The sequence below is a fragment of the Marinomonas sp. ef1 genome (assembly GCF_002806845.1).
Taxonomy (GTDB): Bacteria; Pseudomonadota; Gammaproteobacteria; order Pseudomonadales; family Marinomonadaceae; genus Marinomonas; species Marinomonas polaris.
The window spans coordinates 57672-110195 of record NZ_NHTT01000013.1 but is presented as its reverse complement, the minus strand read 5'-3'; the positions used below and the strand labels follow the sequence as shown (position 1 = coordinate 110195).

The 52524-nt window shown below is 44.5% G+C and carries 75 protein-coding genes (1 of these 75 cut by a window edge); 17 read left to right on the top strand and 58 right to left on the bottom strand.

Going from position 1 to position 52524, the window contains the following annotated elements:
* Positions 1-94: 94 nt before the first annotated feature.
* Positions 95-838, top strand: coding sequence for a dienelactone hydrolase family protein (locus CCS02_RS17480; protein ID WP_100637300.1), 744 nt, complete (start codon positions 95-97; stop codon positions 836-838).
* A gap of 37 nt (positions 839-875) precedes the next feature.
* On the opposite strand, the gene CCS02_RS17475 is transcribed toward CCS02_RS17480, so the two are convergent.
* Complete coding sequence (locus CCS02_RS17475; RefSeq protein WP_012070169.1) at positions 876-1430, bottom strand: YaeQ family protein; 555 nt, start codon at positions 1428-1430, stop codon at positions 876-878.
* A gap of 453 nt (positions 1431-1883) precedes the next feature.
* Between CCS02_RS17475 and CCS02_RS17470 the strand changes: the two genes are divergently transcribed.
* Positions 1884-2099: a hypothetical protein gene (locus tag CCS02_RS17470; protein WP_100187990.1), complete on the top strand. Its 216-nt coding sequence runs from the start codon at positions 1884-1886 to the stop codon at positions 2097-2099.
* Positions 2100-2298: 199 nt separating this feature from the next.
* Here the strand turns inward: CCS02_RS17470 and CCS02_RS17465 are convergent, their stop codons facing one another.
* Both CCS02_RS17465 and CCS02_RS17460 read right to left on the bottom strand, forming a co-directional pair.
* On the bottom strand, positions 2299-2757 hold the full coding sequence (locus CCS02_RS17465) for a S24 family peptidase (RefSeq protein WP_072839777.1): 459 nt from the start codon (positions 2755-2757) through the stop codon (positions 2299-2301).
* A 108-nt stretch (positions 2758-2865) separates the two neighbouring features.
* Positions 2866-3063: a helix-turn-helix domain-containing protein gene (locus CCS02_RS17460; RefSeq protein WP_100187991.1), complete on the bottom strand. Its 198-nt coding sequence runs from the start codon at positions 3061-3063 to the stop codon at positions 2866-2868.
* Positions 3064-3146: 83 nt separating this feature from the next.
* Here CCS02_RS17460 and CCS02_RS17455 point away from each other — a divergent pair, with 83 nt between their 5' ends.
* On the top strand, positions 3147-3797 hold the full coding sequence (locus tag CCS02_RS17455; RefSeq protein ID WP_100187992.1) for a LexA family protein: 651 nt from the start codon (positions 3147-3149) through the stop codon (positions 3795-3797).
* 135 nt (positions 3798-3932) lie between these two features.
* Positions 3933-4145, top strand: a complete 213-nt coding sequence (gene csrA, locus CCS02_RS17450) for a carbon storage regulator CsrA (RefSeq protein WP_100637299.1) — start codon at positions 3933-3935, stop codon at positions 4143-4145.
* A 144-nt stretch (positions 4146-4289) separates the two neighbouring features.
* Here csrA (CCS02_RS17450) and CCS02_RS17445 read toward each other — a convergent pair whose 3' ends face one another.
* Positions 4290-4925, bottom strand: a complete 636-nt coding sequence (locus CCS02_RS17445; RefSeq protein WP_100637298.1) for an SDR family oxidoreductase — start codon at positions 4923-4925, stop codon at positions 4290-4292.
* 706 nt (positions 4926-5631) lie between these two features.
* On the opposite strand from CCS02_RS17445, the gene CCS02_RS22305 reads away from it, so the two are divergent.
* Positions 5632-5781, top strand: coding sequence for a hypothetical protein (locus CCS02_RS22305; protein WP_198515413.1), 150 nt, complete (start codon positions 5632-5634; stop codon positions 5779-5781).
* A 167-nt stretch (positions 5782-5948) separates the two neighbouring features.
* On the opposite strand, the gene CCS02_RS17440 is transcribed toward CCS02_RS22305, so the two are convergent.
* The 3 genes from CCS02_RS17440 to CCS02_RS17430 form a co-directional block, all read right to left on the bottom strand.
* Positions 5949-6506, bottom strand: a complete 558-nt coding sequence (locus tag CCS02_RS17440) for a hypothetical protein (protein WP_100637297.1) — start codon at positions 6504-6506, stop codon at positions 5949-5951.
* Positions 6507-6648: 142 nt separating this feature from the next.
* The gene (locus CCS02_RS17435; RefSeq protein ID WP_100637296.1) at positions 6649-7236 is read right to left on the bottom strand and encodes an antA/AntB antirepressor family protein; all 588 of its coding nucleotides are present in this window, start codon (positions 7234-7236) and stop codon (positions 6649-6651) included.
* Between the two features lie 250 nt (positions 7237-7486).
* Positions 7487-8833 (bottom strand): hypothetical protein, encoded by a 1347-nt coding sequence (locus CCS02_RS17430; RefSeq protein ID WP_100637295.1) that lies wholly within the window; start codon positions 8831-8833, stop codon positions 7487-7489.
* A gap of 81 nt (positions 8834-8914) precedes the next feature.
* Here CCS02_RS17430 and CCS02_RS17425 point away from each other — a divergent pair, with 81 nt between their 5' ends.
* Positions 8915-9439, top strand: coding sequence for a hypothetical protein (locus CCS02_RS17425; protein ID WP_100637294.1), 525 nt, complete (start codon positions 8915-8917; stop codon positions 9437-9439).
* Positions 9440-9860: 421 nt separating this feature from the next.
* On the opposite strand, the gene CCS02_RS17415 is transcribed toward CCS02_RS17425, so the two are convergent.
* The 38 genes from CCS02_RS17415 to CCS02_RS17240 all read right to left on the bottom strand — a co-directional run bounded on the left by CCS02_RS17415 (position 9861) and on the right by CCS02_RS17240 (position 37147).
* Positions 9861-10121, bottom strand: coding sequence for a hypothetical protein (locus CCS02_RS17415; protein ID WP_100637293.1), 261 nt, complete (start codon positions 10119-10121; stop codon positions 9861-9863).
* A gap of 82 nt (positions 10122-10203) precedes the next feature.
* Positions 10204-10767, bottom strand: coding sequence for a hypothetical protein (locus CCS02_RS17410; protein WP_100637292.1), 564 nt, complete (start codon positions 10765-10767; stop codon positions 10204-10206).
* A gap of 172 nt (positions 10768-10939) precedes the next feature.
* Positions 10940-11914, bottom strand: coding sequence for a contractile injection system protein, VgrG/Pvc8 family (locus tag CCS02_RS17405; protein WP_232728903.1), 975 nt, complete (start codon positions 11912-11914; stop codon positions 10940-10942).
* A gap of 32 nt (positions 11915-11946) precedes the next feature.
* Positions 11947-12156, bottom strand: coding sequence for a tail protein X (locus CCS02_RS17400; protein ID WP_100637290.1), 210 nt, complete (start codon positions 12154-12156; stop codon positions 11947-11949).
* Positions 12140-12532 carry a phage tail protein gene (locus CCS02_RS17395; protein ID WP_024022801.1) on the bottom strand — a complete coding sequence of 131 codons (393 nt, stop codon included), beginning with the start codon at positions 12530-12532 and terminating at the stop codon, positions 12140-12142. The genes CCS02_RS17400 and CCS02_RS17395 overlap by 17 nt, the downstream gene beginning before the upstream one ends.
* A gap of 263 nt (positions 12533-12795) precedes the next feature.
* Positions 12796-13233, bottom strand: a complete 438-nt coding sequence (locus tag CCS02_RS17390) for a hypothetical protein (RefSeq protein WP_100637289.1) — start codon at positions 13231-13233, stop codon at positions 12796-12798.
* A complete protein-coding gene (locus CCS02_RS17385) occupies positions 13230-13628 on the bottom strand; it encodes a hypothetical protein (protein WP_100637288.1) in 399 nt (132 codons plus the stop codon). The genes CCS02_RS17390 and CCS02_RS17385 overlap by 4 nt, the downstream gene beginning before the upstream one ends.
* Positions 13629-13796: 168 nt before the next feature.
* Positions 13797-14399 carry a Rha family transcriptional regulator gene (locus CCS02_RS17380; RefSeq protein ID WP_100637287.1) on the bottom strand — a complete coding sequence of 201 codons (603 nt, stop codon included), beginning with the start codon at positions 14397-14399 and terminating at the stop codon, positions 13797-13799.
* 368 nt (positions 14400-14767) lie between these two features.
* The gene (locus CCS02_RS22300; RefSeq protein ID WP_198515412.1) at positions 14768-16270 is read right to left on the bottom strand and encodes a RelA/SpoT domain-containing protein; all 1503 of its coding nucleotides are present in this window, start codon (positions 16268-16270) and stop codon (positions 14768-14770) included.
* An 89-nt stretch (positions 16271-16359) separates the two neighbouring features.
* Positions 16360-17292: a DUF6414 family protein gene (locus CCS02_RS17370; protein WP_442919328.1), complete on the bottom strand. Its 933-nt coding sequence runs from the start codon at positions 17290-17292 to the stop codon at positions 16360-16362.
* The gene (locus CCS02_RS22505; protein WP_269800433.1) at positions 17289-17414 is read right to left on the bottom strand and encodes a hypothetical protein; all 126 of its coding nucleotides are present in this window, start codon (positions 17412-17414) and stop codon (positions 17289-17291) included. Before CCS02_RS22505 ends, CCS02_RS17370 begins: the two co-directional genes overlap by 4 nt.
* Positions 17411-17815, bottom strand: coding sequence for a hypothetical protein (locus tag CCS02_RS17365; RefSeq protein WP_100637285.1), 405 nt, complete (start codon positions 17813-17815; stop codon positions 17411-17413). The genes CCS02_RS22505 and CCS02_RS17365 overlap by 4 nt, the downstream gene beginning before the upstream one ends.
* An 83-nt stretch (positions 17816-17898) precedes the next feature.
* Complete coding sequence (locus CCS02_RS17360) at positions 17899-20709, bottom strand: phage tail tape measure protein (RefSeq protein WP_100637284.1); 2811 nt, start codon at positions 20707-20709, stop codon at positions 17899-17901.
* Positions 20710-20840: 131 nt separating this feature from the next.
* Complete coding sequence (locus tag CCS02_RS17355) at positions 20841-21404, bottom strand: phage tail assembly protein (RefSeq protein ID WP_100637283.1); 564 nt, start codon at positions 21402-21404, stop codon at positions 20841-20843.
* Positions 21405-21498: 94 nt separating this feature from the next.
* On the bottom strand, positions 21499-22005 hold the full coding sequence (locus CCS02_RS17350) for a phage major tail tube protein (protein WP_100637282.1): 507 nt from the start codon (positions 22003-22005) through the stop codon (positions 21499-21501).
* Positions 22005-23174, bottom strand: coding sequence for a phage tail protein (locus tag CCS02_RS17345; RefSeq protein WP_100637281.1), 1170 nt, complete (start codon positions 23172-23174; stop codon positions 22005-22007). Before CCS02_RS17345 ends, CCS02_RS17350 begins: the two co-directional genes overlap by 1 nt.
* Positions 23174-23365, bottom strand: a complete 192-nt coding sequence (locus CCS02_RS17340; protein WP_100637280.1) for a hypothetical protein — start codon at positions 23363-23365, stop codon at positions 23174-23176. Before CCS02_RS17340 ends, CCS02_RS17345 begins: the two co-directional genes overlap by 1 nt.
* 69 nt (positions 23366-23434) lie before the next feature.
* The gene (locus CCS02_RS17335; RefSeq protein WP_100637279.1) at positions 23435-23722 is read right to left on the bottom strand and encodes a hypothetical protein; all 288 of its coding nucleotides are present in this window, start codon (positions 23720-23722) and stop codon (positions 23435-23437) included.
* 15 nt (positions 23723-23737) lie between these two features.
* Positions 23738-24553, bottom strand: coding sequence for a hypothetical protein (locus tag CCS02_RS17330; protein WP_100637278.1), 816 nt, complete (start codon positions 24551-24553; stop codon positions 23738-23740).
* Between the two features lie 11 nt (positions 24554-24564).
* Positions 24565-25095 carry a phage tail protein gene (locus CCS02_RS17325; RefSeq protein WP_100637277.1) on the bottom strand — a complete coding sequence of 177 codons (531 nt, stop codon included), beginning with the start codon at positions 25093-25095 and terminating at the stop codon, positions 24565-24567.
* A 10-nt stretch (positions 25096-25105) separates the two neighbouring features.
* Positions 25106-25870 carry a phage tail protein I gene (locus CCS02_RS17320; protein WP_157808011.1) on the bottom strand — a complete coding sequence of 255 codons (765 nt, stop codon included), beginning with the start codon at positions 25868-25870 and terminating at the stop codon, positions 25106-25108.
* Entirely contained in the window at positions 25830-26831 is a 1002-nt protein-coding gene (locus tag CCS02_RS17315) for a baseplate J/gp47 family protein (RefSeq protein ID WP_100637275.1), read from the bottom strand. Before CCS02_RS17315 ends, CCS02_RS17320 begins: the two co-directional genes overlap by 41 nt.
* Positions 26803-27162: a phage baseplate protein gene (locus CCS02_RS17310; RefSeq protein WP_100637274.1), complete on the bottom strand. Its 360-nt coding sequence runs from the start codon at positions 27160-27162 to the stop codon at positions 26803-26805. Before CCS02_RS17310 ends, CCS02_RS17315 begins: the two co-directional genes overlap by 29 nt.
* Before the next feature lie 21 nt (positions 27163-27183).
* Complete coding sequence (locus CCS02_RS17305; protein WP_100637273.1) at positions 27184-27381, bottom strand: hypothetical protein; 198 nt, start codon at positions 27379-27381, stop codon at positions 27184-27186.
* Between the two features lies 1 nt (position 27382).
* Positions 27383-28000 (bottom strand): phage baseplate assembly protein V, encoded by a 618-nt coding sequence (locus CCS02_RS17300; RefSeq protein ID WP_100637272.1) that lies wholly within the window; start codon positions 27998-28000, stop codon positions 27383-27385.
* Positions 28000-28524, bottom strand: coding sequence for a hypothetical protein (locus tag CCS02_RS17295; RefSeq protein WP_100637271.1), 525 nt, complete (start codon positions 28522-28524; stop codon positions 28000-28002). Before CCS02_RS17295 ends, CCS02_RS17300 begins: the two co-directional genes overlap by 1 nt.
* On the bottom strand, positions 28525-29094 hold the full coding sequence (locus CCS02_RS17290; protein ID WP_100637270.1) for a hypothetical protein: 570 nt from the start codon (positions 29092-29094) through the stop codon (positions 28525-28527).
* A 3-nt stretch (positions 29095-29097) separates the two neighbouring features.
* Complete coding sequence (locus CCS02_RS17285) at positions 29098-29451, bottom strand: hypothetical protein (protein WP_100637269.1); 354 nt, start codon at positions 29449-29451, stop codon at positions 29098-29100.
* 49 nt (positions 29452-29500) lie between these two features.
* Positions 29501-30487: a major capsid protein gene (locus tag CCS02_RS17280; protein ID WP_100637268.1), complete on the bottom strand. Its 987-nt coding sequence runs from the start codon at positions 30485-30487 to the stop codon at positions 29501-29503.
* Positions 30487-30756 carry a hypothetical protein gene (locus CCS02_RS17275; protein ID WP_157808010.1) on the bottom strand — a complete coding sequence of 90 codons (270 nt, stop codon included), beginning with the start codon at positions 30754-30756 and terminating at the stop codon, positions 30487-30489. The genes CCS02_RS17280 and CCS02_RS17275 overlap by 1 nt, the downstream gene beginning before the upstream one ends.
* A gap of 65 nt (positions 30757-30821) precedes the next feature.
* Positions 30822-31931 (bottom strand): S49 family peptidase, encoded by a 1110-nt coding sequence (locus CCS02_RS17270; protein ID WP_100637266.1) that lies wholly within the window; start codon positions 31929-31931, stop codon positions 30822-30824.
* Entirely contained in the window at positions 31879-33234 is a 1356-nt protein-coding gene (locus tag CCS02_RS17265) for a phage portal protein (RefSeq protein ID WP_157808009.1), read from the bottom strand. The genes CCS02_RS17270 and CCS02_RS17265 overlap by 53 nt, the downstream gene beginning before the upstream one ends.
* Positions 33231-33464 (bottom strand): gpW family head-tail joining protein, encoded by a 234-nt coding sequence (locus CCS02_RS17260; protein ID WP_100637264.1) that lies wholly within the window; start codon positions 33462-33464, stop codon positions 33231-33233. The genes CCS02_RS17265 and CCS02_RS17260 overlap by 4 nt, the downstream gene beginning before the upstream one ends.
* Positions 33464-35383, bottom strand: coding sequence for a terminase gpA endonuclease subunit (locus CCS02_RS17255; protein WP_100637263.1), 1920 nt, complete (start codon positions 35381-35383; stop codon positions 33464-33466). Before CCS02_RS17255 ends, CCS02_RS17260 begins: the two co-directional genes overlap by 1 nt.
* Positions 35283-35867, bottom strand: coding sequence for a hypothetical protein (locus CCS02_RS17250; protein ID WP_100637262.1), 585 nt, complete (start codon positions 35865-35867; stop codon positions 35283-35285). The genes CCS02_RS17255 and CCS02_RS17250 overlap by 101 nt, the downstream gene beginning before the upstream one ends.
* Positions 35868-36171: 304 nt before the next feature.
* Positions 36172-36342: a hypothetical protein gene (locus CCS02_RS22295; RefSeq protein WP_198515411.1), complete on the bottom strand. Its 171-nt coding sequence runs from the start codon at positions 36340-36342 to the stop codon at positions 36172-36174.
* Positions 36339-36857 carry a hypothetical protein gene (locus CCS02_RS17245; RefSeq protein ID WP_100637261.1) on the bottom strand — a complete coding sequence of 173 codons (519 nt, stop codon included), beginning with the start codon at positions 36855-36857 and terminating at the stop codon, positions 36339-36341. The genes CCS02_RS22295 and CCS02_RS17245 overlap by 4 nt, the downstream gene beginning before the upstream one ends.
* Positions 36854-37147, bottom strand: coding sequence for a phage holin family protein (locus CCS02_RS17240; RefSeq protein ID WP_100637260.1), 294 nt, complete (start codon positions 37145-37147; stop codon positions 36854-36856). The genes CCS02_RS17245 and CCS02_RS17240 overlap by 4 nt, the downstream gene beginning before the upstream one ends.
* A 403-nt stretch (positions 37148-37550) precedes the next feature.
* Between CCS02_RS17240 and CCS02_RS17235 the strand changes: the two genes are divergently transcribed.
* Positions 37551-38213 carry a hypothetical protein gene (locus tag CCS02_RS17235; protein WP_100637259.1) on the top strand — a complete coding sequence of 221 codons (663 nt, stop codon included), beginning with the start codon at positions 37551-37553 and terminating at the stop codon, positions 38211-38213.
* A 4-nt stretch (positions 38214-38217) separates the two neighbouring features.
* Here CCS02_RS17235 and umuC read toward each other — a convergent pair whose 3' ends face one another.
* Both umuC and umuD read right to left on the bottom strand, forming a co-directional pair.
* A complete protein-coding gene (umuC, locus tag CCS02_RS17230; protein WP_100637258.1) occupies positions 38218-39489 on the bottom strand; it encodes a translesion error-prone DNA polymerase V subunit UmuC in 1272 nt (423 codons plus the stop codon).
* The gene (umuD, locus tag CCS02_RS17225; protein ID WP_100637257.1) at positions 39489-39935 is read right to left on the bottom strand and encodes a translesion error-prone DNA polymerase V autoproteolytic subunit; all 447 of its coding nucleotides are present in this window, start codon (positions 39933-39935) and stop codon (positions 39489-39491) included. Before umuD ends, umuC begins: the two co-directional genes overlap by 1 nt.
* 178 nt (positions 39936-40113) lie before the next feature.
* On the opposite strand from umuD, the gene CCS02_RS17220 reads away from it, so the two are divergent.
* Positions 40114-40791 (top strand): hypothetical protein, encoded by a 678-nt coding sequence (locus CCS02_RS17220; protein WP_100637256.1) that lies wholly within the window; start codon positions 40114-40116, stop codon positions 40789-40791.
* A 46-nt stretch (positions 40792-40837) separates the two neighbouring features.
* Here the strand turns inward: CCS02_RS17220 and CCS02_RS17215 are convergent, their stop codons facing one another.
* On the bottom strand, positions 40838-41410 hold the full coding sequence (locus tag CCS02_RS17215; protein ID WP_232728902.1) for a KilA-N domain-containing protein: 573 nt from the start codon (positions 41408-41410) through the stop codon (positions 40838-40840).
* A gap of 267 nt (positions 41411-41677) precedes the next feature.
* Positions 41678-43156, bottom strand: a complete 1479-nt coding sequence (locus tag CCS02_RS17210) for a DNA/RNA helicase domain-containing protein (protein ID WP_157808008.1) — start codon at positions 43154-43156, stop codon at positions 41678-41680.
* A gap of 206 nt (positions 43157-43362) precedes the next feature.
* Here CCS02_RS17210 and CCS02_RS17205 point away from each other — a divergent pair, with 206 nt between their 5' ends.
* Positions 43363-43578: a DUF3892 domain-containing protein gene (locus CCS02_RS17205; protein WP_100637253.1), complete on the top strand. Its 216-nt coding sequence runs from the start codon at positions 43363-43365 to the stop codon at positions 43576-43578.
* Here CCS02_RS17205 and CCS02_RS17200 read toward each other — a convergent pair.
* Positions 43575-44726: a tyrosine-type recombinase/integrase gene (locus CCS02_RS17200; RefSeq protein WP_100637252.1), complete on the bottom strand. Its 1152-nt coding sequence runs from the start codon at positions 44724-44726 to the stop codon at positions 43575-43577. The two genes, CCS02_RS17205 and CCS02_RS17200, sit on opposite strands and share 4 nt — an antisense overlap.
* Positions 44723-45193 carry a hypothetical protein gene (locus CCS02_RS17195; protein ID WP_157808007.1) on the bottom strand — a complete coding sequence of 157 codons (471 nt, stop codon included), beginning with the start codon at positions 45191-45193 and terminating at the stop codon, positions 44723-44725. Before CCS02_RS17195 ends, CCS02_RS17200 begins: the two co-directional genes overlap by 4 nt.
* Before the next feature lie 156 nt (positions 45194-45349).
* Here CCS02_RS17195 and CCS02_RS17190 point away from each other — a divergent pair, with 156 nt between their 5' ends.
* The gene (locus tag CCS02_RS17190; protein WP_100637250.1) at positions 45350-45538 is read left to right on the top strand and encodes a hypothetical protein; all 189 of its coding nucleotides are present in this window, start codon (positions 45350-45352) and stop codon (positions 45536-45538) included.
* Positions 45539-45621: 83 nt separating this feature from the next.
* Here the strand turns inward: CCS02_RS17190 and orn are convergent, their stop codons facing one another.
* The 5 genes from orn to CCS02_RS17165 are packed head-to-tail and all read right to left on the bottom strand — an operon-like array spanning position 45622 to position 48550.
* Positions 45622-46269: an oligoribonuclease gene (orn, locus tag CCS02_RS17185; RefSeq protein ID WP_100637249.1), complete on the bottom strand. Its 648-nt coding sequence runs from the start codon at positions 46267-46269 to the stop codon at positions 45622-45624.
* Between the two features lie 2 nt (positions 46270-46271).
* Positions 46272-46619 carry a hypothetical protein gene (locus CCS02_RS17180; RefSeq protein ID WP_100637248.1) on the bottom strand — a complete coding sequence of 116 codons (348 nt, stop codon included), beginning with the start codon at positions 46617-46619 and terminating at the stop codon, positions 46272-46274.
* A gap of 9 nt (positions 46620-46628) precedes the next feature.
* A complete protein-coding gene (locus CCS02_RS17175; protein ID WP_100637247.1) occupies positions 46629-47423 on the bottom strand; it encodes a helix-turn-helix domain-containing protein in 795 nt (264 codons plus the stop codon).
* Positions 47420-48106 (bottom strand): DUF2786 domain-containing protein, encoded by a 687-nt coding sequence (locus CCS02_RS17170; protein ID WP_100637246.1) that lies wholly within the window; start codon positions 48104-48106, stop codon positions 47420-47422. The genes CCS02_RS17175 and CCS02_RS17170 overlap by 4 nt, the downstream gene beginning before the upstream one ends.
* Positions 48107-48109: 3 nt before the next feature.
* A complete protein-coding gene (locus CCS02_RS17165) occupies positions 48110-48550 on the bottom strand; it encodes a phage regulatory CII family protein (RefSeq protein WP_100637245.1) in 441 nt (146 codons plus the stop codon).
* A gap of 98 nt (positions 48551-48648) precedes the next feature.
* On the opposite strand from CCS02_RS17165, the gene CCS02_RS17160 reads away from it, so the two are divergent.
* Positions 48649-48939: a hypothetical protein gene (locus CCS02_RS17160; protein WP_100637244.1), complete on the top strand. Its 291-nt coding sequence runs from the start codon at positions 48649-48651 to the stop codon at positions 48937-48939.
* Here the strand turns inward: CCS02_RS17160 and CCS02_RS17155 are convergent.
* Together CCS02_RS17155 and CCS02_RS17150 are read right to left on the bottom strand one after the other, a co-directional pair.
* A complete protein-coding gene (locus CCS02_RS17155; RefSeq protein ID WP_100637243.1) occupies positions 48936-49214 on the bottom strand; it encodes a hypothetical protein in 279 nt (92 codons plus the stop codon). The two genes, CCS02_RS17160 and CCS02_RS17155, sit on opposite strands and share 4 nt — an antisense overlap.
* 47 nt (positions 49215-49261) lie before the next feature.
* Positions 49262-49465 carry a Cro/CI family transcriptional regulator gene (locus tag CCS02_RS17150; RefSeq protein WP_198515410.1) on the bottom strand — a complete coding sequence of 68 codons (204 nt, stop codon included), beginning with the start codon at positions 49463-49465 and terminating at the stop codon, positions 49262-49264.
* Between the two features lie 88 nt (positions 49466-49553).
* On the opposite strand from CCS02_RS17150, the gene CCS02_RS17145 reads away from it, so the two are divergent.
* The 6 genes from CCS02_RS17145 to CCS02_RS17120 all read left to right on the top strand — a co-directional run.
* Complete coding sequence (locus CCS02_RS17145; RefSeq protein ID WP_100637242.1) at positions 49554-50198, top strand: LexA family protein; 645 nt, start codon at positions 49554-49556, stop codon at positions 50196-50198.
* A gap of 147 nt (positions 50199-50345) precedes the next feature.
* Positions 50346-50648, top strand: coding sequence for a carbon storage regulator CsrA (gene csrA, locus CCS02_RS17140; protein ID WP_100637241.1), 303 nt, complete (start codon positions 50346-50348; stop codon positions 50646-50648).
* A 14-nt stretch (positions 50649-50662) separates the two neighbouring features.
* Positions 50663-51415, top strand: a complete 753-nt coding sequence (locus CCS02_RS17135; RefSeq protein WP_100637240.1) for a hypothetical protein — start codon at positions 50663-50665, stop codon at positions 51413-51415.
* Between the two features lie 18 nt (positions 51416-51433).
* Complete coding sequence (locus CCS02_RS17130) at positions 51434-51748, top strand: hypothetical protein (RefSeq protein ID WP_100637239.1); 315 nt, start codon at positions 51434-51436, stop codon at positions 51746-51748.
* 24 nt (positions 51749-51772) lie between these two features.
* Positions 51773-52237, top strand: coding sequence for a hypothetical protein (locus CCS02_RS17125; RefSeq protein WP_100637238.1), 465 nt, complete (start codon positions 51773-51775; stop codon positions 52235-52237).
* Positions 52238-52248: 11 nt separating this feature from the next.
* Positions 52249-52524 carry the 5' portion of a hypothetical protein gene (locus CCS02_RS17120; protein WP_100637237.1) on the top strand. Its footprint extends 150 nt past the window's final position, so 276 of the gene's 426 nt are visible here — the first part of the coding sequence; its start codon is at positions 52249-52251; its stop codon lies beyond the right edge, outside the window.

Sequence of the window (52524 nt, the reverse complement as noted above, 5' to 3'; positions counted from 1 at the left end):
GAACTTTTGGGTCTATTTGAGAGCTTTGTGGCTGGCTCATCATGATTGGGTCGAATATCATGTAGGAAAATTACAAATCACTTTAAGGAAAACCATGATCATTCAACGTCACGATCAAGATATTAACACGCCAACAGGCACTATGCGCTGCACCGTTTATCGTCCTCAGGCCGAAGGGCGCTTTCCTTGTATCTTTTTTTATTCTGAAATTTTCCAACAAACCGCACCGATTGCACGCTCTGCAGCCATAATGGCTGGCCATGGTTTTGTAGTTATTGTGCCAGAAGTGCTTCATGAACTTAATCCAATCGGCACAGTATTAGGCTATGACGATGAAGGCAAAGACAAAGGCAACGCAGACAAATTCACTAAAACACTAGAAGCTCATGACAGCGATACTGTAGCTATGCTCGAATATTTCGAACAGCAAGATTATTGCACTGGTCAATTTGGTTCCATGGGCGTTTGCTTGGGCGGTCATTTGGCTTATCGTGCAGCCTTAAACCCTCGTATTCAAGCATCTTTCTGCTTGTACGCTACTGATATTCATTCGAATACCATTCCTTGCGACGAAGGCAATGATTCTTTTACTCGCACGAAAGAAATTCAAGGGGAATTGACGATGGTATGGGGCAAACAAGATCCCCATGTATCAACAGAAGGACGTCAGAAGATTTATCAGCAATTGATCGATACTGACCGCCTATTCACTTGGCATGAATTCAACGGACAGCATGCTTTCATGCGCGACGGAGGCGATCGTTACGATCCAGCTCTCGCCTTAGAATGCTACAACAAAGCGGTGGCTTTGTTTCAACGTACTTTGCATAAAGCCTAGCTAAAAAAGCAAATCAATCGACCGAAACGAGGTGAGCTTATTGCTCGCCTCGCCACATTGGCGTCATTGCGCATTCGCCTAGCTCACCAGAGATCCACATTTCGCCATCTTGAATAGTGACGTTCAATTGCATAGATCGAGTACAGATCTTCGCCAACGCCTCAACTTGAGATTCGCGGAACTGCAAGACTCGCATGTTATCAAAACGACTATTTTTGCCTTTGTTTTGTTCCCACCAAATATCGGACTTATCGTTATAATTAACGACGATCACTTTCTGAGCTCGACCACAAGCTTTACGTAAACGCTTCTCGTCAGGCTGACCCAACTCTACCCAAAGCAGAATTTCGTCTGAGTAATTTTTCTGCCAAAGATCTGGTTCGTCTTCAGTACTAATGCCTTTGCTGAAACTTAATTGCTCGCCGCCTTCTTTCTCGTCAGCCAATAAAGCAAACGCCGCTAAACGCACCATCATGCGTTCTTCAGTTTCAGAAGGATGTAATGCCAAGGTCAATTCATAACTTTGGTAATGGTTTCGATCCATATCGGACACTTGAACCGATGCTTTATAAATTGTTGCTTTCGTCGCCATGGGGTCACTTACTACATTATTAACTACAAAAAAGGACAAGAAAATCGCGACGAATTGTACAGCAAAAAACACCGACAATACCGCTACAAACAAACTGTTTTTTTCACATCATGAAGGCATTGGTAATGTAAAAAAAATAAAAGATATATCAATATAAATGATTGACATAAGTCACAAAAAAAGGCTCAATAAAAAAGCTCGAAAAAGAGCAAAAATTACACAATGCATAACGCAACCAATAGAACACAAAGTTAAGGAGAAGCAAGATGACTACATATACGCTAAATCATTCTACTTCCCCTTTGGCTATTCGCATTAATAATCGAGTACGTAAAACTTTGTCCACGCGTTCAATGCCTGTGTAATACACCATTGACCGCGGAATTTACGCGGTCACCTCTGTAAGAAATCACCCCGTAAGTTCCGCCAAAACTATTATTTTGGAGAAAACTTATGAGTATCATCGCCCTATTCAACGCCGCTAAAGAATATTTTGAAGCTCGTCGCACCAACCAATTGTTTCGTCAGCTTGATGACCATTACTTAAAAGATATTGGTTTCTACCGCGATAACGGACACATTCGTCCATTAGCTGGTAACAAAGACTTAGAAAGTGATCTGAAAGGAAAAGCTCAAATACCACCAGGAGAACAACCGAGCGACGGATGACCAGACCGTCACCTTAGATGGCTCTAAGGTGACGGTAAAACACTAGGCCGGATGGCCACGACGCCTTTCATTATTAAGTAGTGAAAGGCGTTTTTTATTAACTAACATTATCTATTAGGCATAGAACTACTAGACATAGAACTATTAGAAGTAGAACTATTAGAAGTAGAACTAATAGATAGAGCTATCAAAAACGAAGTTATTCACCACGCTCTAATTGACGCACCACACTCGTTACAACACCAAATACTTCTAAACTAGATACTTCATTTTCAACAACTGGCGTAACTTTTTTTGCAGCGTAAGCTTTGTTCTTAGGACGAAGCAGCACGTCTGGTTTTAGTTCCAACGTCATTACCGCCATCTTTCCATGTTCAAATGCAATCACAATGTCTCCATGACGCGCAGTTAATGATCGGTCCACAACCAGTACATCACCTGTTTGAATATCTTCTCTTTCCATCGGCTCACCTTGAGCACGCACAAAAAAAGTTGCTGTAGGATTAGGAATACACAAAGCATTCAGATCCACAGACTTGTCTTCAGGCTGCTTACTGAGATCCGAAGGTTTCACTGGCTCAGAATAAAGTGGAATTCGAACACTGTTTGCCGCAATGAAAGCAGCCGACTCAGAAGTACCAAGATAAGAAACGCGCATAGTAAAAACACCCAAACTGTATATTCGTACAGTATGTTTTAAAGCACGCGAATAAACTAGCAAATTTTTGTAAAGACGAGAGATTAATCTCCTATAACAAACATCAAACTAGAGCTCATGATCCCTAAGCAAATCACTTTCACTGACCTCCCCTGCCGTAGCCAACGAGATACGCCGTATGTATTTCGCAGGTGAACGCTTATGGATATGTAACCAATTCCAGACATGCGCTTGTTTAACTCCTAAAATTTGCGCGAGTGCAGTTTGGCTTCCTACAATTTCGACTGCTTTTGCAATGGCTGACATATAACCTCCTTAACAACCTTTACTGTATTTGATGACAGTTTTTATTGTTTGTCAAATACAGATAAAGTTGTAATTATTCGCTTATGACTATTGCAGAACGCGTTAAACAAAAAAGAACAGACCTAAGACTGACCCAAGCCGAGTTAGCGAAGCTCGTTGGCATATCCCAACAGTCGCTGCAAAAAATTGAAGACGGCAGAACACAAAATCCACGTAGGCTACTCAATTTAGCTAAGGCATTACATTGTGATGCAGAATGGTTATTACTGGGAACAGCCAGTGAAGTAAGAGAAAGTGCTTCTAGCTACACCAATAACAACAGCTCTTCACAATCCTTAAAAACTAATTTAAGACCTATAATTACAACGCAACAAGCAGCTCAATGGCCGAATATTGCTGAATTAGACGAAAGAAAATTTGACTGGATAGAAACACCAGAATCCACATCGAAATCAGCATTTTGGCTAAATGTCATAGGAGACAGTATGATGTCACCTTCTGGCGCAAGCGTTCCCGAAGGTTACCTAATTCTGGTTGAACCTAGCTTAACAGCCAAGAATGGTGATTTGATCATCGCAAAAGTAGCAGACAGCAAAGACGTGACATTTAAAAAATTAGTCATCGACGCTGGCCGAACTTATCTAACACCACTCAACCCGAACTATAGACCAATTGAAGTCCCCAATGACCTAACAGTCATAGGTGTTGTCACCCAAGCCCGAATCTTGTTTTAGACCATTTACAACCCCCCTGCTTCATACTAACGTAACGTTTGGCCTATTAAACAAGAAAAGCACCTTAAGCTGTTGACACATTAACAACATAAATTGTATTTTAAAAGTGTCGACAACAACCAAAGGATAGGAATTATGCTAGTCATTACTCGACACCCCGGTGAAACCATTAATATCGGCGATGATACGGAAGTCACTGTATTAGGAGTACAAGGCACTCAAGTTCGCATCGGCATCAAAGCCCCGCAAAAAATAAGCGTTCATCGTGAAGAAATTTACAAACGTATTCAAGCAGAAAAACTACTGGAAACTTACAGCGAACAGTTCAAAGAAAACCAACCTGCTTAGCAATTTTATTTACTGAGAAGCTTAAATGCTCAATAAAGATCCAAATAAAAGCAACAAATACAAAAGAGCCCCAATGTCGTCTTCCAACTATTCGGAGTCACTTCACATTAGGGCTCTTTTGGCTATTCTAATAAGCCTACGCTGTTAGACAAGAACATTATCAACATCATAAGTACCACCAAACAGCTCGAATATCTTACCATTCAAGTCATCCTTGCTTAGGATAAATAAAACCGATTTAGCAACATCAGCACGCGGAATCGCCATTTCCTCTCTGCTATTTGGTCTTTTTATAGTGATTTTCCCTTGGCCTTCATCATTCGTTAATGGGCCAGGACGAACAATAGTAAAAGGTACACCTGACGCCATCAAATATTGATCTGCCATATGTTTAGCAACCAAATAAGGCTTGATATCTGACTCTATTGCCTCAGGATCATCAGCACCAATACTGCTCACCATAATAAACTGCTTAACATTGGCTGCTTTTGCATAATCCACGGCTTTCTTAGCTGCCCATAAATCAATCAACAAGGTCTTATCAGCACCTGTTGAACCACCAGAGCCAGCAGCAAAAATCACATTATCAATACCATCAAAAGCCTGACTAAAGTCACCCTCTAAATCCGCTTCCATGATCTCAAGCTCGCCGCCCTTAATGTGATCCAGCTTACTTTTGTTACGCACCAGAGCACGAACAGGCTCACCGGTTTCTGCCAGCGTCTTCGTGACCAACTGACCGATTTGACCACTTGCGCCAATAATTAGTGTCTTATTCATAACTTGCCTCCTTTAACGTTTTAAGGAGCGAAACGCGTAAACAAACGCGTAAACAAACGCGTAAACAAACGCGTAAACAAACGCGTATCACTTCTAAAGTCTTACTACCACTATAAGGACATGAGACAAGGATAAAACCCCATAAGCACAGTTTGCATATTTAATGGATATTAGATGTTTATTCTTGGGAAAAAATGGAGCTGGGGGAAAGCGAGGTTCTGTTGATCCATTTTTTGCCTCATCGGCTTTTGACCCTATCGTGCCATCGCGGCCCAACCGCCGTCGCTTACCTAACCTGAACTTCACTAAATTAAAAAACTAGATGGCCTTGTCTCTTAGATATCTTGTAATTTTATGACATAATGTCTGTACTATGTCGCAGGGAGTCATTTCCCTATGTCGCGACGCTTTTTTGAATTAATTCGATAGTAGAAGCATGTCACTAGATAACGGGGTAACCCAAATAAACCCAAGCAATAAGCTTGATCGTCGATTTTCCATCGCACCAATGATGGATTGGACAAACCTTAAAGAAACTCTTTAATTTTCAATAAATTACATACCCTATCTTTTCGTTTTAGCATTTTTTTAGCATTCCATAAAAATTTCTTCTCTGTTTTGTAGCATTTCGATACAAAATACCCTTGTGTTATGTAATGATTAATCACGTCCGAGGAATGGACGAATTCAACGTCAAGGAGACAATATGGAACACTTACAACAACTTCTCACCGATCTAGAATGCATTTCCCTTGCTGATATCTCAGCTATTCCAGAAGCCAATCAGCACATCGTAGCGGAGCGTTTAGAGCAGTTACAAGATGAGCTTAAAGAGGCTTTAGCTGCGTCAGTCTGAAGGGTCGAAAAATCGCGCAGAGAAATTACAAGGGAACCGAAATATGTTTATTGATTATCCAGAATTTGTGGACGAGATATAGACGAATAAGTTCTCATAAGAAACACTGACTGTACAAAAAGCCCATACTATTGAGCTTTTTGTACTAGGGCTCATTTGTATTGGTTCTATTTATGAACCAAAGGATTTGTTTTTCGAATAAATTCTTCACCTACCAACATCGCTTTATGCTCAAAAACAATGCCTTCATCATAAAGCGAAAAACCAAAACCAAATAATTCACCGGCACTCTCTCCGCCAATCACGTCTCTAATTACTGTTGCGTCAAAAAACAAACCGCTGTCTAACAACAGCCAACAATGCACCTTTTGAGCTTTATTGGTAATTCCTTCACTTAACTGAGATTCTAGATCTGCAATATCACAATCCATATAGGGAACTCCATTTACAAGAACATCTCCAAAAACCAACTCAGAATGGTACCCGTAAAGTGCAAAAGCTTTTTTTAACTCACAATGGGCATACAGGCAGGCACCTGGCACATTGTCATAGTTTAAGAGAGGATTAACCATATCAACGATTCGATATAAATTATCTAAAATGGATTCATCAAACTCTTTATAAGGGAGATATGAAGGCGAAAGCCCAAGTTCATTTGATTTTATATATGAAGCTTCAAGTCTATCCGCATGCTCCTGATACTTTTCCCTAAGTTGTTCAAACATAGCGTCCCTCTAAATTAATTAACATAAATAGTTACTTATAATGATGGCTACTACCATCAACTTAAGTTAATGAAATTAACGCCAAAAGCATTTAAAAACAACAACTAAAGCCCATATTAGTGGGCTTTTTTGTGCCTGTCGTTTAAAAGTCTGTGAAGTTGCGTTGGGCGAGATCTTTGACACGGGTGATGTTGTCGTTTACCCAGTCTGGTGTGCGTAGTTGGGCGATTTGGGTTTGGTACATGCGGACGGCTTGGATTAGGTCGACGAGTTCCTTAGAGGGGATGACGACAGGGTTGCTTTCCAGTTTCATGGCTTTGACCATATCGTTGAGGACTTGGTACTTTTCTGTTTCTTGGAAGCTGGTTTTGTCGGTTGTTGTGGCGGGAAGGTATTTTTGCTCGTGGAGTTGTTTTTCGCAGTCGATGAAGTAGCGGCGGGCTTGTTTGCCCTTGTCATTCAGTTCGACCATGGCCAGTTCTTTTGCCATATCTAGGGTGACGAAATACTCTTTCGTTGCGCCACGATTCCCGCTCCCCCGTTTGGGGGACTGGGAAATAAAAGTGTAATCTACGCCAAATTCAAAGCCATACCGTTTAATACGAGCATTAATCCAAGTATTGAAATCGCGGCCTAGTTCAAGAAAGGTGTGAAGATCACGGGCGTTTACGGTATCGAGGGGTTGCTCGTTGATAGAGCGAGTGTGAAGCGGAATCAGTTGCATAGCCATGTTTGGCCTCCTACGGTCAAAATTTTGACCACCAAAACAAGGTATCAATCTTATTAAGGTGGTGAGTCTAAATTCAGGTTGATACTACCGCCCGTAGGAACGGCCTAGCCGAAGCTAGCCCAAACAAAGACCCACCATAACGGCGGATTCCAGCCACAAAAAAACACGCGGTGCGTGTTTTAGGCCGCTACGGTTAGAACGGGGTATCAATCCCGGCACTGGATTTTGCCAGTGCAAGAAGAATGTTAGATCAAGATTCGAGTGGGGTCAATGGGATTGATTTACGCATATCACTTAATTTTTTAAGCATCACTGTTGCATAATCGATTTGACTTTTATTGTATTTTATTTTCGTATCGATATCCTGAATGTTATTTTTAGCGCTAACAAAATATTTAGCTAGTAACTCAACCCCCCCTTTGTAGGAATAAACATCTCTAATGGGTAAATAGTCATAAAAAATTTTCGTCTGCCCCGTCTTAACACAAGAATCAAATTCAGATAATTCAATTTCATTCATTTCGGTTAGAGAGAGTTCCGATATTTCCTCCATAAAGTTTCTTCTAATATCTAATTTATTATTCATTACAAGCAAATCTTTTTTAACAAAATTTATTATACTGCTACAATCATCCTCAAACCTTACCAATAACTTTATCAATGAATTATTATAAAAACCATTTTTTTTAGATTTAATTTTACACAAGAAAGATATAAAAAAATAAAATATACCCTGATCATGAATTAAGCTAAAATCGCCACGTATAGCATTATAGAATTTATCAATATCAATATCACTAAAGAATTCTTCTTTTTCAAAAATCGAATCATAAAAAACATTTTCCTGAGATTTTATTGAATATTTGTAAGTAAGAAGAATAAGACAATTAAAATCTGCCAAACTTAAATAGTCTTTAAAAACATCAACATAAAAATCTTTCAACCCATTTGATTCCAGCAGTTCTTTATTTTTAACAACAAGACTAAATATACGAACAAAACCACAATAATAGATTTTATAAAAAGATCTTCTACTCTCCTCCTCTTTAATAAAGGCCTTTACATTAAAGCCATCTGTATAGAACTTATTAACATATTCAAACCCGTTAAAAGAAACCTCTCCCTTATTCTCTTCGCTAATTTTCAATTCATATAAACTAATTATTGATCGGTGGTTATCTATCATTTTAAAAAAAGTAGTTTCAAATTGCTGCAACTGAATAGATTGAAACTGAGAATTCATGACTTCTTTTTGTCCTGCAAGCTCATCACCTTGCCGCTTGTACTCCTTCCTTGCGAGCTCCAGCTCTTCCATCTGTGCTTTCAAGGTTTTGTTCTGCATGACGATGGTGACGATCAAACCAGCAAAAGCTAGCCCCGAAAACAGTGATGATAAGATACCGAAGCTATCGCCAAGGGAAGCAGCTTTACTAACGCTCCATTCACTTATTGGCCAAGATACATAGACGAGGAAGCCCAAATAGCCTAAAACGAAAGTCACTATAAAACCAAAAGATAGCCAAATAACGAGCTTGAATGATTCTTTCGGCTTTTCATCGGTAGTTTCTGTAGGAGCTTTGTTTTTTTCTGTTGTCATTGATTCTTCCTTGAAGGGAGGTTGTAATGCGTTTAGCATATCACTTTACTATCCATTAAAAGAAGCTAAGGACAAGCTTTTATGACTAGCAAAATCAGATTAAAAAAAAACAGAAAAAAAACAGCCTATCCTAACTACTTCTCTGAATTATTTGCCATCATTGCAACATCGTTAATTCCATTTATTATATTCTGGAGAATGGACTATCTTGAAAAGTTCATAAAATCAATTAAAGAAACCATATTCCAAGAAATTACATTACTCTACTCACTTACAATTTTAATATTATTAATTGCTTTTTATCTATATAGAAATCACATTTCCATGAGTGATTTCGATGAAAAAATAAACTATCAAAATAGGGAAAAGCCAATACTAACAGCATTATTTGAAGCAGCTTTAATGGGTCAGGCAGTCTATAGAACATTCGCAGGATTAATTATATTTTCAGCACTTTATATTTTGATTAGCGAATGGAATTTTAACAACATAAAACTCAAATCTTTTTTAATTTTATATGGAGTTCTTATGATTTTCCCAAGCCTATTTTTTACGATAACCTTAAACTATCTAAAACAAAATTTACTTCGTACTAGAGTTTTTTAGTCATTGAGTTTTATATTCAACATCCTTCAAATCACTTCACTTGTCACTACACCTATACCCTGCTTTGTTGTAGCCTCTTGCGGTGACTTTGTCGATGGACCAGTTGCCTTTTATTTCCGGTGGGAAGGTGTCGTTTAGGGTGAGGATGCCTTCTGCGACGAGTTTGGGGTTGCCCGTATCTAGTCAATAAGAGCGTCTAGGGTGACGCTGGAGCCTTGGCGTTGGCTTTTGATGAGGTCGTCTTGGCAGGCTTGTTGGGCGGTGGTTGGGTTGTCGTAGCTTTGGCGTAGTCTTTTGGGGTCGATGAAGATTCAGTGCTATTTTTCATCTGACCCCAAATTCACGGAAGCATTAAGTCAGGTATAGACTTACTTGGCTACTGCAATGACTCTGCGACACCTTGGATCCTTTAAAAGCTCGCTCACTGAAACTGCGTCTGAGCTTTCTGCTTCCGACAAAACACCATAAAGTGAGCCAAGCCCTTCAATTCACATTCGGTAAACTGACATACCCGCTCAGCACTTTTCGGATGAAAGAGATCATCACAAAAACCGCAGAATAACTCCGACACAACTTTCGGGTGAGGCACATATTTTTCGTACGCGAGCTGCTCAGAAGCCAGCGAAAGCAGCCTAACTTGATCTATTATAGCCTGACGTATCGCCATTTCACCCCACTGCATAACGCCTTGCTAAGCGGAAAATAGTGGTTGGCTATAATCTCGAAGCGATGGGCAATTGTTATTTTTCCGTTTGAGCAACTTATTAGCTGTTTCCAATAGTTATATTATGAGTGATTTTTTGTTTTTCCTCTAATAACAATTTTTTAGCTTTAGCTTCTGCTTTAAGCTTTGCATCTATTTTTTCTGAATTAGACGTTATAAAGTTAAGAATTGTGTTATTGAAAATATATGATAAAGTCACAAAGATGAGGTTAAGCAATAAAACGGAATAATAATATGAATTACTTACAATACTCCAATCCCCCTGAATCGTTGAAATACCATTAAATGCAAAAAATATACTGTAAAAAGTATAAAACATTAAGAGAGAATTAAAGAACGCCTTTAGAAACTCTCTTTTGATGATTGTGGAGGAATTATTTTCCATAGCCTTTTCTGGATCTAAAAGCTTTCGATACCGTAAAAATATTCTTAATACTAAGACCTCTATGGCCATTAACGTTAATAATTGAATTTCAGTGTGATTAACAGTTAAAATCTTCATTAAAGCTAAAGCGATAAAGCCTAAAAGCCCTCCTCCAATAAAAGTTAGAGATGATTTCCGGAAAGCCTTTATTAGCTCTTTATCAACATCTGTCAAATGCATGTTTATAATACTCCTAATTAATGAAACAGCTAACGGCTTAATCGTACGCATGCGCGTTTACAAATTCCTCAAAGCACATAACTTCGATGCAATGAATTCTTATTCATTGATACTAAAAGACTTTCTTATTTAGTACCAGTACAAAGCGCACACATTTTCCAATCCCCCAATATCAAACCACTTCACTCGCAACAACAGTACAACGATACCCTGCTTTGCTGTCGCCGCGTGCGGTGACTTTGTCGATGGACCAGTTGCCTTTCATTTCGGGTGGGAAGGTGTCGTTTAGGGTGAGGATGCCTTCTGCGACGAGTTTGGGGTTGCCTGGTAAGTCGAGGGTGACGCTGGTGCCTTGGCGTTGGCTTTTGATCAGGTCGTCTTGGCAGGCTTGTTGGGCGGTGGTTGGGTTGTCGTAGCTTTGGCGTAGTTTTTTGTACGGTGCGGTGCCGACGTGTACGGTGTGTTCTTCCCCTGTGTTGTTGTTTGTCCAGTTGGCTTTAACGCCGGTGATGGCGCTTCGGCTGGGTCGGTCGAGTTGGCAGTTGATGAATTGGCCTTCGCTTGGTTTATTCTGGCTTGGAACACCGATGACGACGGGCGGGATGGCTTGCCCTGTGATGGTTTTCACTTGGCCGCGTTTGGCGAGCACGTACAGATCGTTGACGGGTTTGGCGATGGCGTCCCGTTCCCGTGCGATGCGGGTTAAGAAGGCGCTGTCGGTTTCGTCGGTTTGGTCCATGTGCTCGAGGACGACGCTTTCAAACTCTTTGGCCACCCGTGGGCTGAATCCGTGGGGCGTGACGACTTGGCGGAACAGATCGGCAAGGCTGACGTTTTCGAAGGTGCGTGTGCGGCGCTCTTTAAAGCCGGTCTTGTCTTCTACCTGAAACGGCGCGGCGGTGGCGACGATGGTGACGCTGGGCGGAAACAGTTTCGGCACGATGCGGGTAATTTTGAACTGGCCTTTGTCGATCAGGTTGTCGCCGTAGCCTTCTTGCCACGTGAGCACCGCGCCCTCTTTCGGCAAGCCTGTTTGCCCTGTGGTGTCGATGTGCAAGGTGAGTTGGTCGCTTTGTGTGCCTGCGGCGTCGATGCGCTCCCACGAGGTCAGGCGATTGTTAATGATGCGCTCGCCTGCTCCGCTCACGCGCACTCTTGGCAAGTAGTTGGATGGATTGTCTAGTCCCATAGGTTGGTTACCGTCTCGGCTGCTTTGTTTGGCAAGGTGGGGATGTCAATAACAACGCCAGCGGGAAGCACTGGCCCGTAGGCTTCTAAGCCAGGGTTGAGTTCGAACAAGGCTTCTTCCGCTTGGTCGTCGTTGCGTTTTAGGGCGATCCACAGAATGTTGGAAATGGTGTCGCCGTCGCGGCTACGGATGGTTGTCATTGGCGTACTCTTCTAGCTCTAGGGTGAAGGCGAGGACGAAGGCGGTGCCGTCGTCGATGATCTTGTCTTGCTTCTCTTGCAAGCGTTTGATCGTCCATTGGCCTAAGTTATTGCCGTAGCCATCGGCCAGCACCAACGGCGCTCGCTGGTTTTGTAAGGCGCGTAAGGCGTTGAGATTCGCCATGCCATCGCCTTGAAACCACGTGCCTGTGACCGTGATGTTCTCCAACTGTTGGCCCGTGTTTTGACTCATCGGCTTTTGACCGTATCGCGCCACCGCGACCCAACCACCGTCGCTAGTGCGCTGCAAACCCTCGTATGGCGTGCCTTCGCTCAGCGAAAACACAAAACCACCGAGCGACATCATCTGACGCATGATTACTCCTTAAATAAAACTGGAAAGAAAGAAACGAAAAAGCCCATCAGGGATGGGCTTGGGGGTGTTTGGTTTGGTTTTAGAGGTTAAGGGGTGTTTTTTAACTGAACATAAATTTCTTCTGAAAATCAACGACTCTGACACTTGAATCTCATCACGTTGAATTCTTCTTGCCTCTACTTAGACTCCTTGAACATAACGCAGAGCGCCGGTGGTCTTTTTAGAGCTAAGTGGAGAAAAGACCATCCGCGTGACGCGTATTGTTAACCACCATTGCTATCGGCTTGTTTCTTCTCATTGAGCAAACCGCCGAAATAAAAGCCTACCACTGTCAAAAAGGACGCTTTTAGGAACTCTGGCACTTCCTTTTCAGTGACAAGAAGGTATGCTGAAACACCAATTAAAATCACGGCAAGCCAGCCCGTAATATTAAAAATTGTTTTTATCCATCCCCATTTGTCAGCATGCTTGCCAACAGCCGCATCCATTTGCTGTATCAACTGACTTTCCTTTTCAGCATGATTTTCATATCTACTTGTGAACACTACCCAGACGGATAGGCTAGCTCCATCATCTTGGTAATTTACTTTGGACACGAATCCATCCAAAAAACTATCCTGACTTATAACTTTGTGGCTGGCACTTCTGGGCTTCGACCGCTTTACGATCTCAACCGATTTTTTTCTGGAATCTTGGTTCACTCCTTTACCTCCAGACCAGCACGCCTCATGTATTCATCTAAGGTACCCAACTGATCAACAATTTGGGCAAATCGATATTGCTGGCGTGTAATGGTTAGTGTCTTTCGGTCAGGTAGTGGCAAGGTGGCCCTGTGACCATCGACAGAAACCATAAATATCTCTTTTACAAACGATGTTCCATAGAATATCTCATAAATCTCACGATATGCAGTTGGATCAGGATGTCTGGTAGCCCAATCCTCACCAGAGAATCTATCGGCGTCGTAATCAATGTCTGCTCTTTCGATGCGGATATTCAGGTCGTTTTTGTAAGTGTATATGCCCCTTTCATCGCTGAAGATCCAGTCATTTTTTTGGGATTTATCGATAATAGACATCAGTTCATCGTACGTCATAAGGACTCCAGAATTCTCATTGAAGACTAACTTGGCTAACAATTAATAGTTCGCATGCACGTTTAAGTTTCACTGATACTAAAAGACTTTCTCGTTTCCTACCAGTCTAAACAACAACTAAAGCCCACTTTCGTAGGCTTGCTTTTGTTTGCTGGAAAGGCTTACCACTTAGAAGTCTACGAAGTTGCGTTGGGCGAAGTCTTTGACGCGGGTGATGTTGTCGTTTATCCAGTCTGGTGTTTGGAGTCGTGCTATTTGTTGTTGGTACATGCGGATGGCTTGCACCATTTCGACGACTTCTTTAGATGGAAGGACAACGGGGTCGCTTTGTATCTGCATGGATTTGACGATGCTGTTGAGCAACTGGTACTTGTCGGTTTCTGCGACCGCGTTACTGTCGGTGGTCGCGGGAAGGTGTTTTTGCTCGTGGAGCTGTTTTTCCATTTGGTTGAAGGCGTTGATGTAGGCTTCTTTGAACTGGGCGGCTTTGGTGCCGGTGAAGCCCATGGCCAAGAAGACGAAGCCGTCGCGGGTGATGCGATACGCTTTTTCTTGGCGTGTTTTGCCTAACCCTATTTCTACTTCATTCTCCATCACCTCAAAATTGAGGGCATGGAATTCTGCGCTGCATTCAAGGCTTTCTATCTTGCGTAAAAGGTTGTCGTGGCGCTTATGAAAGCACTTGGCAAGATCAGTTGAGGTGGTTGTGATTTGATCGTTGGTGATTTGTACAACGGGTGCGTCGATGCTTGAGATAATGTCCATAGCCATGTTTGGCCTCCTGTGTATGAAGTTGACCACCTCGTGAGGTTCGAATCTCAGTAAGGTGGTGGATCTAAATCAGGTTCGAACTACCGCCACAGGAACGGCCAACCCGAAGGTTGCCCAACAAAGACCCACCATAACAGGCAAATCTCGGCCACAAAAAAACACGCTCTGCGTGTTTTAGGCCGCTGTGTAAAACGGGGTTCGAATCCCGGCACTGGATTTTGCCAGTGCAAGGAGAATGTTAGATCAAGATGCGTGTGGGGTCAATGAGGAAGATTTCGAACGCCTTGCTAAGTGACAATAAAATAGCTGGCTAAAATTAGCTGGGAACGAGTAAAAGCCAACTATTTATTGTCCGTTTAAGCAACTTGTTAGTTTTCAGTGTCTGAGCTTCCCTCCTCATTGGAACTTGGTTTAGATATTAGTTTTTTATCGGTTTTAGTCGCGGTTTTAGTCGCGGTTTTAGTCGCGGTTTTAGTCGCGGTTTTAGTCGCGGTTTTAGTCGCGGTTTTAGTCGCGGTTTTGGCAGCGGTTTTACTCGCGGTTTTAGCAGCTAAATTTCCACCTGAAATATAAGATTGCTTTGCTGCAAGTTTAGCGGCTGAATTATTAATTAAATCATCAGCTTTAAGTTCAGCGATTCTGGCGGTTAAATTTCCACCTGAAATAGCAGCATTCATTGCCGCGAATTTTACGATTGAATTACCACTTAAAATATCATCATTCATTGCCGCGAATTTTGCGATTGAATTACCACGTAAAATATTATCATGCATTGCCGCGAATTTAGCGACTGAATTACCACCTAAAATATCATCATGCATTGCAGCGAATTTAGTCGCTGAATTTACATTTATATTATTTCCACCTATTTTCTTTGCCAATTCAACCAAACGTTCTGTAGCGGAAATGCTGCTTTCATTATATGCTCGAGTTTGAGAGTTAGCTCTTAGCTTTCTGATCTCACTGCTTAGCTCATTCACCTTACTATCTTTAGCTTTACTCTTATCTTTTTCATTAGATAATTCAGATGCTAGCTCTTCTATCTTTGAAAGATGAAGTTCTTGCTCTCTATTAATCTCATCTATCTTTGAAAGATGAAGTTCTTGCTCTCTATTAATCTCAACAATCTTAAGTTCTTGAAAGGCAATTTCTGATGTTAAATTCTTAACAAATGATCCCATCTCATCAGCACTTCCTGCCATACGATTGAAAATAGTTAAAAAATAAGATATTAATTCATTATTTGAAAAGTTTGGATAACGTATTTTATGATCAATTTCACTCCAGCCTTCTTCAAAAATTGTTCTGACTTGAATTTCAGAAATCACTTTTTTTATAGTAGGTTGTGTAGATATAACATAATGAATGGAACGATAACCTGCGGGATGATTTTTAACTTCACAAGAGTTTGATTTATAACTTTCAACAATTTCACCTTCATCACCAGAACGAACATATGCTACAGGAGCCTCTTCAGTTTTCCAATGTGCTAAAATATGCTCTTGAATATCCATCCATTCGTATTTAAATAGATGAAGAACTCTTACGCCAATTAGATCTGTTATTATTTCTGTATAGTTTTCAGTATTTATTGTTAAATATTTTTTACTTTCTAGAACACGCTTTCGGACAATCTTTTCAATTAAATGTGCGGGATCTTTTACCCTCCACCTTACAGAGTGTACCTGAGGACATTTTTGTAAAATCTTAGCTAAATAGCTGGCTGCGTCATCTAAGCTTGTGACTTTAGCTTCATGATCCAATGCTATAGCCTTAAGCTCATCAAATTCTATTGCAGCTTTCTCCCAATCCTCAGAAGAAATTCGGTTATTTACTAAAAAATGTTCTAATGATAAGTCAGCAATACTCAAAATCATCTCCCCTGAAAACTGATACCTAGTTAAGTAAGCTGTTTGGTGTCAAATAAAAAACTAATCTGTTTTTCATCTGATACAAGATTCTAAATTTGAATTTCTGTATATAGAGCGATGGGGTCAACTACGACTTCATTCTCACCCACACCGCTTAGTTCATGATCAATATTAGAAAATGCGTCTATCAATTCCATGATTCCTGATCTAACATCATTAAATCCATTCGCAAAAAGCCCTTCAGAGCTTTTCTTATCTTCGGTGGACTTCTTTTGAGTCATAATACCAAAAAGAACAAACTCAACTTCCGTTTTTCTACCATATTTTTTGACAATTAAACCTTCAGCCTCTCTTAAACATTCACGTTTTAAGATTGAAGAAAACAATTGTTCTCCAGAATAAACTTGAACTTCAAAATCATCTTGGTAAGCAAATGATACAAGATCACTAACCGCATCGACCATCTTTTGACTTGGAAGCCCTGGCATCAGAGCCTTTTTTATATTTTTTATATCTATTGATTTCTTTAGTCCATCAACTATTTGTCTTTTATTTTTTGTCGTATTTGTTGAATTTGCCAACTCAATTTGACTTTCGACCTCTTCTATGTGAGATACAGCCTGCGTATAAGTAATTGAGTCTGTTAAACTTTCGAATTTAGAGAAAAATTCTGTGAAATAGGCTATATCATTGATAATAGCTCTACCCTTAACCTTGATAAAACTCATTTTCTCAAAGTCTTCTGGGTTAACAGAAGGTAAATAGACCTTATTATCGGATAATAATTTATCTTCAAACTCAGTATAGGCAAAATCATGAAGTGATATTTTTTCGGTCTGAGAGGCTCCGTTAGTCATAGCCTTTTTAATAGATCGACCAGAGCCCAAAGGGCCATTTTGATGTTCATCTTCAGACTTATCAGAATGCGTTTCATTTAAAATGTATTCTTTTACACCAGAAAAAATTTGAGAAGAAAGAGAGTACATTTTCTCTTCGTCCAAATAAATAAAATTCCTTATCACTTATCTTTTCTCCCCATAAACTCTTTATAATATTTATTTCTGGTTGAAATCATCGACCAAACAAAAACAGCAATACCTAGCACTGAAACTAAAGCAGTAATAGCTACTATTAATGATGTCATGCTACACCTCTTTTTAAAGATAACTCAGCATTACGCGTATAAAAAACTGAAAAACTTAACAAAAACGAAACAACGCATAATACATAAACGCATTTTTGAATCACATCTATGTCGACCGATGCAGTATTTAGTGTTAGTGCGAATAGCAAACCATAAACAACTAAAAAAAGTACCGACATTCCGTTTTGAAAGGTTTTCCACCTCCCGCCAATTCCATTTAAATGCTCAATTTCATTTATATTAGCGATGTGTAACACGAGGCCAAAAACAATAAAATCTGAAGGAGCAACCGGATCAATAGTGCCATTTTTTGTAACTAACCACACAAGCAGCCTACAAAAAACGGGGATCAACCCTATCAATACAGTATAAACGAACCACTTAAAAAAGCGTGTATCCATGATCACTTTCCTTAATCTTACGCTGTATCAATATATTCTCTGACGAAGAAGACTATCAGAACTGACTAAAAACTTACACTACCTTAACTCCCTCTCTTATCTGTCAAGCTCCCATCAGTTCTTGTGGCCACGTCCATGTTGCCCATCATGCCTTGTGCAAATTCGGCTTTAAGTCTTTCTATCACTTGGTCGCTGACTTGTTGGTCATAGCTTGGATTGCCTGTCGGTGTTAGGTGGATGGTTGGCGCAAAGGTCATGCTTTTGTTGTTGTTTTGTAGCTGTTGGCTTTGCTTTGCGATGGCTTCTGGGGCGGGTTGGTCTGTTTTGTCGTCTTCAAACCATCCGCCTATTTTGCCGCCGATCCATTCGCCCAAAGAGCCACCGCCCATGCCGCCTGCGATGGAGCCGACGATGCCACCAATGGCGGTGCCGATTATGGGCACGACGGAACCAATGGCGGCACCGGCTAAGCCGCCCGCCGCCGCGCCACCCAAGCCCCCTGCCATGTCGCCTGCGGTGGCGCCTATTTCGGTGCTGTTGCCTTGGGATATGGCGGAGGCAAGGCCTGCGCCTTGTAGGGCGATGTCTAGCGGTCTGAACAGTTTGCCTGCGCCTTTGAGCACGCCGCCAGCCATGCCGCCCATGGGCAGCATGGAAGACAATCCGCCAGCGGCGCCCGCTAGGTCTGCCCCTGCCATGGCCAACTCTCCAATATTGGAAACACCCGCATTGGCTGCCCCTGAGAACATGGACAAGGCCGCGCCGCTGCCGAGTAAGCCAGCGAGTCGACCGTATTTACCAAGACGAAAGCGTCCGCTTAGTCGGGATGGTCTTGTGGGTGTGGCGCGTTGTGTTGTACGGCCTTGTAGGTAGTCTTTTTTGCGTCGTTTGCGTTCCTCTTTGCTAAGTCGTTCGCCACCGTAGGACGTGGGGCTTTGTCGTGCGCCTGCGCCGAGTCCGTTTAGTTTGCGGTTGAGTCGGTCTAGGGAGCGGGATGCTCGGTTGGCGCTTTGTGTGGTTTGGTCGGTGGAGTTGGTGAGTTTGGTTTTGCCAAGGTTGAAGCGATCGCGTCCGTTGCCAAGGGTGAGTTTGGCAAGTTTAAAGGCGATGGCACCGGCTTTTACGGCGGCTATCGCGGCGGCGACGCCCATTAAGCCTGTGGCCAGTTCCGGGTTGGCTTCGGCAAAGTCGGCCACGCCATCCACGGCAGACATCAGCGGTGGCAAGACAGCATCGAGCACGGGCAAGAGCCTATCACCAAGGATGATGGTCATGCGGTCGAATTTGGCCCCGAGTTGACCAAGCATGTGTCCACGGGTGGCGGCGCGGTTGGCGTATTCGTCGTTGACGCTGTTGGCTCGGTCGGCTTGGTTGGCCACTTTGGCAAAGGCAGAAACGAGGCCGTTTTTGTCGTCGTCCAGTGTGGTGACGAGTTTGGCGACGGCGCCTTTTACCTCTTCCCCAAAGAGTTGGGAAATCACCGCGCCTCGGTCTGTGGCGTTGACGTCTTGTAGGCCGCGCATGACTTCCACAAGGGTGCCTTGGGCGTCTTGCTGCATCATTTCCGCGAGTTCTTCGGCATCAAAGCCGATACGCCCCATGGCGTCTTTTTGTGCGCCTGTGGCCGCGTAGCCTGCGGTGAGTCGTCCTGTGATGTTTTTCAGCGCAGTTGAAGCCACCTCTTCCGTTGCGCCGCCTGCGATGAGGCTGGCAGACAGGGCGGCGGTTTGGTTGTAGCTTAGCCCTGCGCCCATGGCGGTGGAGCCTTGGCGCACCATGACGGCGGCAATGTCCTTTGCCTTGGCGTTCATGTTGTTGCTTAGGTAGTTGGTGCTGTCTGCCAGGTCTAGGGCGTTCTTTTGGGTTAGCCCCATGGCGGCGCGGAATGTCGCGAGGGTGGAACCGGCTTCTTCTGCGGATACGTCCCACGCGACACTCATTTTGGTGGCAGCTTCGGCAAACTGTAAAAGCTGGTCTTTTTCGATGCCCGATTGCCCTGCGGCGGTGACGATGTCGGCGATGCCTTCTTGCTGTACGCCAAGGCGGCCAGCGAGTTTCATCATGTCGGTGCGGTATTGGGCTTCTTCTTTTTTGTCGGAAAAGTCGACGACCTTTTTTACATCGGCAAAGGTGCTTTCGTATTCAACGGCGCGTTTACCCGCCATGATGAGTGGCGCGGTTTTCACCGCTAGGCCGACCGCTTGCCCGACCAGTTCGCCTTTTTGGGCGTTACGATCGGCAATGCGCCCTTTTAGGGTTTGGATCTTTTTTAGCTTGGCTTGCTGGCGGTCTAGGGCTTGGCTGGCTTGGTCGGTTTGTCGGGCTAGTTTTAGTTCTTGGGCACCGAGTGAGTTTACCTTTACGCCTGCGGCGCTCATGTCTTTGCGTAAGCCACCTAGTTCACGGGCTTGTTTGCTGTAGGACGTTTTGAGTTGGTTCGACGCCACTTCGGCATTTTTGACGGCGGCTTTTTCTTTTTTGTAGCTTTGCTCGGCGGCTTTTTTGGCTTTGGTGAGTTCTTGCACCTTGGCGGTGGCGGCTTTGACTTGTTGCGATTGTGCGCCATAGGCTTGGGCGGCATCCAGTACCGCTCGTTCTGCTTTGGCGAGTTCGGCTGTGTGTTGCTTTACCGTGGCTTGGGCGCTTTGCTCGCTCTGTTTTAGGCGGTTGGTTTCTTGATTCGCCTTAGACAGCGCGGTTTTGGTGTCTTCTAGCTGGGTGTTTAGGGTTTTGAAACGGGCGATGGTTTTTTGCTGGTCGCCTAGGGTTTTTAGTTTGCTGTTGGTTTGTTCGACTTGGCTTTCTAGTTTGCCAGCGGTCTGCATGGCGTTGTTGAAGGGTTTGCTGAATTTGTCGACCGCTGACAGGGCGATGGATATTTTTTTGTCGGCCATGGCTTACCCCTTTTTAATACCCAGTTTGGCGGCGGCTAGGTGGTAGCGGCGCATGGCTTCGTCAATGCGCCAGTTTAGTATTTCAGACGGTGGAACGTGGTAAACCAGCGGGATGACGTCGGTTAGGACTTCTACGTCTTTGGGCGAAAGTAGTCCGCCGGTTTTTCCAAAAAATCGATTAGGCGCTCCTGTAGCTGGTTCCAGTCGGGCAGGCTGAGGCGTTCTAGTTCGTTTTTGGTAAAGCCTGTACAGCTTGAGCTAATGAAAATGGTGCGTTCCCATTCGTCTTCGTGGGTGTCCATTAAATCCGTGGTGGCAACGGTGGGCGGACGAAGTTTGTAGCTGGTTTTTTGTTGGCCATCGTCCCCTTGAATGGGGATCAGCAACGCGGGGGCGGCTTTGTCGAACTCGCCTTCAATTAGCTGGCTGGCGGTGGCGTTCATCAGTTCCAGCGTGTGGTTTTGAATGCTGGTGTAGTCGGGTGTGACTAGGGTTTTGAGTTCTTTTTCTGTGAGCCCCGTGCTTTCGCTAATACAAGCGCGAAGTAGCTTGGTGTCGGTCTTGTTGGCTTTGTGCTTCTCAGACAATTCACGGTGTTGCCCCATGGTGATGGTATGGATGGTGACGGTTTGGATTGGCTCGCTTTTGTCGCTTTCGATGGGCCAGACGAGTGGGTGTTTTTTGGGTTCAAACATAAGGATTCTCTTTTCAAATTCGTAAAAAAAGCCCGCTCGTTTGATGGAGCGGGCAAAGGGGCTTCAAGCTTTTTTGACGGTTAAGGGTTAAGGGTTAAGGCAAGCCGACGTTGCGACGGTGTACTTCTAAAATATCGCCTTGGCCAAGGTTAAGGATTTGCGCGTTGCGGTCGATCTCGAAGATGGTTTTGCCGTATTCCATTTTTTTGTAGGCGCTGACGGCCATTTCCATTTCGTTGTCGGGCAGCTCGCCCATTTTGCTTGGCGATTCGGTGATGCTGGTGATCTCGCCTGTCAGACTGTATTGAATGGCGAATTTGTTGCCGTCTTCGTCTTGGTGCGATTCGTTGACGTTGACCTGGCATACGTCACCGGAGATCAAGCCAAAGGCTGACAGTAGCAATTGATCTGCGCCTTTGATTTTGAACTTGGCGGTGAGCTTTTCTAGACCAACCATGATTTCACCGGGGATGAAGGAACCGCCGCGGGTTTCTTGCATGGTTTTCTTCACTTCAGGCGGGGTGAACTCGTCGAGTTCTTTGACTAACGGGTAGCCGTTAATCAGCGCCATTCGGGTAATGCGGGTACGTTGTCCGGCCATTATAGGACTCCTTCTAGGAACGATTCGACGATGCCAACGTCTTCAATTAGGTGGTACACCATGTGTTCGTTTGGCGCGTAACCGTGGTATTTGATGGCAATGTGCCATTCGCCGTTGGTGTAGTTTTCGACGTTGTTGAGCGTTGGGTGCAGGTAAACTTGCGCGCCCATGATGGTTTCGTCGGCTTGCAGAGATTTGAGCCAGAAGTTGAGCTTTTCAATCTCTTGGTTCATGAAGGATTCGCTCATGTTGCGCGCCATGGCTCGCTGGGCGGTTTTCGCCAGTTTGCGGATGATGGCGTATTCCAAGCCCACTTGAGAGACGAATCGACCCATGACGCAACGGTTGCCAATAAGCGAGAAGCCGCCCATGCTGGTTCGAGCAAAGTACGAGATGCCGAAGCGGTTCATCAGGTCGCCGTTGGTGGCTTTGTCCATGATGTTGTAGTCGATGGTTCGCGCTGTGCCTTGGATCAATGCGCCCATGCCGCCTTTCGCTGGGCTTTCCCATGGTTTTACTCGCGCAAAACAAGACAAGGCAATGGCCGCGCCAGAGAAGTAGACGTTGCCTTTCGCGGCTTGGCTGTAAACGGAAACGAACGGATCGACCACATAGAATGCGTCGTAGCCTGTGCCTTCGCCACCGAGGGACTTGGAATAGTCGATGGCGGCGTTGTCGTTGGTGTTGGGGCCATCGCCAACAGGAATCGCGTAAAGGCGTTTGCCCATGGCGGCGAGTGCATCGGCCACGGGTTTGGTATTGAAGCCCGGTGCGGCAATGTGGGTCGGCACTTCTTGGCAATCGCTTAAGGCTTGGATGCCGGTTCGTTGGCCTGTGGCAGGATCGATTTTACCTATTACCTTGTTGATGGTGTCGGCTGTATCTGTACCCTCTTCCACGATAACGACGTAAACCGGCACGGAAACAATGCGGAGCAGCTCGTAACAAGTACGGTAAAGCGTGCCGCGTTCGGTGCCTGCCATGTCTAGCTTGGCCACTGCGGCCATGTTGGCAATGCGGATGGGGGTGTTTTTGGCGTAGCTTTGGTGGGCGTCTGGTGCGGTGCCGACGACACCGACCACTACGCTGCCAAGTGGCCCCATTGGCGGCGGCGCGGAGTGAGTTTCGACGCTGATTCCGTTGTGGGTAAAGGATGCAATCTCTGGCATTAGGCCTCTCCTTTTGGTTTAGCGGTTGTTGTCGCAAGGGCGACTTTGTTGCTAAGGATTAAGTATTCTGCCTCGCAAGGAAGCAACTCGACCGTGGCGCCTTTTTCATGCCAATGCTTGTGATTTGGGCATTGGTAAGGCGAGAGAACGGTGTAAGTTTGCCGAGGATTAGGCGGCTGTTTCGTGGTCATGGGCTTTCTCCAGACGTAAAAAAACCGCTTTCGCGGCTTGGGGATGGTGGGATCTTTAATTAGGAATTGTTATTCGGTTGGTAAGGGAAAGCGCTCTTTGATTGCCTCAACCGCTACCAATGCAGCAGCTCTTGCTTCTTCCGCACCTTCAATATCGCCAGCAGCATCTTTTCGAAGGGCTTCGAGAAACAATTTATCAGACTCAGCAGCGTAAGACTTCTCACGATTAGAAAGTACAACAAGATCCTTTGCTGCATCTATTTCATCTTGCGGAACACCCGCATTAAGAAGTTCCGACTCTGAAAACCCTACAAAATTAGAACCTGCGTACAACATATTTAAACGAATATCACTCATACATACACCAATCAATCAATAAGTAAGAATCAAGCCAGCATTTGCAGAATCTATATTTAACGCTCGACGCGCCGGATTATAAATTGCCATATCACCAGAAAGGGTCGTTGAATAAAGACTAATAAACATCATCCCACCCAAAACCACATCACAAAGAACGAAGTTTGTCTCAGTGCTTTGCGACAAGTTAAAACGCATGAAACTTGCACTACCAAAAGTCGAACCGAATCCACTATCACCAACGTGAAAATTCAATCGACATAACGACTTTAAAGCGGGCGACTTATTCACTAGATAAGTCCCGTAAAAACCACCAAACAATGCCGCGCCGCCGCACATATTAACTAAATTTTCACCAGACCTATTCTCATGAACCTCAATTGTCAAAGAATGCGGATTGCCTATTTTTAGCGACCCACCTGAACGCGTAGTAAAAACCCCACCCTGCATAAATCGCAGAGTAACATTAGAGCCCCCATAAACCCCTATCATCACATTTCGTGAACCCAAATCATGATGACTAACAACATCATAAACATTGCTATCACTCCCATCACTAGCAGAACCCAAATAAATTCTAGCCGCCGCGCCCTCTGGAATAATAGATATCGCCTTCGCTATAGTAGCCAACGGACTAGATGAACTACCTGTATTGCCATCATTACCGCTAGCTGAGACATAAATATTTAGACTCAAAAACGAATTAATAACAGCAGACGTCTCACCCAATAAACCTTCAACCTTCTTGTCAATTTCTCCAATTTTACCCGCTACTGTTTCAGTCATCTTATTGACCGACTCGACAAGTGCTGCTGTATCTTGTGTACTCATAAAGGTTTCCTTTAGTTAAGTTTTTTTTCCAAATCCAACAATCGAAACTCTTGCAGGATTTGTCGGTGCATAGTCTGTACTTGGGCCGTTGCCATTTTTGTGAACTCATCGTCGATCAATATATTTAGGTTTTCCGTTCCGACAACTACGGTCACTGTGTCACTTGGTAATGCGCTCAAATCCAATGTGATCGGTTGGATGCAATGACCATTTTTGGCTTTGTAGTTGAGCGTGGTATTGGGTGCGGAAATAACACCCAATAAGGTGCCTGTCTCTAACCAAAAACCCAGCTCTTTGATTGGGTATTCCTGCGGGCCGCTGAATTTAGCCACGGCTTGTAATTGGCCAGCTCCGGTGTCTTTGTATTCACCGAACTCAACACGCTGAATTTCATTCACTAAAGTGGTTTGATCTGGATTTGGGGTATAGGCTCGGTCACCCGCTGAGACCCATTTCAAGCGGGCCTCTATGCCCTTTCCTTTTGCACTAATGCATTCATTTAACCCCTTGCGGGTAATGACTAAACTAAGGCTGTCACTCATTTTATGTACCTTAAATAATGGCTTTGGCGTTAACTGGTGAAAGGGTAAAGCTGTAATGATCCGCTAGTGCTGTGATACCTAACCGACCATAACTTTTGACCACGGGAATGATGGCTTGAAGGTTAAGGGGCTGAATGGTCACCGCTGGCGGAATGGCTGCGGCGATGGATAACGACACGCTAGCTTTCGGCATTGGCCAAAGGTTGGCGTCTGCCTCTGCCTCTTTTACATTGATTGATGGTGCTCGCGCTCCGGCCAACCCTAAACTTGTTTCCACTCCGAACATCAAGGAAAGTTCAATAGTGTCACGTTCTGATTTTGTATCTTCTATGTAGGCTATGAGCTTCTTAGCATTGGCTACATTTACGGGCTTGTTACCTTTTTCCCACGCAACGATGTCTAAACTATACGGCTCTGTTTTTGGTACTTGTTGGTACCAAGACTTTATCTCGCTCAAAAATTCGAACGATTTTAAAGCCAGCGCCAGACCCGCTTTGGTGCCGCTCAACTGCCGAACTTTCCAAGCATTCCCTGCTAAATTCCGTTTAACCTGCTCTGTATCTTCCGTGTCCCAGATCGGCACTTGTTTTTCAGCCGCCAGCGTCGAAATCGCCTCATTTCGGGTTTTCTGTGCATCCAGTAGTTCAGGGTATGGATGATCAATTGAGTACAGGGCTTCGCTTAAGGCGAGTTCTAAAGCACGTTCTAATGGGCTGCGGTTATCGGGTAAAACACTATAGGTTTTCAGTGTTGACGGTAATTTTGACTGACTCAAGGTAAGGCGCCTCGTTGAATTGGCAACGCAAGGGTTGAGTGGGTTGCAGTATGTCGCCTCGATGAGCGCCGGTTGTTTTTAAAAGCACGCTGTACAACATAGACAGCTCGATACTGCCGCCCAATCTGTGCTGTTGCTCTGCATACTCTCGAACGGCTTTTTCTGCAGCGGCTTTTACCACATCAGCATCTGGGCCCGTTCGGATATACAGCACGGCATCACACGACCAAGATTTTATCGTTGGGGCTTTGACTGTGAGTAAGTCCGTCTCTTGGGCGATGTCGTCCCGCTGCATGTATTGCTGTGTTGCCGCAATCAATGCCTCAGCAGGGACACCATTATTTGTATGAGCCAAGATGAAGCAATCCACTTTCCCTGGTGCAACGCGTCTGGCTTGGGCGTCTTTGGTTTGCCCTGCCATTTCGTGTGGATCGAATTCATATGTCACCACAACTTTGCTTTGAGTTGGGCTTTCGACCGTGACTTTCGGGCGTCCGCCTAACGTCATAGCGTTAAATCGATAACCCGATCGAGTGCCTGTGGTGGCCAATGCATAAGCCGCTAGATAATAACGAGTCAGCAAAGCCTCGTTGCTTTCGACCGTTGGCGGCACTGGGGGAAAAGCGTTCGGGTCACCTTCATCTACTATTTGCCGCTCTACTCCTAGTTGGCTGGCGATAAGATCGACCATTTTGTCGTCGGTCGCGTACATGCCAAACATCTGCAAGGCTTGGGCGTTCATTTGCCTAAATTGGCTTTGCAGAATGACGGTAAAAGCCTGAGTAAATTTGGTTAATAACTCGGCTTCGTTTTCAAAGGTTTCTGTTACGCCTGCTACGTCATCCGGTGCATTTTCTGCCAAATACGCCAGCACGCTTTGTTTAACCGTTTTGAATAGATCATCGAAATTCGGTGTGGTGATGATCTCTGGTTTAGGCAGTGGATTTTGATGGGGAAACATCTAACGGCACCTCAAATTTAATAGTCTGTCCATTCCACTTACCTTCAAAATACAAGGCGAGTCCGTTAGTTAATCGCTTGGCAACACAGCGAGAAGGCACAAAATCAGTTAGGCCATTGATTGGCTCGTAAAAGGCGGCAATGGCGGCGGCTTGCAGACGAATAAGCATGCTGTCTGTCATGTTCGCGCCCATGTATTGACGAACCTCACTACCAAAGGTTGGGCGTTTGGCTCGACCTACTTTTGGCGTGGTCATGACTTGAATAATGCGGCTGACAAGTTGATCAAAGCCTTCAATTCTTCGGCCTGTTTTACGGTCGATGCCTATCATTTAGGTCACCTGCTCTTGTTGTTAAGTGACTTTATAGGTACCTGCAGAAGAGCCACCTTCTACTGGTACTTCTGCATTTTGAGTGATGTGGTTCACAATGCCTTCCGCAAACGCCAACCACCATTCATGCCCCGCTGCTTTGCCTGCTAGCGGCTGAAAACCATGGGCTTGCATAGCGGCTTCTATGTCTTTAGCGAGCAATTCAGCATCTAACGCCATATCATTTCCCCGCTGTCACTGTTGATGAACAATCCGCATGAGGCAAACCTGTGATCATGCATTTGTGAGCACCGGTTACGACGCCCATGCCTTTGTTAAGCTTGATCATGCTGCCATCTACCGTGACTTCACCGCCTGCTTTAACCTTGGCTGTTTTGTCGACATTAACGACCACATCGCCTTTCACCTCGACTTTGAGAAGGTGATTTTTCGCATGATAGGAAACGAGCGAACCATCTGGATAACAGCGGACAATCTCGTTAGGGTCGTTACTCGGTGCAGGGAAGTTATCGCTAAACAACCCAATCAGCGCGACGGTTTGGGTGCCGTTGTTACCAGCGCCGTAGTTAAGTAATACTGCCTGTTCGCCTACGGATGGGCATCGATAATCTGAGGTCTCGCCAGCGGCGTAAGCAAACCAACGGATAAAAGGCGTTTTAAGTTCCCCGTGCTGAACTTTGATCAAGTTGCCCGATTCGTGAACGGCAATGACACGACCAAGGCGAATGATGCTTTGTAGTCGTCGTCTTAGGTCTTCAGTTTCTTCGCTTAGCTCTTCGATTCTATCGAGATACGGCTGCAACATATCCCGAACCATGGCTTCAATCAGTTGACGCATTAGAGGCTCCGGTATTCGTTCTGGTCGTTTTCATCGGTTGGGTTTGTCGCAATGCGAATGCCGCTTTTAACGGCTTCAGGTTGCCAAGTGGATTTACCGAGATAGAGCTTTTGCTCCCAATTCACCACCCACGAATCAAAACCGCCAAGGGTGTCTTTTCGGAAGTTGCCAGGGTACGCATCAATGTTAAAGGGCTTTTCTAAGACTGAACCTGTTAGCCAAATACCCTTTTCATATACAAACTGAGACACTGCCACGGCAAATTCTTGGAGTTCCATTTGTAGGTTTGGCACTTCTCGCCCCAACACACAATGAATGGCAAATTGCGCCACGACAGGGTAACGACCATCACCTACGTCTGGCGCTTTGGGAAGCTCTTCAATGTTTAGCAGACAAGCTGGGGCGAGAGACTCAAGATTTTCGCTTGGGTCGTAGCTATCGATGGTGACTTTAGGGAAACGCACTTTCAGGGCGTCGATGATGGCTTGGTGTACATTGCTTAAATTGATATTGGTGTTTGCCACTCATTGCCCCTCGACGTTCATAGCAAAGTTAATCTCTTGCTGTAATATTTGATGAAAGCGCGCCTCGGCTCGCACGTGATAGCGTTCTATGATTGGTTGGGCGATGTTCTCGATAGGAAAACGTTCTTCTTCGATGGGCAGTTCGGTCCATTGTCCATCGGCTCGTTTGGAACGCTTACCGCCTGAGTCATACTTGCGTTTGAATACACCGCTGTGGCCGTTTTTCATGGTGGCGATAAAGGCGCCAATAAAGTGATGCTTGCCGACTCTGACGCCAATGTCCGTTTGCTTTGGTTTGCCCAAGGCACTCACGGCGATTGGCGCTAAACCAAACCAGACGTTCACCGTGCGCTTGCCGTTTTTGATGTAAAAGGTTTTGTAATACCGCGCTGCTAATACTCGCTGAGGCACAGACAAGGCCACACCTAGCTCTCGTTTGGTTTGGGTTTCTAACCAGCGTGCCACTTTCTTAAGTGTCCGTGTCACGGCTTTTTGCAGTTGACGAACAGAGAGTTCTAATTGTTCTTCCAGCTCGGCAACACCTTCCCCTAGGTCTATTTGTAGGTTCATGAATTACCGCCAGTTGTGATCTTTGTTTTGCGTCACTTTTAAGGGCAGTACGATTTCATACTCGCCCTGCTGAAAAGGCAAAATGAGATAGGATACGCCGTCTATTTCGAGGCGATCCCCTTCTTCACAGGGGCAATGGTTAGGTGATACGCAAAACGTCGCGGTGATCACATCGATATGCAGTTGCCCTGCGGTTTTTGATTTCGACGTGGTATTCACGTCGCTTTCAATGAATGAGAACGTCCCTGTTATGGTGTCCGTTGTACCGGTTTTCGATATCCATATCGCGTCTTGCCCAAACTCCTTATCGATCTCACTTTTGAGTTCGTCTAAGACAGCACGATGACTGAGATTCATAAGCGCCTCATAGTTCAAAAGATAAGGAGTTGGGAAAGAAAACTCTCTGTTAGTTAGAGCTGTAGATTTCGGCTAACAAAGATGGATCACGAGCGATCGGCAAGTAAATCGCGCGGGAGCGGATTTCTAAGCCTTCGTCATGTTTCATTGGCTCTGTGGTGATATGACACTCACGGGCTTTAGCTGAGCTGGCATGCAGCACATCCGCTGGAGCACGTAACATACCAAACAAGCCTTTCACACCCAGAGGATAAGAAGCGCCTTTCTCAGCCACTTCGTCGGCTTCGTCTGACACAAACTTGATACCACAAATGTTGATTTCACTTGGGTCATCAGCAAAGGCCACCACGCGTTTTGCGTGAATTTCTTCACTATAAAACTTTTTGATACTGTCATGATTCAAAATGCGCTCAATCATTTCCTGACCGATACGACACTCGACACCTTGCAGCGTTAAATGACCATGCTTTTTGGCATTATCCACAGTGGCTTTACGAAGCCCTTTCAACAAAGTGGGTACGTCAGTGCCCGCTGTGCCAAGCTTCAAGTCCAACTTACGTTCATCAACACCCAAGACATCAAACAAGTTGACCAACACTGTGCCTTTTTTGTTTTTCACTTTGCCTTTCAATGCAGAATACGCCGTATAAGCGGCGGTGTAGCGATGATTGTCTTTATGCTTGCTCATCTGGCTTTTAACCAAAGACGCCAGCTCTTGGGCTTTGATCTTTTTATCACGTAATGAACCAATGCGTGACAGGTCACTAGGAACGATTTGTGTTTCAAACGGATAACGGATCAAACGAACTGGTACGGCACTTTCGGCATCGTGTTCGTCGATGTTTGGATTTTGGCCAATTTCACCTGGCATCAAGACTTGAAGCTGTTGCCCAGACTTCACAATCATTACATTACGGTGCTCAACATTTTCCACCGTGAACATGCTCAAGACTGCGGCATCAATATGAACGGACGCATTAAAACCCGTTGTTAACGCGCTCAGCGAGAACGCTTCGTGCTCGAATATATCTTCCATTACTGTGACCCTTTTTTGATAACGATAAATGCTTTTTCAAGCTGTTCTGTGATGGCCGCTTTAATCGGCTCTGTCACCCCGTCTGGCCATGCGATATACAGCGTATTGAATACCGAGTGCGCCCAGTAAACTTTGCCGCCACCAGCATGAATGCCGTAAGCATCACTGCCGTCGTAGCCTTCCGCTTCTATATCCAGCGCCTCACCGTCTTTAGTGACGATGGCCCATTCTGGCTGATCCTTAGCGGCATCAATTTGTTTGATGCACATCTCGCCACGCTCGTGGGACCAAAGGAGTATTAACGAGTCGGAGACCTTATTTTTAATCTCTTGCATTACGCTTCCTCAATCAGTTGCAGCATGTCGTAGCTCTCGTCTTTGTGAGACTCCAAACCGCTGGTTAATGAAATTTCTTCGTCCTTTTTCGCGGCAGCTTCTTTCAAGACTTTTGCCGCGGCTTCTTCACTGGCGTTGTCTTGAATAAGCTGACCCGCCATTTCTGGTACGCCTGCCGCTTTGGCAAGATGATTAATCTTTTGCGCCAGCTCTGTTTGATTATTCGCTTGGGTAAGGGACGATTGCTGTAGCGCAACGATTTGCGCTTTAAGGTCGCTGGTTTCCGCTTCGTGAGCAGCGTTGATTTCCGCGACTATTCGCTTGTGTTTTGAATCTGTCATCATGGTATGAATCTCTTCCTCTGTTTTGATGCCATCAATTAGGCCGTGGGCCAGTAAATCGCTCGCGCCAAACATCTTGGCTTGCAATGCTTGAACGTGAGCCGCGTCAACGTCTCGGTTTTGAGCCACCAATTGAAAAAAGGCATCGCCTAATTGGTTCACCATAGCTTGATGGCGTTCGCGCTCTGCCTCACTCAATGCCAAATGCGGTGAGCCGTCGGCTTTGGCTTCGCCTGTGGTGAAGTAGGTAATGGTCTCTTTGTCGTTATGGATTTCACGACGACCAAAGATCACACCAATGGAACCCGCCATACTGTGTGGGCTGGCGTATAGCTCAGTACAAGCGCAGGCCAAGGCATAATTGGCAGAATAAGAACCACCATTGATGAAGCCAATCACCGGCTTTATCGCACCGATTTCTTTGATCAAGTTAGCCAGATCAAAACAACCAGACGCTTCACCACCGGGGCCGTCGAATTCGACGAAGATCTTCTTCACTGAGTCATCTTGAGCAAGGACATTAAGGCTTTGCCGCAAGTCTCGATAAGACAGGATTTGATTACAATTCGCGTCTAATCCATTAAAGCGGTGTGAGGTGGGACCAAAGACAGACAAGTGACAAAAGGTGTCTTCTCGTCCGCCACCATCACCACCTAGAAACAAACTAGGGTTCTGGTAAAACTGTTTCAGTAACTCAAAGTTGGCTTGATGAGCGTCAATCGTCATCATCATCGGGGAGTTCGTCATCAACTGCAGAAGATGCCGCATTGTCTATACCTCTTGATTGTTTCGCTTCTTGGCTTCGCTGTACGCCATCTAAATGTTTGTCGAGTGTTTTACCGCGACTATTCGAGACTTCTTCCAAAGAGGTGATGTCGTTTTGAACTTCTAACACCAGCGCCTTAGCGGCTTTGAGTGGGTCGATTTCTTCCCATTCTGGCCAGATCCAAGTTGGATTAAGGTAGGTGTAAGGGTTCTCAAAGTAGTTGGGCAAACTCTCGGATGTACCTAGATGGAGCGCATCAATAAACCAGCCTAAAATCCGGTTAAACGCAGGGCCTAAAACGATGTCTCGTAATTGCCCAACTAAGCGGCGATGGTTGATCATGCCCGCACGAATACTAGAATAGTTAACTTGCGTTAAATCCCCCGTTAGCATTTCGTATGTGATGCCCAACAAGCCTGCAATCATTCGCAACACTTGGTTGTTATGCTCTTGATAGTTGCCTGCAATCTCAGCGGGTGACGCGGTTTTAATCTCTATCACGCCATTCAAGAAGGTCACACCACCCGCATTGTGAACAAGGCGCTGGGGCGTTCTTTGACTGGCTGGGCCGCTTGCGGTTTGACTGACTTCGTTTTCTTTCAAGGCAAAGACTTGTTGGCCAACGCGCTTCATCCGAGATTTAATCTCGACAGTTTGGTTGTCTTGGTATTGCTTGGCGAAGTCTGCACCAGGAGAAATCCAAGGCTGTGCCGTGCTTTGGGAAACATGCACCACATCACGAAGATGGATCACGTCTTCAGCGGGTATCCAATTCACCGAGTCTTCGTCAAAGTCTGGGTGATCTCGTGGCAGTTTGTAAAAAGCGTACTTTTTCACTTTGCCGTTTTTGGCGTACATGATGCCGCCACGAACGTAACTCCCTGACCCTGTTCTCTCTAAACCAATTGCCAGACTTAACGGGCTAACGACCTGTACTTGCAGCGGTATAGGGTGCAAGGTTCGACGACGCACAATGAACGCACTGCCATCCAGTAGCATGGTGATAACGGCTAAGGCTTGTACGCCTGCAAAATTGGTGTTTTCGTAAAAGTCACAATAAAGCGTCCATTCCTCATAACTTTGAATGAAGGATTCACTGAACAATTCAGGATCGAAAACCGGCTTTGCACCGCCACCGATACAGCTTGCACGAAAGCGAGACGCCCCCACTCGCAACAAGGGATTATTGCGAATAAGGTGATGGCTAGCGGTGATTTCTTTTAAAAGAACGTTTTCGCTTTTCTCGTTATCATGCAGCTCAGCGCCTTTGAATAAGGGCGATTTAGCAACACTGGAATAACTCAAAATATCACCTCAACATCGACGCTTTCCATAAGCGGTACAGCCTGCAAATCACTGATCATTTGGCGCTCTAACGAACGTAACTCGGACAAGCTCACGTCCGTGTATTGCATAGACGTACGCCCACCTTGTGGCGTGGTGTATTCGACACGAACTTTGCGCTGACCTTTCACCAAATCGGTAATGGCTTGTTGGACGATTTTTAAGTTGTCATCAGTAGAATAGATCGTCATCAGTAGTCTCCATAATCTGACGTTTCGTAATAATCGCCGTAGTCAGTTTCGATAATATCGTCTGTGATTTTGTGGGCGTTTGGATCAATCAAGCCAAGCGGCTCTTGGGGTGACGCGTCTTGTATTTCGGGTCGTAAGAAGTCGTAAAGCCACAGCACGTAAACGAGCAAATCCCAAGGCTCATTGCGCTTTTGATCGGGCTTTTTATCCCACTTCACATTGCTGCCACTGCCCTTTAATTCCTCGGCGGTGAGCATTTGGAAATAGACCAAATCGAACACATCGTTTACGGGAAAGTGAATGTAGTTCTTACCCGGCATTTCGTTATTCAAACGCTCTGCCGCGCGGTTTTTCAGTTGATGAACGTTAAGGCTGCGATACTCACACCGCGCTTCAGGGTGAACCTTGTAGGTGAGTGTGAATTCTGGCTTGAATTTGGTTTTTGCATTCCCTTCCCCACGAATCGCAAAGATCCAACCTTGATACGGCGCGCAAAATTCCAGCATGGCTTTCCATGCATGGCCGTTACAGTCCATGGCCGCCGCAAACACGCCAATGGTTCGCCCATCGGACAAGGTGAATTCGGTTTCTAATTCGCGGATGAGGTTTTGTTGGGTCGAGACATCTTCAGGGTCACCATGGATTTTGCCATAGTGAATTGCCCACATTTCGCCACGCTCACCGACCGCCCAAAAGTGATAATCGAAACGGTTCTTTTGGGTATCGATCGTCGCCAAAACACAGCGCACTTGCTCGGGTAAAGATTCCATGGGCGAGTAGTATTCTCGCCGTTTATACAACTCTTCAAAGTTGTTAAGCTTGTGCGCTCGTGATGCGTCCGAGTACTCCACGCCCACCTTCGTGTTCATGAAGGTTTGCATTTTGCGTGGGTCTTTTTTCGCCTTGTCGTATTCGGCGGCAATCGATGGCAACGAGGTGTTCGGGTTGTCGTTGTAGGCCGACCAAATATGAAAGCCAGCGTCTATTTTGCCGCGTTCGTTGGTGTCGCCCGGTTCGCCACATTCACAACACAAAGCGGAGCCTGTTTCGTCCCATCGTTCTGGGGTTTGATGAACGCCACAGCATTCAAATTCACGCGTTGCGCGCCATTCACCCGCTTCCACCATGTTGAACTTATGGTGTTCTTCAATCTTGCCGCTGCAATGAATGCAAACGAAATGGGCGTCTTTGTAGTGCTTAGGCGAGTATCGAAAGTTCTCTAACTTCAAGCGCTGCTTGAAATCGCAATGGGGGCAAGGCACATACAAATAACGCTGATCGGTTTGCAAAAACTCGCGGGTGATCTTACAAGTACCGGCTTCTTTCGGAGTGGAGCCAAGAACAATCTTGCGCTGCCCTTCACTTTCGGTTCGAGTGATACCGAGATCAATCGAATCGCCTTCTTTATCGACGTTGTCTGGATAACCAGATATCTCATCCATGAAAAGATACTTGATCGTCACCATTCGAAAGCTACTGGCGGACGTGGCCCATACAACCGATATTTCACCACCGAAGAAGCTCTTCTCATTGGTGGTGTTTTTGCCAAACAGACGATCTTTTACGAGCGTGCTATAGGTGAATACCTTGCCTATCTCACGAGTAGAGAATTTATTCGCATCCCCTTCTGTGTTCTGAACAATCATGATGTTGCCAGGATCGTTCGTGATAACCCATGCAACGGCAGTGTTGATGAATATCGCGTAACCAACACGCGCACTTTTTGATAAAACGATTTTCTCGATCAGTGGCGATTCAAACGCCAACAACCACGCACGTTGAAACGATTTCGGCGGATAAATCTGAGCATTTGAGTTTTCATTCTTCATCGCCCATTGAATGATCGGCATCTTCATCGGTGGAACGATAGAACTTCGAATAGCGTTCGAGAATTTCTTCAATAATGGGGTGTAATTCATCGAGACCTTTCCCGTTTAACCTTTCAAGAGCGGCCCGCACCACATCATCAACCTGCTTTACTTCATCAGGCTTAAGAGAAACGCGTTTTTGTATCTGATTTGATAGGTCTAACAGCTTGCTTTTTACCGCAGATAAAGGGGCGTTATAGAGCTCAAACATGGCCTCGGCAGGTATCAATTCACCCTTGTCTTTTCCATTCTGTAACTGAAGTTTTATAGCAGCCTGTTTTTCCTTCTCAGTTTTCCAATCTTCGAAGGATTTAGGCGGATTTATATTTCTTCTGCTTCCCCCCGTTTCCCTTCCCTTATTCGCCTTCATATGACGGATTTTTTCAGACTGATATTTCACATAAGAGCGAACAGATTCTTCAACATTAATTTTTCCAGACCCTAGAAACACCAAGGCATAGCCGTCTTTTATGTGATTGCGAATAGTTCGCTCAACCACACCTAATGACTTAGCAAGTTCTTTAATCGTGCTCATTGAAAACAATTCTCACTAACAACGAATAGATAGGACAAAGCGGAATGGGAAATAGAAGCCATATTTTGAAAAATTTCTGTGACCCCGCGAGTCTTAGACCCGCAGGAAAAAGGCCCCTAGGGAGAGTACCTTTTCTATATAAATCAGTAACTTAAAAACAAACCAAAACATTAACCAAACAGTCAGGTATGACGTAAAAACAGCCATTTTTGAGCGTTTTTTCTCAAATTACACTCTGGCTGTTTTTGTCATTAAAAAACTCGCTATTTCCAAAGAGCAAAAACAGGCCAGATTTAGGGAAAATTCAAGATTCGGTCAATGCCTTTTTTACTTCCTCGACAAGCTTATCATCCAGAGTATTGGTGCTCTTTTTTGTCAGGGATTCGGCCACATGTAGAAATACGGCAATTAACACCTTTTCAGTGACTAATTTAGTCAATACTGTTTTCAAAATAGCTAATAAAATCGTGCTCATACGTATTGCTCCTTATCGATTCCGTACAGCTCAAACGGAAAGTTATTGACGAACTCATGCACCGTTCCAGCGCCATGAAATGTGTTGTAATGATCTTTCCAATATTCGCCCAAAGCCTTGATATTATTGGCCTCTGGCAATGATTGAGGCTTACGCCAGTAATGAACACGACACATGGCCACAGCGTATTTGATGTTGCTCATCAGCTCTAATTCATCAGGAACACCACACACTTCATACACACTATCGGCTTCACCACTTAGCAAGGCACGAAGGTCATCCTTTAGTGATGGTTTGTACTTAATGAAGTTGCGCCATAAGTCCGCATGCGTTGCTGGCTCCATCTGGATCAAACCAAGTGCTGGACCTTTGCCAAGCTGCTTAAGGTGCGTGGCTCGTGACTCTTGCGTGATTGTTCCCATAACCAGTTGTTCTGCGGCTTCGCTGTACATTCCAAGGTTTGAAAGCGTTGGTAACACCACATACTCACGCAATTGTTCTAGGTTTAAACTCATTGCAAGCCTCGCTTGAATCGATTGATAAATAATTTGATCGCTTCATCGCCCATCAGCCCCGCAACACCTGACATAAAGCCTGTCATTGCTGGCGGCATGTTCATCGACGTACATAGAAAGAACGTCAGCATGCCCAAGAAACCGCCAGTAAAAACCGCGATAAGCATATGAATTAATGAGAATTTTTTAGAATTTTGCTGAAAGTCACGAAGATATTTCACAGCCCCACCTAGCACACCGACCATGACGAATGCCGCTGTTTGTAGGAGCTCATCCGGTAGGAATTTCATATGGTGCGTCCAGTCCAGAAACGAAAAAGCCCCGCAAATTGCGAGGCCCAGAAATGACAAAGCCCCGCACTTGGCGAGGCTTGATAAGTTGTGTTGCCGTTAGATACAAAACTAACAGCGTGGGGATAATTTAACGCCTAATTCCCGACCTTGCAAGCCTTGCGCGCGCAAAAACAAAATGTCGTTCTCTTCTTATGAAAGCGACATTTTGCATATAAAGCCTTGTGTTTATTGGGCTAGAGCAAAGCGCCTTAACAACTCAATGGCGGCATGTTGGCGGCAAATCTAATATGAAAACATAGTGGGATTTATTCTACAGGAGAATTTTGATCATTTTTGCTTGCACTTTCTTTACAAATTAAAGTATTGTTCAAAAAACAACCAACGCAAGGATGATTACATTATGATTATTAAACTTTCAGTAAAATATCTTATGTTCATAGCCAGTGTATTTCTTGTGCTACTTTCTCCAATCGTTTTAGGGGACGAAATTTCAGAAGCAAAAACGAAAGCGGAAAAAGCGTTTAATGAAGCAAAAAACGAAGATACTACCTCTAGTTATGAAGATGCTCTTAAAAAATACAACGAATACACAACACTCTTAAACAACGCAGAAAAAAATCCCGCCAATAGTGAAAGTGTGAAATCCGAATTAAATACTAAATTGGTAAGTAATGAGGCAATAATTAAAAGTATCCAATCAACGCTTTTTGAAAAGCAGCAAGAGATAAATTCCATTATTGATAACCAAACTTGTATTCTTACTTTAGGTGAGATTTGCTTAGCTTCTGGAATAGGTATTAGTGCGGATAACCATGGAGATATAGACTTAAGAATTGTTGGTATTCTTTATAACCCCAGCTTAGGTCCAGATCAGTCTACTGGATGGCATGTATACTTAAGCCCCGCAGAGGACTTTATTGATGCCTTTGGTTTTGGTGCGTCAAAGAGGTGGTTTAGGTATAAAGATAACAAATATACTGTTATGCATGTTGGTTTTCATGTCCTAGTAGATAACGAAGAAAATAGTAGTGATTGGAGACTACATTACATCGTTTCTTGGTAATCTCTCACCAAACCTTTGGCAGTTCATCCCATCTGGTCGTGTAGCCTGGCGATAGGTGTTCGCGTTTCATTGACCATTGTGGTGATACACCTTGCGAGGCGAAGAAGACATTGCCGAGGCCGCTGTGGTTGATTTTGTCCACGACGTTCATCAGGGCTTTTGAGTTGATTTTTGTGTTGTCGGCTCGGAATAAATCTTGTTGAAAGGCGCCATGTTCGTAGAAGTCGGCGAGCATTACACCGCCTTTGGCGTAGCGATAACCTGCACGATAGATGCGACGAAACAGCACGTCGGCCACTTCTAATAAATCTCGCGTGTCGTCGGTTGGGTTGGGGAGTTCTGCAGACAAGGTTTTCGAGTACTGCGGTTCGTTTGGAATGAATGGACTGGTACGAACGAACACACTTACGACGCGGCAAAGGCGTTTTTCCCCGCGTAGTTTCTCGGCGGCTCTGGTTGTGTACTTGGCGATGGCTTCCCGTAGTTCTCGCTTGTCTGTCACTTTATGACCAAATGACCGACTGCAAATAATTTGCTGCTTTGTTGGCCTGAGCAATTCCAGATCCAAACACGACACCCCATTCAACTCTCGAATGGTTCGCTCCAACACCACAGAAAACTCACTCCGAATCGATTTAGGGTCAGCATTCACCAGATCCAATGCGGTGTTGATTCCCCTCGCCTTTAGCTTTGCCGTGGTACGACGGCCAACGCCCCACACATCACTTACATCAACAATTGCCAATAAACGCTTTTGTCTGTCTGGGTCCATCAAATCTACCACCGAACCGGTGGCGGGGTACTTCTTCGCCGCGTGGTTGGCTAGCTTCGCCAGTGTCTTGGTTGGCGCGATGCCCACGCCTACCGTAATGCCCGTCCATTGATCGACCTTGGCTTTTACTCGTTTGCCAAACGCTAGCAAATCCGTCACGTGATCAACACCGGTTAAGTCCATGAACGCCTCATCGATGGAATACACTTCCAGCCGTGGCGCTTCCTCTTCTAAGATGGTCATTACCCGATTCGACATATCCGCATACAAAGCATAATTCGACGAAAAGCACACAATGCCGTGCTTTCTTATCTCGTCCTGAACCTGAAACATCGGCACGCCCATCTTAATGCCCAGCGCCTTCACTTCCTTAGAACGCGCCACAATACAGCCATCGTTATTCGACAACACCGCAACTGGCGTGCGTTTTAAATCGGGCCGGAACAACTTCTCGCAGCTGGCGTAAAAGTTATTGCAATCGACCAAGGCAAAAACCGTTTTCATCAACCGCGCTCGTACTTACGAACCACACCCGTCACCACACCGAAGATTTCTAATTCGGACTCTTCGGTAATATGAATCGCTTTGTAGGCTTTATTCTTCGGACGAAGTAACACATTGGGCTTCAACTCTAACGTCTTCACCGTCATTTCCCCATGAATGCAGGCGATGACGATGTCTCCATGACGAGCCGTTAACGAACGATCCACCACCAACACATCACCGGAATGAATGCCCGCCTCAATCATCGAATCACCCTGAGCACGCACGTAAAACGTCGCGTTCGGGTGAGCCACACAGAACTCATTTAAATCTAACGATTTTTCAACAAAGTCCTGAGCGGGCGAAGGAAACCCCGCCGACACCGAATCCACATAAAGCGGGATTCGCACACTATTGGCCGCGATAAACGCCGCCGACTCAGACACACCAAGATAAGTCACACGCATAGCAAACACCAAAATACTGTATGGATATACAGTATAGTTTTAAGCAGTGGGAATGACCAAGTGAATTTTTGTAACAGGTAGGGTTTCCGGTTTTGCGACCAAAAATGAGGTGGGATTTCAGAAATAGCGAACGTTAGGGTAAAGTAGCGAGATCAACTATTTACACACGGAAGACGCCATGTTCAATACAGCCAAGAACACAATAAAGAAAACGGCCAAAGACCAAGTAGAATTTGTTGGTGCTATTTTGACAGGTGCGTTTTCAGGATCGATTTTTACTTTGGCCTACGTTAAGTTTTGGAAGGAAGGCGATGTGACCTTTGCTGATATAGGTGGAATGCTAGCTGGCGTCGGGACAGTGGGTCTTTTGTTTGTAGCATGGCGGACTGCTGATAATTGGAAGAAGCAACAATCAGACTCTAATAGACATCAAAAACTAGATGCTTTTTTTGATCACTGCGCAACCTCGCTTGAGGACCTTAGATCATATTGTCTTAATTGTATGATGAGACACCAATTAAAGCTCCAAATAGACCTAGACCAAGATATCGACAGCAAGATGAAAAAGCAGGAAGAATATAATAATTCACTCCCAAAGCTTACAGAAAGGCTTGATAAATATCTTCAATCTGAAACCCAGCTTAAAAAAATAGCTATCAAATTAGAAACTGAATTTAATCAAGCCAAACTAGCAAACGAAATATTAAAGAGCTATCAAGACACTTTAATGCTCGTGGTCGTCTTACCAGAGACAGAAAATAGTAATTATAAAAACTTTAATTTTCATGAACATTTCAAACAACTAGAAAATATGTACCTAAAGGTATATAGCAAACTTAACAGCACATTGAGATGAAATAAAGTAAGGCTTAATACCTTACTTTATTTCCCATAGATAAATTCTAACCTTCTCCGAAGTGTCGGCCTGTGGCGTTTTTGACGCGTTCGATGGTTTGGTCGACCCATGCGGGGTTGGTTTGGATTCTGGCGAGTTGTTCTTGATAGTTTCGGATGGTTTGGATCATGGCCATGATGTCGGTGGCGGATACGACGGCGATGCTTTCTGTTATGCCCAAAGATTTGGCAACATCGTTAATGAGTTTGAGTTTTTCGTCGTCTTGGATCGGGGCGGGTAAGGTTTGTTGCACCGGTTCGGGCTCTGGCTGTTGGGCTTGGTCGAAGGCGCGGATGACTTCTAGGTTGAACTTCGGGCTGATCCACATGGCGTAAGCGTAGACCAATTCTTTGCACACATAAGTTCCCCTATTTGCTCCCCCATGAACCGTATTGACTCCAAGCACCAAATTTGGTGCTTGCTCAATTTCTGCAATTAATTCTTGAGTTTGAGCATTACGCATGAAGCGAAAAGGTGCGTGCTTTTTATCACTGCCAGCCGCTTTATGAAGATCATTAAGGGAATACAACCCGTCGAGTGTGCGGATGTCTTTTGAAGAGATAATTAAATGAGCCATCATTGGCCTCCTGTTGTCATCATTGACCACCTCAATAAGGTTGCAATCTCAGTAAGGTGGTGGGTCAAGTATCTGGGTTGCAACAACCGCCAACAGGTAACGGCCTAACCGAAGTTAGCCCAAACAAAGACCCACCATAACAGGCGGATTTCGGCCACAAAAAAACACGCGGTGCGTGTTTTAAGCCGCTGTTGAAAACGGGGTTGCAATCCCGACACTGGATTTTGCCAGTGCAAGTTAATGGTAGATCAGGAAGGGAGAGAGGTCAAGTTAGGGACCTGTTGATAAAATGGACAAACAACGATTTAGTATAGGTTTATTATTTACTATAATAATTCTCAGTTTATTTCTAGCTCTAGTAATATTTTGAAAAAGCATTTGAACAGCGCCATAGTATGATGCACCTGTATAAACAAGACTACCTTTTTCATCATAATTAAAATACGAATCAACAATTACACAAACTTTATCAAATTCCTGACCTATAACTCTATGGGAGTACGTCCCACCATTTTTAAAACATTTTTCATGATTAGCATACCCATATCGATTGGGAGTTAAATTTAAAACTTCCCACCCTTCATTCGCAACACTATCACAATATTGTTTCGCCCCATTAAAATCATTAAAAAACATAAAATCAACATTCCCATTAGATTTAAATGAAACATCTTTCCTATCATAAAAAAACTTCTTCGTAAAATCAGCCACCTCTTTATTTGTTCTAATTTTTTCAGTTAATTTAAAAGCCTTTAGTTTTGGCAGAATCTCAATTTTTTCTGCAATATTTATTATAGCCTCACTCTTAGTAAGAGTTTGCTTACCATCATAACTAAAAATGCAGAATGATTTTAAATTTAAAATCTCATTTTCAATTTTCAAAAGCTGTTGAACTTTCAACCTTTGCGCTTCATCAATGAATATAACATCATAAAAACCAAATTCTATCTTTGAAAACTCCTTAATACTTTTAATCGTCCAACCGTTCTTATTTAGATCTTCATGTCCAGAGTTCAAAAGGGCTACATGTATAACAAGCACTTTAAAGTCCGGAGCAAGTGTTTTAGCGATATCATAAGCTAGCAAAGTTTTTCCCGTTCCAGCACTAGCTTTTATTGTAAAAAAATTATCCCTTTTCTTTTTCGATCTTATATTTTCAATAATCTCTTTTTTGATCAATTCTTGATGATCGGTCAAAAAATAATTACCATCCAAGAACTTTTTAGTTGAATTGAATGGTGAAACCAAATATTTTGAAGGGTAAAAATATGAATCAATATCGATGTTATTAATTTTTATTTTCACAAAATTCTCTAAGAAATAATCACGATCTATAACAGATAGCCTATTATCTTTATAATGATATAAGGTTCGAGTTTCAGCCTCATAAGTAAAGTTATGAACGTTTAATCCTGTAGCATCTAAATAATATTTATTTCTTTCTAACTGTTTTAAAATATCACCTACTGAACTCTTAGTCTTCAATTCTATATTTACAACATCATTATCACCAAAACATAAAATATCGAACTCTTTACTAATATTAGGAATAATATAACCTACAAAAAATTTATCTAAAACACTAACAAGCTGTTCTACACCGAAACCAAAAAAATCAATTAAAGATTCAATACATTCAATCTCAGCTCTCTTAATATTAATACCATAATAATTAAGAAAAATTTTCAATTCATCTGGATCGAGCTGATTATAAGATTGAACAAGTGAAATAAGATTAATGCTTTTCATTAGAAAATCCATTTAGAGTAATTAGTTTCATCAAAACTTTCTATGCATTTCATGTCAAGAAAAAGTTACTTCCTCTCAAACTATTTGCTCACCTTCCCTCTGAAATGGGGATAGTCCGTCTCGTTCAAGATCCTGTAGCATTCGCCCCTAGTTTCGATTTATGGGCTACCCTTAAAGCTCTATAAAGCATTAAAAAGAGGCTTCTCATGGCAAAAAAACCAAAAGTCATCGTCACTCAAGAAAACAAAACAGGTAGAAACACTAAATTTAAAGACACAAAAACAAACAAAGAAATGACACGTGCTGAGTTTGTTAAAGAAATAAAGCAAGGCAACTATGATGATTACTATGTTAGAGAGCAGAATGGAGTAAAAACCCCAGTATCTAAACCTGACGGCGATACAAGTAACAACCTAGACTAACTAAAAATCACCCTCCCCCACTCCCCCAACGCTTTGCGCATCTGTTCTCTCGAATGGGTGTGCATGTAGCGTTTGTCCAGTCCGTCCCGTTCGTGGTTGAGTAGCATTTCCCCTATTACCCAGTCAATGCCCATGTCTTGCCAGCTGTCGCGGGCTAGTTTGCGTATGTCGTGGCTGGTAAATTTGATGCCCACCTCGTCACTCAGGCTTTGGTACCAACGCTCTATGGTGCGTGTGGTAATGGGTTTGATGCCTTTCACGCTGAATATGTAGGTGCCACATTTGGGTAGGCTGTTGATCAGGTCTATGGCGTGTTGGGTGATGGGCAAGCGGTGCTCGGTGCCGTTTTTGGTGTTCTCTGGCGGTAGGTACCATTCCAGTTGCGTGGGCGAAAAGTGTTTCCATTCAGCAAGGCTGGTTTCGCCCTCGCGGGTGGCGTGGAGCAGTTGGGTCATGAAGAAGACGCGGCGCTTTTTGGCTTGCTTGTTAATGGCAGCGAGTAAGGCGGGTAAATCGTGGGGTTTGAGTCGCCCTGGTTGGCTGTCGGGCTGGGAGGTGGTGAAGCTGCTGAGGGTAATGTTTTTGGTGGGATTGCTGGCAATGAGGCCGAGTTCATGGGCGCGGGTGAAGGCGGTTTTTAGGGTGCCAAGCACGCCTTTTATGGTGGATAGCGCGTAGTCGCTTTGCATGGGCATGTAGAGCTGCTTGTACAGTAAGGGCTTGTCGATGTCGTTGAGTCGCACTTGGTCGAGCTGGCTGAGTAGATGGTTGCCTATGTAGCTGCACGAGGTGGACACGTAATCCGACGAGTAGGTTTTGTCGGCGTCGATGTGCTGCATGTACCAGTTTAAGACTTCGCCGCCTGTTTGAAAGGCGGACACGGTGAGGCCGGCTTTTCGATCGGCCAAGGCGTTGGCCCGTATGGCGGGGAGTTCGGCAAAGAGGGTTTTGGCGGTCACGGCTGGCCATTTGGCAAGCTTGGTGCGCTGGCGCTTTTTGCCTTTGTAGACGACATCGTAAAAGGTGCCACCCGTCCGCGCCGCGTTGATGTGAAATTCAACACGGCGCGCATCGTAGAGGTAGCGCTGGTCTGTTTTCAGGGCGGCTTTTATGGTGGCATCGGTTATCTTGGTGGTGCGTTTGGTCATGCAATGGCCCTTAGCTGTTCCTCTGTCAGTCGTGCGGCCAGTTCGGTTTGTAACTTGAGCAAGAAGAGTTTGCGCCCTTCTGCTATGTTGTTGGCAAAGGTCTTTTCACTTGGCGTGGCATGAGCGGGGCCAAGGCGTAGTTCAGCGGCGAAGGTGGGCAAGCTGGCGGCAATTCGGGCGTTGGTCAGCGGTTTACCTTTTATGGTCTTGCGCCCTTCTGCCAGCACCGCCGCAAACAAGCAGAGCTTTTGCATGCGTGACAGGTCACAAAAGAGCCAATCGAAGCCTTTGTCTTTCACAGATAAGGCGCGTATTTGTTTGATCATGGCGGCATTGCTGTCGCCACCACCGCCAAAGGTGGGCGTGATACCCAGTAGAGCGGACTCACAAATCCGCCCTGTGTTGCCAACACCAGACCACCCCGCATCGGCTGAGCTGGATAGTAGGTACGTTACTTGATCGTTCACGATCCGCCATCCTAGCGCGCCTAATGTGTTGGGTTTGTCTCGATTTAGCCAGCGCATTGTTTATTGATTCCTATATAAAACGTAAAAGTTAAATTATTACTCGTCTATATTTCTGCTATGTTTGTTAACTAAACTAACCAACAAAGGAAGTTAACAATGAGCACGATTACTGTCAGCGATTTAAAAAAGATGCTTGAACTTTATGATAATGACTTCGAGATCTCTTTTTCTGGACTGGATTTTCATCGCCTAAAAACTCGCGGTCCAAAACTTGTTCAAGTCGAGTTCAACGAAGTTATTTATCGTAATTCTGAGGGAAAAATGGTGTTGGAAAGCATTGAATAATTGCTACCACCTTACCCGATTCAATGGGCAGTAAGGTTTCTCAAACTGCCCATTGATTAAGCCTCTAGAAAAACCTATTTCCTTTAATTTAGACTTTCCATTTCCCGTAGTTGGTCGGCTTTTAAATGCTTGGTGTATTCGTCTAGCTCATGCCGTGTTTCGTTGATATCAGCCAACGCCGTATGCTCGTATGCTTTCTTGACGAATGGTAAGTTAAGGCTTTGCCAAGCCGTTCGCTTAAGCAATTCGATACTGGACACGTCAATGGTTCGATAGCTGAAAAACTCGGCTAACTCAGGCATTTGAGCATCCAGAAAAGACATATCAAAACCAATGCTGTTACCAAACATAATCGCCCCAGACTTTTCTTTTCGTTGGTACGCATTTACGCCCATTGCAGCTAACTCTTGACGAATGTAATCAGCGGCATCTTCATTGTTGCTAAACACATAATCATGCAACCCAGAGCCATTACGAAGGTCATCTATCAAACCGGATTCGGTATGGGATTTAAGCGCCCATGGGTGCAAACGATCTAAAAATGAATCATTCCAAATCCCCACTGAAAATGAGCCCAATTGATTAAGATTGTGGTCACAATGCATCACCCCAACTTCCAGAATGGGATAGTAAAGTGCCCCATGAACTCGCTCGCCACTTTCCAATATTTGGTAACCGTTTAAACCACCTGTTTCTAAATCTAAACCGATTAATTGTGCTGTCTTCTTCATAGTTAGCTCCTTAAAATTTCACGTAGTTGGCCGACCATTGCACGGCCAAAGACTCGTCGGTGTAGCAAATCGCTTTCGCTGATTTTCTCGCCGTGTTGCTGTGGTTTGATCTCGTCTCGTTTGAATCGCTCGCCACGCAACCACGCTTTGCAAACATCCTTGTACGCATTGGCAAAGGCTCGCTTGCCAGCTCCGATGTCACGGCGGCGTAGCTTGGAGAACCCGACTCGTCGCCCTGCTTCGTACACCGCGTCGTGAGTTGGTTTCCAGTGCGCTAGGTCGTGGGCGTTGTTGGCGGCTTCGAAGTACGCCGCGTCGGTTGCTGGGAAATCATCAAACAAATCGTACATGGTTCGCTCCTACCAATCGGTATCGTGAATGTCTGTCAAACTGTCGTTTACTTGCTGCTTCGCCATGGCTGGCGGCGTCGGTCGCTGTGCGGCAAACTTCACAGAGTTACGCATCCACGTTCGCCATCCTGCAACCCAATCCGCCATTTTCGTGCCCTTCGCTCGGTGGTGATCCAAGAAATTACTCGTCGCGGTTCGCCAGTCGGTGGTGATTTGATTCTGTGCGAGCCAATCGAGCATTCGCTGAGTCACCAGAAATTCATCGGGAACGGAAGACAAACGTTTTGATTTTTTGGATTTGGGCGGAACGACCAAAATATCTTTTGAATCTACTTGTGAATCTATTGAAGAATCTATTAGTGAATTGTAGGAATCTCTTTCAGGGTTAGAGGAAAGAGATTCAGGGTTAGCGGAACCATTTTCAGGGTTAGAGGAAAGAGATTCAGGGTTAGAATCGCCTTTGGAATCTCTTTCCATGTCTGTTTCTAAGGGTGAATTAGATTCAGGGTTAGGTATTTCAGCCAATCTATAACGATTAACCTTGCCGTATTTTTTCCCATCAAAGTCCGTTGAATGAATGCCACCACCTTGGGAAATAACTTCGACATAACCAAGCTCAATAAGCTTCTTCATTGAATTGGTCACTGTGCGCTCAGTCATGCCGCCCAACTTGGCTAGATGCGCCTTGCTTGGGTAGCACTCGCTTTTCTCATTGGCGTAATTTGCCAGCAAGATCAACACCATCTTAGTTGTACAAGGAAGATCAACCTTATAAATGGTATCTGATAGGTGCTTAAGGCTCATGCTATGCCCCCAAGCCTTAATTGCTGCTCTTGCTGGTTTGTTGTTCCCTGATTTAACAGTGCTTCATCACCAATCGCCCAACCCAATCTTTTGCAAGCATCAGCCTCTTGACGATTATCTATTTTAGTTTTGCGAGCTTTTACATCAGTCATGCCTTTAGTATGTTTATCATGATGACTATCTACTTCTTTAGGTGCTTCTTTTTGACCAAAAACATTCACCAACTTTCGACCAGCCGACAACACCCAACCAACACAAAACTGATCTTGCTGATTGGCATTGGCTCGATATTTTTTCTTAAAGTCCGCCCTCGCCTTTTCGAGTTGTTGATGCAAAACGTCAAATGAGTAAGCCGCCAACTGCGTGTCTGTTTCTAGACCAATAAAAGTCGGTATACAAAACCACCGGTATCGATCTCGCTTCACCTTGCAATCATAGTTAATAACGCAATAGGTGCCGGAAATAGCCATGATGGCCGTAAGCAAGTTCGACTCGTATTGTTTTAAATTTTTACGGGGAATGGATCGAACTGAAACCTCAGTGATAGCAAGTTCATCTTCATTGATACTATGCTTTTTCATCAAAGCCATTGCCTGACGCTTGGCCGTTTCTGCCTCATGAGGGTTATCACTTTGAGACAACGCCAACAGCTTACGGATTTTGTCTTGATATCGCTTATCCATGCCCTACCCCTTTATCTGCTTCATGCTGTGCTGCAGTACCGATTCACGAAGCTGCATTAACGCTTCAATGGCTTCGGTGATTTCGCGCTGGCATTGTTCTTGTTCACGCATGGTCAGCTTGCCGTCTTCCATGGATTTATGGATCATCGCCAACACATCGCCGTGCTCTTTACCGGCTTTCAGCACAGATTCCAGAATGCCCAGCGGTGCGGCTTGCTTCGTCTTAATGCTTAGCTCCATACCCATAGCGCGGTAGATAGCGTGGTTACCAGTAGTCAACTGCAACGCCACAGCCTCACGCAAAGACATCTTGTGCGTTTCCGTTTGCGGGTTTGCCTTGTTGATCAAGACTTGATGCCCTACGCCCATCAGCGGCGCGATTTGCTTCGCGGACAGCTCCGAGTTGTGCACCGTGTCGTAAATGGCTTGGTCGATGTGATCCATTGTTTTCTCCTGATAAATACAAACGTGTGCAAACCTTGAAGCCACGTTTTTAATGTTTTACATTCGGTATTCCATTACTCAGCAAGCAAGGAAAGCGCATGAATATTGTGATTCTCAAAGAAATCGGTGAAAGCCTTCACGTTAGTAAAAGACTCCCAAACATTTCTGGCCCTGTGCCCCGCTTCTTAGAAGTTCTTAACCTTCCAGAAGAGCAACTAGACCTAAAGGCTCCAAATGGCTTTATCGTTACTGCCGTCACCTACGAAGTTGAGAACAACGTATTAATCCCCACCGTCGAATGCCTTCCCTTCCTTGGTGAAAGCTCTATCCCTGACATCATTGAAAAGTTCAGGCACTACATTGTGGAAAAAGCACTAGAGGAAAATTAGCTTTCCCGCTCGGATAGAGGCGGCATTTCTTTAGGGCCCCTATCTTCGTTAAAAAATTCAGGTGTGATGGTGAGGTTTGTTATGTCTTTCAAAACAGCCTCAACCATTACTCTCGTTTCATATATCCGCTGACTTACTTGTGTACCTTCTAGGCCTGAGCTTTGAAGCTTTAATCCTGCGGTATGACAGGAATCTCTTAAATGATCCAAAGCCCGCACTACACGTACAGCGCTGGGGCAAATAATGACGCGGCGTATCTCTGGTTGTTCACTCATTGTTTTCTCCTGAAATAACTAAACGTGTTCTGGTTAAAAATCGTTCGCTAAGCTGATTTGGTATAAAGAGCTGGGTCGTACTTCAACGCACCGTTGGTCAGCTTCTCGATTCGGAGGGCTTGCTTCTCAGGGATTACATCGCCCCATTGAGAAACAGAGCTTTGTGAGATTTTTAAAAACTCAGCAATCCTTGTCCCGCTACCAAAGTGATCAATCAATCGTTGTTTGAGCATGTCTCGTCCAATCTGCAATTTAAGTTTTCCTAAGTTTAATGTCTTAGGAAAACTTAAGTCAAGATAACTTAAGATTACTTACATAGATTTTTTTAGGATTCCTTAAATGAAAACATTAGGATTACGAATACGCGAAAAGCGTAATGAGCAGAACATCACTCAATTGCAGCTATCAAAATTAGTTGGGGTTTCTCATGTCACAGTCTCCCAATGGGAAAGCGACACAACCGCGCCGAATGGGGAAAATCTATATAAGCTTGCTCAGACACTAAAAACACAAGCCAACTGGTTGATATCAGGAATTGATTCTCAACATGAAAGTAATGTCATCGCTCCGCCTATTCAGCAGAAGATGAAAAAGCTACCTGTTATAAGCCATGTACAAGCAGGCGCTTGGACAGAGGCTATAGATTACAGAGCTCTAGGTGACGAAATTCAATGGGAAGAAGCCCCATCTTCAGTAGAGGAAAATGCTTTTTGGCTTAAAGTCATTGGCGATAGCATGACGGCTCAAAATGGTGTTAGCGTCCCTGAAGGTAGTTTGATACTAGTAAATCCCAATATACCTGCAGAAAATGGAAGTCTAGTAGTTGCTAAACTGGATGGTACTGATGAAGTCACTTTCAAAAAGCTAGTGATTGATGCTGGCCAAAAATATCTGAAGCCACTAAATCAAAGCTACAATCCCCTTGCGATCAACGGTAACTGCAGAATTGTAGGTGTAGTTACCGAGTCAAAATATAAGTTTTAACCCTCCCACATACAATAAACCTGCTAAATGCGGGTTTTATTTCGACACTTAATTTAAGTTTTCCTAAATTTTGTTTGACATATAACTTAAGTTTTACTAAGTTACGACTTAAGCAAACTTAAATAAACAAACCAAAGGATAGGAATCATGTTAATTCTAACTCGCAGACCACAAGAAGCCATCTACATTGGCGACACCATCAAAGTCACCATTTCCAGCATCAAGGGCAACCTAATCCGCGTTCGTACCGCTACGCCAGAACTCCTTGTCGTCACTCGTAAAGTGGGTGAACCCATCAACATTGGCAAAGACATCAGCGTGACACCTCTAAGCGTAAAAGGCATGCAAGTGCGTTTAGGCATCGAAGCGCCAAAAGACATCAGCGTCCACCGCGAAGAAATCTACAACGTCATTCAAGCCGAAAAAGCCCAACAAGCAACGGCCAACTAATAGGGAGAATTGCCATGACAAATCAAAATCAAGAATTTACACCAAGCACCAACCCAATGACCGACACAGCGCAAGATATCTTTGCCACTGTTCTTAATCAACGTCTTCAATCTGGTGTGCTTGAACAGGCTATAACCAAGAAAGTTGACGCATTAATTGAAGATGTAGCAAGTGATGTGTTTAGAAGTTATGGAGATGTAGGAAAAGCACTTAAAGAACAATTCAGTAAGGCAATAATGCCCACGCTTGAAAGCATGGGCGACTTACCAACCTATCACGAATTTGTCTCTAACCGTCTAAAGCTTGCTGCACAAAACTTCTACGACAATCGTTTGACGGAAGTAATGGATGCAGAGCTAAAAGAGATCATGAGTGAACTACCTGAAGAAATCACTCTATCTTGGCTTGTTGAAAAGATAATTAAAGAAGCGCAAGAGGATGAAGACGAGCCAGAGGGTGAAATTACCCTAATTATTGAAGAACGTAGATATGGCAGTTTCATCAATATCTATTTAGATAAAGAAGCAGGCAAAGAAAAAAGAGAATGTGATTATGACCTTCACTTGCACCAGAACAAAGAGACAACGAAGTGGGAAATCATAGGCCTTCGAGTTAATGGTCGAGAAGCTGGCGCACGACTAAGTATTGGGAATTTATACAACACCGACAAGATTCTCTTCAATATCTACGCCATGAAAGGTCAGATAGAACTTGATCAAGGTGATGATGCTGACGATTACGAAACCTCTTGGTCAAAATGGGATTAATAAGCGTCATTTTCAATTATGAGCACCAGCGCACAACGCAAGCAAGCCCAACGAGAAAGAGAAAAGGCCTTCGACATAAAACGAGTTGAAGTGCCTTTATCCGCAACAGAACGGCAAATGCTAGCAGAAGGGTGTGAGTTTCGGGGCGGTTACACCGCATCAGAATACATTGCCACCCTCATTAGAAGAGATTACAAGCGCATTCAAGAGACCAAGAAGACCCTAGGCGATTGCCAATACTGCAACCGCCCTCTTCCTCAAGGATGCGAACGATTACACAAAGGACACAAAGAGTGCTTTCACACACGAGAAGCACGAAAACTTTCTTTGTGACCTGTCACAACATAGGTGAATGGAATGAACACAGAGTCAATAAACTGGAACAGCGACCAAATCGCAGGCCACGACGCCAACAGCAACCCAATTACCGTGGGAGAATTGGTTGCTGCCATAGAAGGATACGAACTGCTTGCCTGCATCGCATCAATGTCAGACAGCATGCGTGACAACCTAGCCCGTGCCGCTGCCGAAAACTACCGCGTTAAAAGCAAAAATGAACAGCTAGAACGCACGGTGAAAGAGCTAGAAAGCCAGCTCAACGCCTCTTTCTCACGTATCAGCGACTTACTGGCAGAACGTGCAGAAGTAGACAACAGCAAGCTACTAGAAGCTCTAGCCAGATACGCCAACCCAAAGCACTGGCGCAACCCATACAACCAACACGGCGAGCTAGACACGCAACAAAGAAACGTCTTCGCCCATGGTTACCACGGCTTTGAACTGGCCATGTCAGTGCTGAAAGACAAACAACAAGCCGCTTAAGGAGAAGGATGATGAGTTTTGCAGTATTTGGAGTGTCTAAAGAATTGGCTCAAACACAAGCAGCAAAGCGCCTGAAAGCCATTGAAAAAGCAGGGGTAGAATCTGCCAAAAAGGCAGTCGAGTCTTGGAAGTTTGATAGAAAGCTAAGCAAGCTCGATATCGCCATTAAGATCTTATCCTCTGTTGGAGAAATCCCCCAAGAGGCGTATCAAAATGCATTCATCGAGTTGGTCGTTCTCTACATGGGCAAGCTAACACCAAAACAAATATCGCCACTGTATGGCGAC

What these genes read in the sequence shown, in the direction of transcription:
- CCS02_RS17480 (WP_100637300.1), top strand. Translation starts at nt 95, where the DNA reads ATGATCATTCAACGTCACGATCAAGATATTAACACGCCAACAGGCACT.
- CCS02_RS17475 (WP_012070169.1), bottom strand. Translation starts at nt 1,430, where the DNA reads ATGGCGACGAAAGCAACAATTTATAAAGCATCGGTTCAAGTGTCCGAT.
- CCS02_RS17470 (WP_100187990.1), top strand. Translation starts at nt 1,884, where the DNA reads ATGAGTATCATCGCCCTATTCAACGCCGCTAAAGAATATTTTGAAGCT.
- CCS02_RS17465 (WP_072839777.1), bottom strand. Translation starts at nt 2,757, where the DNA reads ATGCGCGTTTCTTATCTTGGTACTTCTGAGTCGGCTGCTTTCATTGCG.
- CCS02_RS17460 (WP_100187991.1), bottom strand. Translation starts at nt 3,063, where the DNA reads ATGTCAGCCATTGCAAAAGCAGTCGAAATTGTAGGAAGCCAAACTGCA.
- CCS02_RS17455 (WP_100187992.1), top strand. Translation starts at nt 3,147, where the DNA reads ATGACTATTGCAGAACGCGTTAAACAAAAAAGAACAGACCTAAGACTG.
- csrA (WP_100637299.1), top strand. Translation starts at nt 3,933, where the DNA reads ATGCTAGTCATTACTCGACACCCCGGTGAAACCATTAATATCGGCGAT.
- CCS02_RS17445 (WP_100637298.1), bottom strand. Translation starts at nt 4,925, where the DNA reads ATGAATAAGACACTAATTATTGGCGCAAGTGGTCAAATCGGTCAGTTG.
- CCS02_RS22305 (WP_198515413.1), top strand. Translation starts at nt 5,632, where the DNA reads ATGGAACACTTACAACAACTTCTCACCGATCTAGAATGCATTTCCCTT.
- CCS02_RS17440 (WP_100637297.1), bottom strand. Translation starts at nt 6,506, where the DNA reads ATGTTTGAACAACTTAGGGAAAAGTATCAGGAGCATGCGGATAGACTT.
- CCS02_RS17435 (WP_100637296.1), bottom strand. Translation starts at nt 7,236, where the DNA reads ATGGCTATGCAACTGATTCCGCTTCACACTCGCTCTATCAACGAGCAA.
- CCS02_RS17430 (WP_100637295.1), bottom strand. Translation starts at nt 8,833, where the DNA reads ATGACAACAGAAAAAAACAAAGCTCCTACAGAAACTACCGATGAAAAG.
- CCS02_RS17425 (WP_100637294.1), top strand. Translation starts at nt 8,915, where the DNA reads ATGACTAGCAAAATCAGATTAAAAAAAAACAGAAAAAAAACAGCCTAT.
- CCS02_RS17415 (WP_100637293.1), bottom strand. Translation starts at nt 10,121, where the DNA reads ATGCAGTGGGGTGAAATGGCGATACGTCAGGCTATAATAGATCAAGTT.
- CCS02_RS17410 (WP_100637292.1), bottom strand. Translation starts at nt 10,767, where the DNA reads ATGCATTTGACAGATGTTGATAAAGAGCTAATAAAGGCTTTCCGGAAA.
- CCS02_RS17400 (WP_100637290.1), bottom strand. Translation starts at nt 12,156, where the DNA reads ATGACAACCATCCGTAGCCGCGACGGCGACACCATTTCCAACATTCTG.
- CCS02_RS17395 (WP_024022801.1), bottom strand. Translation starts at nt 12,532, where the DNA reads ATGCGTCAGATGATGTCGCTCGGTGGTTTTGTGTTTTCGCTGAGCGAA.
- CCS02_RS17385 (WP_100637288.1), bottom strand. Translation starts at nt 13,628, where the DNA reads ATGACGTACGATGAACTGATGTCTATTATCGATAAATCCCAAAAAAAT.
- CCS02_RS17380 (WP_100637287.1), bottom strand. Translation starts at nt 14,399, where the DNA reads ATGGCTATGGACATTATCTCAAGCATCGACGCACCCGTTGTACAAATC.
- CCS02_RS22505 (WP_269800433.1), bottom strand. Translation starts at nt 17,414, where the DNA reads ATGACATCATTAATAGTAGCTATTACTGCTTTAGTTTCAGTGCTAGGT.
- CCS02_RS17365 (WP_100637285.1), bottom strand. Translation starts at nt 17,815, where the DNA reads ATGGATACACGCTTTTTTAAGTGGTTCGTTTATACTGTATTGATAGGG.
- CCS02_RS17360 (WP_100637284.1), bottom strand. Translation starts at nt 20,709, where the DNA reads ATGGCCGACAAAAAAATATCCATCGCCCTGTCAGCGGTCGACAAATTC.
- CCS02_RS17355 (WP_100637283.1), bottom strand. Translation starts at nt 21,404, where the DNA reads ATGTTTGAACCCAAAAAACACCCACTCGTCTGGCCCATCGAAAGCGAC.
- CCS02_RS17350 (WP_100637282.1), bottom strand. Translation starts at nt 22,005, where the DNA reads ATGGCCGGACAACGTACCCGCATTACCCGAATGGCGCTGATTAACGGC.
- CCS02_RS17345 (WP_100637281.1), bottom strand. Translation starts at nt 23,174, where the DNA reads ATGCCAGAGATTGCATCCTTTACCCACAACGGAATCAGCGTCGAAACT.
- CCS02_RS17340 (WP_100637280.1), bottom strand. Translation starts at nt 23,365, where the DNA reads ATGACCACGAAACAGCCGCCTAATCCTCGGCAAACTTACACCGTTCTC.
- CCS02_RS17335 (WP_100637279.1), bottom strand. Translation starts at nt 23,722, where the DNA reads ATGAGTGATATTCGTTTAAATATGTTGTACGCAGGTTCTAATTTTGTA.
- CCS02_RS17330 (WP_100637278.1), bottom strand. Translation starts at nt 24,553, where the DNA reads ATGAGTACACAAGATACAGCAGCACTTGTCGAGTCGGTCAATAAGATG.
- CCS02_RS17325 (WP_100637277.1), bottom strand. Translation starts at nt 25,095, where the DNA reads ATGAGTGACAGCCTTAGTTTAGTCATTACCCGCAAGGGGTTAAATGAA.
- CCS02_RS17315 (WP_100637275.1), bottom strand. Translation starts at nt 26,831, where the DNA reads ATGTTTCCCCATCAAAATCCACTGCCTAAACCAGAGATCATCACCACA.
- CCS02_RS17310 (WP_100637274.1), bottom strand. Translation starts at nt 27,162, where the DNA reads ATGATAGGCATCGACCGTAAAACAGGCCGAAGAATTGAAGGCTTTGAT.
- CCS02_RS17305 (WP_100637273.1), bottom strand. Translation starts at nt 27,381, where the DNA reads ATGGCGTTAGATGCTGAATTGCTCGCTAAAGACATAGAAGCCGCTATG.
- CCS02_RS17300 (WP_100637272.1), bottom strand. Translation starts at nt 28,000, where the DNA reads ATGCGTCAACTGATTGAAGCCATGGTTCGGGATATGTTGCAGCCGTAT.
- CCS02_RS17290 (WP_100637270.1), bottom strand. Translation starts at nt 29,094, where the DNA reads ATGAACCTACAAATAGACCTAGGGGAAGGTGTTGCCGAGCTGGAAGAA.
- CCS02_RS17285 (WP_100637269.1), bottom strand. Translation starts at nt 29,451, where the DNA reads ATGAATCTCAGTCATCGTGCTGTCTTAGACGAACTCAAAAGTGAGATC.
- CCS02_RS17280 (WP_100637268.1), bottom strand. Translation starts at nt 30,487, where the DNA reads ATGGAAGATATATTCGAGCACGAAGCGTTCTCGCTGAGCGCGTTAACA.
- CCS02_RS17275 (WP_157808010.1), bottom strand. Translation starts at nt 30,756, where the DNA reads ATGTGCATCAAACAAATTGATGCCGCTAAGGATCAGCCAGAATGGGCC.
- CCS02_RS17270 (WP_100637266.1), bottom strand. Translation starts at nt 31,931, where the DNA reads ATGCGGCATCTTCTGCAGTTGATGACGAACTCCCCGATGATGATGACG.
- CCS02_RS17260 (WP_100637264.1), bottom strand. Translation starts at nt 33,464, where the DNA reads ATGACGATCTATTCTACTGATGACAACTTAAAAATCGTCCAACAAGCC.
- CCS02_RS17255 (WP_100637263.1), bottom strand. Translation starts at nt 35,383, where the DNA reads ATGAATTACACCCCATTATTGAAGAAATTCTCGAACGCTATTCGAAGT.
- CCS02_RS17250 (WP_100637262.1), bottom strand. Translation starts at nt 35,867, where the DNA reads ATGAGCACGATTAAAGAACTTGCTAAGTCATTAGGTGTGGTTGAGCGA.
- CCS02_RS22295 (WP_198515411.1), bottom strand. Translation starts at nt 36,342, where the DNA reads ATGAGCACGATTTTATTAGCTATTTTGAAAACAGTATTGACTAAATTA.
- CCS02_RS17245 (WP_100637261.1), bottom strand. Translation starts at nt 36,857, where the DNA reads ATGAGTTTAAACCTAGAACAATTGCGTGAGTATGTGGTGTTACCAACG.
- CCS02_RS17240 (WP_100637260.1), bottom strand. Translation starts at nt 37,147, where the DNA reads ATGAAATTCCTACCGGATGAGCTCCTACAAACAGCGGCATTCGTCATG.
- CCS02_RS17235 (WP_100637259.1), top strand. Translation starts at nt 37,551, where the DNA reads ATGATTATTAAACTTTCAGTAAAATATCTTATGTTCATAGCCAGTGTA.
- umuC (WP_100637258.1), bottom strand. Translation starts at nt 39,489, where the DNA reads ATGAAAACGGTTTTTGCCTTGGTCGATTGCAATAACTTTTACGCCAGC.
- umuD (WP_100637257.1), bottom strand. Translation starts at nt 39,935, where the DNA reads ATGCGTGTGACTTATCTTGGTGTGTCTGAGTCGGCGGCGTTTATCGCG.
- CCS02_RS17220 (WP_100637256.1), top strand. Translation starts at nt 40,114, where the DNA reads ATGTTCAATACAGCCAAGAACACAATAAAGAAAACGGCCAAAGACCAA.
- CCS02_RS17215 (WP_232728902.1), bottom strand. Translation starts at nt 41,410, where the DNA reads ATGATGGCTCATTTAATTATCTCTTCAAAAGACATCCGCACACTCGAC.
- CCS02_RS17210 (WP_157808008.1), bottom strand. Translation starts at nt 43,156, where the DNA reads ATGAAAAGCATTAATCTTATTTCACTTGTTCAATCTTATAATCAGCTC.
- CCS02_RS17205 (WP_100637253.1), top strand. Translation starts at nt 43,363, where the DNA reads ATGGCAAAAAAACCAAAAGTCATCGTCACTCAAGAAAACAAAACAGGT.
- CCS02_RS17200 (WP_100637252.1), bottom strand. Translation starts at nt 44,726, where the DNA reads ATGACCAAACGCACCACCAAGATAACCGATGCCACCATAAAAGCCGCC.
- CCS02_RS17190 (WP_100637250.1), top strand. Translation starts at nt 45,350, where the DNA reads ATGAGCACGATTACTGTCAGCGATTTAAAAAAGATGCTTGAACTTTAT.
- orn (WP_100637249.1), bottom strand. Translation starts at nt 46,269, where the DNA reads ATGAAGAAGACAGCACAATTAATCGGTTTAGATTTAGAAACAGGTGGT.
- CCS02_RS17180 (WP_100637248.1), bottom strand. Translation starts at nt 46,619, where the DNA reads ATGTACGATTTGTTTGATGATTTCCCAGCAACCGACGCGGCGTACTTC.
- CCS02_RS17175 (WP_100637247.1), bottom strand. Translation starts at nt 47,423, where the DNA reads ATGAGCCTTAAGCACCTATCAGATACCATTTATAAGGTTGATCTTCCT.
- CCS02_RS17170 (WP_100637246.1), bottom strand. Translation starts at nt 48,106, where the DNA reads ATGGATAAGCGATATCAAGACAAAATCCGTAAGCTGTTGGCGTTGTCT.
- CCS02_RS17165 (WP_100637245.1), bottom strand. Translation starts at nt 48,550, where the DNA reads ATGGATCACATCGACCAAGCCATTTACGACACGGTGCACAACTCGGAG.
- CCS02_RS17160 (WP_100637244.1), top strand. Translation starts at nt 48,649, where the DNA reads ATGAATATTGTGATTCTCAAAGAAATCGGTGAAAGCCTTCACGTTAGT.
- CCS02_RS17155 (WP_100637243.1), bottom strand. Translation starts at nt 49,214, where the DNA reads ATGAGTGAACAACCAGAGATACGCCGCGTCATTATTTGCCCCAGCGCT.
- CCS02_RS17145 (WP_100637242.1), top strand. Translation starts at nt 49,554, where the DNA reads ATGAAAACATTAGGATTACGAATACGCGAAAAGCGTAATGAGCAGAAC.
- csrA (WP_100637241.1), top strand. Translation starts at nt 50,346, where the DNA reads ATGTTAATTCTAACTCGCAGACCACAAGAAGCCATCTACATTGGCGAC.
- CCS02_RS17135 (WP_100637240.1), top strand. Translation starts at nt 50,663, where the DNA reads ATGACAAATCAAAATCAAGAATTTACACCAAGCACCAACCCAATGACC.
- CCS02_RS17130 (WP_100637239.1), top strand. Translation starts at nt 51,434, where the DNA reads ATGAGCACCAGCGCACAACGCAAGCAAGCCCAACGAGAAAGAGAAAAG.
- CCS02_RS17125 (WP_100637238.1), top strand. Translation starts at nt 51,773, where the DNA reads ATGAACACAGAGTCAATAAACTGGAACAGCGACCAAATCGCAGGCCAC.